41 protein-coding genes (1 of these 41 cut by a window edge) are annotated in these 50,431 nt (G+C 34.2%); 20 read left to right on the top strand and 21 right to left on the bottom strand.

Going from position 1 to position 50,431, the window contains the following annotated elements; genetic code table 11:
- Positions 1-149 precede the first annotated feature (149 nt).
- Together ACQKCJ_RS02170 and ACQKCJ_RS02165 are read right to left on the bottom strand one after the other, a co-directional pair.
- Positions 150-524 (bottom strand): hypothetical protein, encoded by a 375-nt coding sequence (locus ACQKCJ_RS02170; protein WP_271337246.1) that lies wholly within the window; start codon positions 522-524, stop codon positions 150-152.
- 18 nt (positions 525-542) lie between these two features.
- Positions 543-863 carry a roadblock/LC7 domain-containing protein gene (locus ACQKCJ_RS02165; protein WP_078006835.1) on the bottom strand — a complete coding sequence of 107 codons (321 nt, stop codon included), beginning with the start codon at positions 861-863 and terminating at the stop codon, positions 543-545.
- Positions 864-1,150: 287 nt separating this feature from the next.
- On the opposite strand from ACQKCJ_RS02165, the gene ACQKCJ_RS02160 reads away from it, so the two are divergent.
- Entirely contained in the window at positions 1,151-1,294 is a 144-nt protein-coding gene (locus tag ACQKCJ_RS02160) for a hypothetical protein (RefSeq protein WP_271337245.1), read from the top strand.
- Positions 1,295-1,303: 9 nt separating this feature from the next.
- Here ACQKCJ_RS02160 and ACQKCJ_RS02155 read toward each other — a convergent pair whose 3' ends face one another.
- From ACQKCJ_RS02155 to ACQKCJ_RS02125, 7 genes are all read right to left on the bottom strand, one after another.
- Positions 1,304-1,978: an ATP-binding cassette domain-containing protein gene (locus tag ACQKCJ_RS02155; protein WP_427401256.1), complete on the bottom strand. Its 675-nt coding sequence runs from the start codon at positions 1,976-1,978 to the stop codon at positions 1,304-1,306.
- 293 nt (positions 1,979-2,271) lie between these two features.
- A complete protein-coding gene (locus ACQKCJ_RS02150) occupies positions 2,272-5,037 on the bottom strand; it encodes a PD-(D/E)XK nuclease family protein (RefSeq protein WP_427401255.1) in 2,766 nt (921 codons plus the stop codon).
- Positions 5,038-5,100: 63 nt separating this feature from the next.
- On the bottom strand, positions 5,101-6,564 hold the full coding sequence (locus ACQKCJ_RS02145) for an OmpA family protein (RefSeq protein WP_271337242.1): 1,464 nt from the start codon (positions 6,562-6,564) through the stop codon (positions 5,101-5,103).
- Between the two features lie 113 nt (positions 6,565-6,677).
- A complete protein-coding gene (kbl, locus tag ACQKCJ_RS02140) occupies positions 6,678-7,871 on the bottom strand; it encodes a glycine C-acetyltransferase (protein WP_271337241.1) in 1,194 nt (397 codons plus the stop codon).
- A gap of 81 nt (positions 7,872-7,952) precedes the next feature.
- Positions 7,953-11,111, bottom strand: a complete 3,159-nt coding sequence (locus tag ACQKCJ_RS02135) for a UvrD-helicase domain-containing protein (RefSeq protein ID WP_427401254.1) — start codon at positions 11,109-11,111, stop codon at positions 7,953-7,955.
- Between the two features lie 143 nt (positions 11,112-11,254).
- Positions 11,255-11,854: a lipoprotein signal peptidase gene (locus tag ACQKCJ_RS02130; protein ID WP_271337239.1), complete on the bottom strand. Its 600-nt coding sequence runs from the start codon at positions 11,852-11,854 to the stop codon at positions 11,255-11,257.
- A gap of 122 nt (positions 11,855-11,976) precedes the next feature.
- Positions 11,977-12,192: a hypothetical protein gene (locus tag ACQKCJ_RS02125; RefSeq protein WP_427401253.1), complete on the bottom strand. Its 216-nt coding sequence runs from the start codon at positions 12,190-12,192 to the stop codon at positions 11,977-11,979.
- Between the two features lie 177 nt (positions 12,193-12,369).
- Here ACQKCJ_RS02125 and ACQKCJ_RS02120 point away from each other — a divergent pair, with 177 nt between their 5' ends.
- Entirely contained in the window at positions 12,370-12,726 is a 357-nt protein-coding gene (locus ACQKCJ_RS02120) for a roadblock/LC7 domain-containing protein (protein WP_427401252.1), read from the top strand.
- Between the two features lie 35 nt (positions 12,727-12,761).
- Positions 12,762-13,142: a hypothetical protein gene (locus ACQKCJ_RS02115; RefSeq protein ID WP_271337236.1), complete on the top strand. Its 381-nt coding sequence runs from the start codon at positions 12,762-12,764 to the stop codon at positions 13,140-13,142.
- Between the two features lie 251 nt (positions 13,143-13,393).
- Here ACQKCJ_RS02115 and ACQKCJ_RS02110 read toward each other — a convergent pair whose 3' ends face one another.
- The 5 genes from ACQKCJ_RS02110 to ACQKCJ_RS02090 form a co-directional block, all read right to left on the bottom strand.
- Positions 13,394-13,774, bottom strand: a complete 381-nt coding sequence (locus tag ACQKCJ_RS02110; RefSeq protein ID WP_072964239.1) for a TraR/DksA family transcriptional regulator — start codon at positions 13,772-13,774, stop codon at positions 13,394-13,396.
- A 10-nt stretch (positions 13,775-13,784) separates the two neighbouring features.
- Positions 13,785-17,186 carry an isoleucine--tRNA ligase gene (gene ileS / locus ACQKCJ_RS02105; protein ID WP_427401251.1) on the bottom strand — a complete coding sequence of 1,134 codons (3,402 nt, stop codon included), beginning with the start codon at positions 17,184-17,186 and terminating at the stop codon, positions 13,785-13,787.
- A gap of 231 nt (positions 17,187-17,417) precedes the next feature.
- Positions 17,418-18,131 (bottom strand): DNA repair protein RecO, encoded by a 714-nt coding sequence (recO, locus tag ACQKCJ_RS02100; RefSeq protein WP_271337234.1) that lies wholly within the window; start codon positions 18,129-18,131, stop codon positions 17,418-17,420.
- A 233-nt stretch (positions 18,132-18,364) separates the two neighbouring features.
- Entirely contained in the window at positions 18,365-19,708 is a 1,344-nt protein-coding gene (gene gdhA, locus ACQKCJ_RS02095; protein WP_271337233.1) for an NADP-specific glutamate dehydrogenase, read from the bottom strand.
- A gap of 286 nt (positions 19,709-19,994) precedes the next feature.
- Entirely contained in the window at positions 19,995-21,137 is a 1,143-nt protein-coding gene (locus ACQKCJ_RS02090; RefSeq protein WP_271337232.1) for a cystathionine gamma-synthase, read from the bottom strand.
- Between the two features lie 105 nt (positions 21,138-21,242).
- Here ACQKCJ_RS02090 and ACQKCJ_RS02085 point away from each other — a divergent pair, with 105 nt between their 5' ends.
- The gene (locus ACQKCJ_RS02085; RefSeq protein ID WP_271337231.1) at positions 21,243-21,986 is read left to right on the top strand and encodes a DUF3298 and DUF4163 domain-containing protein; all 744 of its coding nucleotides are present in this window, start codon (positions 21,243-21,245) and stop codon (positions 21,984-21,986) included.
- Positions 21,987-22,533: 547 nt separating this feature from the next.
- Here the strand turns inward: ACQKCJ_RS02085 and ACQKCJ_RS02080 are convergent.
- From ACQKCJ_RS02080 to ACQKCJ_RS02065, 4 genes are all read right to left on the bottom strand, one after another.
- Entirely contained in the window at positions 22,534-23,685 is a 1,152-nt protein-coding gene (locus ACQKCJ_RS02080; protein WP_427401250.1) for an ATP-binding protein, read from the bottom strand.
- Positions 23,686-23,989: 304 nt separating this feature from the next.
- Positions 23,990-24,742 (bottom strand): SDR family NAD(P)-dependent oxidoreductase, encoded by a 753-nt coding sequence (locus tag ACQKCJ_RS02075; RefSeq protein ID WP_271337229.1) that lies wholly within the window; start codon positions 24,740-24,742, stop codon positions 23,990-23,992.
- 217 nt (positions 24,743-24,959) lie between these two features.
- Positions 24,960-25,466, bottom strand: a complete 507-nt coding sequence (locus ACQKCJ_RS02070) for a GNAT family N-acetyltransferase (protein WP_427401249.1) — start codon at positions 25,464-25,466, stop codon at positions 24,960-24,962.
- Between the two features lie 15 nt (positions 25,467-25,481).
- Entirely contained in the window at positions 25,482-26,357 is an 876-nt protein-coding gene (locus ACQKCJ_RS02065) for an aldo/keto reductase (protein WP_271337227.1), read from the bottom strand.
- Between the two features lie 223 nt (positions 26,358-26,580).
- Between ACQKCJ_RS02065 and ACQKCJ_RS02060 the strand changes: the two genes are divergently transcribed.
- The 8 genes from ACQKCJ_RS02060 (at position 26,581) to ACQKCJ_RS02025 (ending at position 36,044) form a co-directional block, all read left to right on the top strand.
- Positions 26,581-27,585, top strand: a complete 1,005-nt coding sequence (locus ACQKCJ_RS02060; protein WP_072964260.1) for an AAA family ATPase — start codon at positions 26,581-26,583, stop codon at positions 27,583-27,585.
- 80 nt (positions 27,586-27,665) lie between these two features.
- A complete protein-coding gene (locus ACQKCJ_RS02055) occupies positions 27,666-28,529 on the top strand; it encodes a DUF58 domain-containing protein (RefSeq protein WP_271337226.1) in 864 nt (287 codons plus the stop codon).
- Positions 28,530-28,675: 146 nt separating this feature from the next.
- Positions 28,676-30,310 (top strand): hypothetical protein, encoded by a 1,635-nt coding sequence (locus ACQKCJ_RS02050; RefSeq protein WP_271337225.1) that lies wholly within the window; start codon positions 28,676-28,678, stop codon positions 30,308-30,310.
- Positions 30,310-31,311: a vWA domain-containing protein gene (locus tag ACQKCJ_RS02045; protein ID WP_271337224.1), complete on the top strand. Its 1,002-nt coding sequence runs from the start codon at positions 30,310-30,312 to the stop codon at positions 31,309-31,311. The genes ACQKCJ_RS02050 and ACQKCJ_RS02045 overlap by 1 nt, the downstream gene beginning before the upstream one ends.
- A 139-nt stretch (positions 31,312-31,450) precedes the next feature.
- Positions 31,451-32,485 (top strand): vWA domain-containing protein, encoded by a 1,035-nt coding sequence (locus ACQKCJ_RS02040; RefSeq protein ID WP_427401248.1) that lies wholly within the window; start codon positions 31,451-31,453, stop codon positions 32,483-32,485.
- Positions 32,486-32,629: 144 nt separating this feature from the next.
- Complete coding sequence (locus ACQKCJ_RS02035; RefSeq protein WP_427401247.1) at positions 32,630-33,394, top strand: tetratricopeptide repeat protein; 765 nt, start codon at positions 32,630-32,632, stop codon at positions 33,392-33,394.
- A gap of 100 nt (positions 33,395-33,494) precedes the next feature.
- On the top strand, positions 33,495-35,243 hold the full coding sequence (locus tag ACQKCJ_RS02030) for a BatD family protein (RefSeq protein ID WP_271337221.1): 1,749 nt from the start codon (positions 33,495-33,497) through the stop codon (positions 35,241-35,243).
- A 54-nt stretch (positions 35,244-35,297) separates the two neighbouring features.
- The gene (locus ACQKCJ_RS02025; RefSeq protein ID WP_427401246.1) at positions 35,298-36,044 is read left to right on the top strand and encodes a tetratricopeptide repeat protein; all 747 of its coding nucleotides are present in this window, start codon (positions 35,298-35,300) and stop codon (positions 36,042-36,044) included.
- A gap of 82 nt (positions 36,045-36,126) precedes the next feature.
- Here ACQKCJ_RS02025 and ACQKCJ_RS02020 read toward each other — a convergent pair whose 3' ends face one another.
- From ACQKCJ_RS02020 to ACQKCJ_RS02010, 3 genes are all read right to left on the bottom strand, one after another.
- Entirely contained in the window at positions 36,127-37,680 is a 1,554-nt protein-coding gene (locus ACQKCJ_RS02020) for a vWA domain-containing protein (protein ID WP_427401245.1), read from the bottom strand.
- A gap of 446 nt (positions 37,681-38,126) precedes the next feature.
- Positions 38,127-38,696, bottom strand: a complete 570-nt coding sequence (locus tag ACQKCJ_RS02015; RefSeq protein WP_271337219.1) for a 5-formyltetrahydrofolate cyclo-ligase — start codon at positions 38,694-38,696, stop codon at positions 38,127-38,129.
- A complete protein-coding gene (locus ACQKCJ_RS02010; protein ID WP_427401244.1) occupies positions 38,683-39,663 on the bottom strand; it encodes a succinylglutamate desuccinylase/aspartoacylase family protein in 981 nt (326 codons plus the stop codon). Before ACQKCJ_RS02010 ends, ACQKCJ_RS02015 begins: the two co-directional genes overlap by 14 nt.
- A 135-nt stretch (positions 39,664-39,798) precedes the next feature.
- On the opposite strand from ACQKCJ_RS02010, the gene uvrC reads away from it, so the two are divergent.
- From uvrC to ACQKCJ_RS01970, 8 genes are all read left to right on the top strand, one after another.
- Complete coding sequence (gene uvrC / locus ACQKCJ_RS02005; RefSeq protein WP_271337217.1) at positions 39,799-41,592, top strand: excinuclease ABC subunit UvrC; 1,794 nt, start codon at positions 39,799-39,801, stop codon at positions 41,590-41,592.
- Between the two features lie 9 nt (positions 41,593-41,601).
- Entirely contained in the window at positions 41,602-43,971 is a 2,370-nt protein-coding gene (locus ACQKCJ_RS02000) for a patatin-like phospholipase family protein (protein WP_427401243.1), read from the top strand.
- 308 nt (positions 43,972-44,279) lie between these two features.
- Positions 44,280-45,443: a homogentisate 1,2-dioxygenase gene (locus tag ACQKCJ_RS01995; RefSeq protein WP_427401242.1), complete on the top strand. Its 1,164-nt coding sequence runs from the start codon at positions 44,280-44,282 to the stop codon at positions 45,441-45,443.
- Between the two features lie 113 nt (positions 45,444-45,556).
- Positions 45,557-46,717: a 4-hydroxyphenylpyruvate dioxygenase gene (gene hppD, locus ACQKCJ_RS01990; RefSeq protein ID WP_271337214.1), complete on the top strand. Its 1,161-nt coding sequence runs from the start codon at positions 45,557-45,559 to the stop codon at positions 46,715-46,717.
- 299 nt (positions 46,718-47,016) lie between these two features.
- Complete coding sequence (locus tag ACQKCJ_RS01985) at positions 47,017-47,787, top strand: DUF3108 domain-containing protein (RefSeq protein WP_271337213.1); 771 nt, start codon at positions 47,017-47,019, stop codon at positions 47,785-47,787.
- The gene (locus ACQKCJ_RS01980) at positions 47,787-48,728 is read left to right on the top strand and encodes a tryptophan 2,3-dioxygenase family protein (protein ID WP_427401241.1); all 942 of its coding nucleotides are present in this window, start codon (positions 47,787-47,789) and stop codon (positions 48,726-48,728) included. Before ACQKCJ_RS01985 ends, ACQKCJ_RS01980 begins: the two co-directional genes overlap by 1 nt.
- Positions 48,729-48,751: 23 nt before the next feature.
- Positions 48,752-49,972, top strand: a complete 1,221-nt coding sequence (locus tag ACQKCJ_RS01975) for a M23 family metallopeptidase (RefSeq protein ID WP_271337211.1) — start codon at positions 48,752-48,754, stop codon at positions 49,970-49,972.
- A 38-nt stretch (positions 49,973-50,010) separates the two neighbouring features.
- On the top strand, positions 50,011-50,431 hold the 5' portion of the coding sequence (locus tag ACQKCJ_RS01970; protein ID WP_427401240.1) for a hypothetical protein. The gene runs 200 nt beyond the window's last position; the window shows 421 of its 621 coding nt (coding positions 1-421); the start codon lies at positions 50,011-50,013; the stop codon falls past the right edge of the window.

Below are 50,431 nucleotides of genomic sequence, written 5' to 3'. Positions count from 1 at the left end.
GCGATGGACACCCTTGCATTCAGCTAACACTTCCCACTGTAAAGGCGTGTTCGGGACTTACACCCTAGAGTTATCGCCCATGCTGGGCACACAACCAAAAAGGCTGTTCAGAAATTCTGAACAGCCTTTTCTCATTATTGGGGCAAATATTATAGTTTTGAAATAATGTCTTTTTTGAATTTAGACAAAGTCGCTCTTGTTAATCCAAGGTTCGCTTTTGTTGAATCTACAGCTAAATAAATAAAATATTTACCATCTTCAGATACATCTATAATATGTATTTGATCTGTTAGTGTAATTAAGATATCATTGATTTTTTGGTTTAATCCTAAAGCTTTAATAGCGCTTAATTTTGCTTTTACAACTTCTAAATTATAAGCAGATGCTAATTCCGGGTCAAAATTTGGATTTAAAGAAAGTGAAGAATAAGACATTCCCGTTTCAACTTCAGTTACTGAAACAGCAATGAATCCGTTGATATTTTCTTTTAAATCGTTTTGAAAATTCTGTAAAAAATCTGACATGTTTTAATTGTATTTAAATTAATTATTGAAAACGGTATCCATCTTGCGCAGCAAAAGTCCCATTTTACTTATATCTTTAGAAAGCAACGCAACGCAGTTATCCTGCTCGTCTTTATTAGCCACCACAATACCATCTTTATTCTTAATCATGACTTGTTTAAGATCTCCATTATTAACATCTTCAGACATTTCTAAACACATCTTAAGTATCATTCCAATCATTGCCGCTACATTACCATCATACTCTAAATTAACAGATTCCAACAAGATGCCATCTATATTAAAAGTCAATCCAGATTCAGCCCCAGTTTCTTCTACAAGTGTATTTAAATCAATCATATCTTTTGTTATTCAATTTTAAGAAGGGTCAAAGATATTTTAATAAACAGAATTGTCCGATAAACACTTGTTAAAAAAAAAGGCACACGTAACCATTTGAAATACTTTTATTTATACGATACTGTTTCTTTATTTTTAAAATAAATTTTATAAAAAACGCAAACAAAAAAAGAAGATTTATCTAAAAAAACAGCAATCTAATTCAGATATCTTAAATATTATTTTAACATTTAGAAGAAATTTAGTTTACTGGAAGTTTTTCATAGCTTTGCAAAAAAATGACTGAAATGAAAACTGTTGACGAAGTACGTTTTGACTTAAATGTAAAATTGATGAAATTTAGAAGATTCCGCTTTGAAAACGGAAACATAAATAATCCCGATTTACAGGAACGAGCAAAAAAAGGTTTTTTCAAAAAGATTTTTAGCTAGAAAAAACAACTATAAAAAAGCTGAACTGGTGAGATAACCTTTATCCACAAGTTCAGCTTTATCTTTGATACAATGCGTTTTACCATCTTTAATCAGAATTAATTTAGTCGAAATCCTGATTACGTTCAGATAATTATGATCGGTGATAATAATTCCTTTTTTAGCTGAATTCACAATTATCAATTCATTTACCACATCTGCCATAATTGGCGACAAACCATTGTAAGGTTCATCGAGCAAAACAAACTTTGAAGGATTAAACAGCACTATTTTAATTTCAAGGTATCGCAATTCTCCACTAGACAATTGATTTATTCTTTTCCTTAAAATTGACTGAATAAATTCATCTTCATAGAAAAGTATTAGTTTTTGTTTATCGATCGATAATAAAATCGCCTTTTTTACAGACAAATGATTTGGAATAAATTGTTCCTGCGACAAATAACTTATTTCTTTCGACAAACTATTTTCATTGTTCTTTGACACAGAATCAATTCGAATACATTTATTAGGAGCTGATTCTATACCGAAAATAATCTTCAACAAAGTCGATTTCCCTGAACCATTTCTTCCTAGTAGACCAATGATTTCAGCAGTTTCACATTTCAGATACACATCTGAAAGGATCACTCTGTCATTAAACTTTTTTTGAATTCCATCAACTTCTAAAATATGCTTTTTCAAAATATTCTTTTTATTAAAAAAGTTATCAAACCAATTAAAAGTGTAATACAAATGGTCAGGAGATAACTAAAAATCAAAAGTCTCGCCTTTGAAATCCCATTATTCGAATAAAACAAATATTCATTCTTGCGATATAATTCCTTAAAAACTATGCTTATCAAAAAACCAAAGCTCAAAAACACAGCAAAGAAGTAATCAAAACCGGTCAACAAAACAGCGATAGCACAAACCGATACGTTTATAACTAAAGTAGTTTGAAAAAATTCGAATATATTATAAAGCTTTCTGATCGATTAATTTATTTTTTCCTCGAAAGGAATATTGATGTCAAAAATTTCTGTCAGCAATATAACAATTTCCTCTATATAACTCTTCAGAATTTCATTTGTAACCGTTGTATCTAACTCCTTATCTTCTTTAAACCCAAAAGGAAGAAAACCTGATTTTAAATTTTTAAAAGATATAATCCCAACTTCAATAGGCAAACCGGCCGCTTCATTCTCGTACATAAACGCATATGCTAAAACCTGAATGATTTTGTCGTTTTTAAGCTCTTGTGTTAATCCGTTCCAAGACTTAAGTATTACATTTGCTTTTTCGACTTTACCAGTCTTATAATCGACAATTCTAATTTTACCGTTGCGTTGTTCAATTCTGTCAACATTTCCTTTAATTAAAACAGGAAAAGGCAATTTTGGATGATTCAATTGGCGTTCATAAGTCTTTTCTAACGCTATAATTTTAATGGCATCTCCATTTTTTATAGACTCTAATTCCATTTTCAGGAAATTAGAAACATTTCGCTTTGCCACTTCAAAAGCCAAAAGATTACGACCTTTTTTGATTTCTCCTTCTTTATAAACTTCTTTAAATTGTTTTAAAACTTCATTATCCAACAATTTGAAACAGTTTTCAATGTCTGCTTCCGAAATAAATCTACCAACAAAAGGATCATACAAAGCTTTTAGCGTTTCGTGAATTATAGTTCCCAATGTATTTAATGCAATATTCTCTTCTACTTCCTCTACTTCCCGAATACGAAGAATCTTTTGAAAATAAAACTCAATCGGGTTCCGAATATAACTCGTTAATGCCGAAGGTGAAAAACCAACCGTTGCAATTTCTTTTAAACGCTCCATTACAGCATCAGATTTTGCCACAACCATTGGCTGATATGCTGATGTTGGCAATACCGGATTATAGATATCGAAAGTCAGATTGTGTTTCGATTGTTTTTCAACTTCCAATTGCGTTATAAAACGACTTCGTTCTCCGGCATCCAATCCATCATTTTCAGTATTATAAATCAGATAAATATTTTTCGCCCTTTGCAATAAATGATAAAAGTGATAGGTATAAATCGCATCTTTTTCTTTAAAAGTCGGCAAACCTAATTCTCTTTTTACATCATACGGAATAAACGAATTCTGGGACTTTCCGGCAGGAAACTTTCCTTCATTCATCGAAGTTATAATTACCGTATCAAAATCTAAAACCCGGCTTTCAAGAACCCCCATAATTTGCAATCCATGCAAAGGCTCCCCTTCAAACGAAATTTCAGCAACATCGATAACTTGTTTATAGATCGCGTGCAATGTATCTATATTATCAATATGACTATGTTGCGTGTAATAATTAATCAATTTATTTATCACTTTAAAAACAGCATAAACAAATGCTTTTGCAATCTTTTCTTCCTCGTTGTCATTGCTGAAATTTTCTTTTACCAAAAGTAGAATAGCTGAGACATTTTCAAGAACAGCAACTGATCCACTTTCCCATTTACGGAACAACAATTTAAACAATTGCGATTGATCTGAGTTGAGTTCTACAATCCTATTGTGAGTAATAAAAGTATAATTATTCTCTTTGATTATTCGAACCAGATTTCTGGCATTTGCATAAGGCTCAACCAACGGATGCGTTAAAATATCAAGCACATCTTTATAATAAAACACATAACTTTCGCCTTTTCTGGAAAGCGCATTGGTATGCATTTTAAATAATTTTGCAATCAATATTTGCGACGGATTATTCTTTCCGGAATATCCCATTGTAATATTCAAACTTCCTACAGAAGATGGTAATGAATATAAAACAGGCATTAATAAATTTTCTTCACCAAGTACAATAGCAACCTTATCGAGAGATGTTGCAGGGTTTTCGTTGATAATATTTTCGATAATACTTCCGGTTAATTTTGCCTGACCAATAGTTTTAGGAGTTCCTATTACCTGAATATTTTTAGATTGAGAAAAATCATCTACAATCCACTCAAAAATATTTGATTTATAATGTTTCCAGCTTTCCTTAAAACGTCGAACAAAAAGCCCCGCATCATGATAAGGATCATTGAGAAAAGTCTGATCAACATCCCAATAAATTTTAGCCCGATCCAATGCCAAAAGATGCTGTACAATTTTTTCCTCCGCAGCATTTAAAGCATTAAAGCCTGCAAAAATAAAAGTCCTATTTGAAACGGTATTAGAAAAGTGATTCAGATTATTCACTGCTTCCCTGTAAATCAATCCTTGGTATCCAACAGATTTATTCAGCAAATGATTGTATAAGGCGTCATAATACATGGGAAGAAGTTTCCAGAAATCAATATAATTCTCTAAGAGTTTTGTACTGTTTTCGACTTCTATTCCCCATTTTTTTATGTCTTCAATATCTTTTAAGTAAGACAAAACATGCGCCGGATCTAATAAGTAGCGATCAATCTCATTAAAATCCTGTAAAAGTGTTTTTGCCCAATTTGCAAATAACTCAAATGATTGTTGATGTTGTTTCTCAGTTACTGACAAGTAAACTTCATAGAACTCAAATAAAAGTTCAATTGCATCGATAGATCGGATTGATGCGACATCTTGCACAAAATCCTCAATACTAATGATTTCAGGCGAAAGCATTGTATGCTGAGTTTCATTTTTCAGAGCTTCAATCAAAAAAACTTTAGCTCTTTTATTTGGCAATACAATGGTAGTCTGAACAAGTTTAGTTGAATAATCCTGAATTATAACAGTTGCAATTTTTCCGAGAAAAGAAGTATTTATCATTTGATAAAAATAAAAAAAGCCATTCAATTAAGAATGGCTTTTAGATTTTATTTAGAAAGTAAATTAGATTTTACCTTGGTATTTAGAACCAATGTGTCTAATTTCTGTTCTTCTGTTTTGTGCTCTACCTGCAGCAGTTTTGTTACTTGCAACTGGTTGAGAAGATCCAAATCCTTTAGCTTCTAAGTTTTCTGGATTAACACCTCTTTCGATTAATGCATTCATCACAGCTTCAGCTCTCTCTTTAGATAACTTGTCGTTGATTTTTGCAGAACCTGTACTATCTGTGTGTCCTTCAATAGAGAATTTCGCGTTTGGATAGTTTTTAAGGATTTCTTTAATTGCATCTAATCTAGCTGGAGTTTCTTTGTCTCCTGCTTTGAAAGTAGCTTTACCTGTGTTAAAGTATACAGCTCTTGCTTGAACTTTAAGATCTTCTAAAGCTTCAGTAGTAACTTCAGGACAACCTCTGTTAGAAGCAGGACCGTAAACTGTAGGACAATCATCATCTTTATCAGCTACACCATCTTTGTCAGCGTCTAAGAAAGGACAACCACCATTTTCTTTAGGACCAGCAACTGTAGGACATTTGTCATCTTTGTCTGGAACACCATCTCCGTCAGTATCAGGACATCCGTTGAATTGTTTTAAACCAGCAACATCTGGACAAGCGTCATCTTTATCAGCAACTCCGTCTCCGTCTCTGTCTGGACAACCGTTTAATGCAGCTAAACCAAATTCAGTAGGACAAGCATCACTAGCGTCAACGATTCCGTCTCCGTCAGTATCAGGACATCCGTTGAATTGTTTTAAACCAGCAACGTCTGGACAAGCATCATCTTTATCGTAGATTCCGTCTCCGTCAGTATCTTTACCTCCGAATTTGAAAACTAAACCAGCAGTGTGTTGAAAGTGAGATGGAGCATCTGGAACACCAGCTGCATCTTCTCTATCACCACTAACTGACCATTTGTATCTTGTAGCAAGCTCAAGACCAATAGCATCAGTAAACCAGAAAGTAATTCCAGCACCTGGATTTACAGTTCCGTAGCTGCTATCTCCGAAGAAAGTATAACCTCCACCAACAGATAACGAAGGATCGATTACTTTAGATTTGATTAATTCCTGGAAGCTATATTTAATAGTAGCATCAATTCCGTAATACATCAAATCACCAGGATTAGTTACAACATTACCTCTTGAATCGTGCCCTGGAGCAGCTGGATTAAAAGTAACATATTTATCAATTTTGTTCACAGATCCTTGTAAACCAATAGAGAAACCACTACCTACGTATCTAGACACACCAATGTAAGATAAAGAAGGAAGAATATTCCAGTTGTCTTTTGCAGCGAATGGCTGAGAAAAGTGTTGATCAAAGAAACCACTTCCTGCACCAGAACTGGTTCTAGTGTCAACGGCATTAACTCCAAAAGAGATAGCCCATGGATTGTTACTGTCTTGTGCGTGAGAAGTTAAACCCATCACCATCATCACAGCAACTAAAAGTTTGTTAAGATGTTTCATACTTAATTTTTTTTAATTACAATTTAGTTAATTACAAGCAAAAGTAACACCAAATTTTTTAAATACAAAATGAAATGTTAAAAAAAACCTACAAAAATTCCTCTAAGTGGAAATTATATAACTTTTAACATCTGTCCGACAACTATAAACGCTTCTACAGCCCTATCTAAGTGCTCTTTAGTATGTGCAGCAGATAATTGAACCCTAATTCTGGCTTTATCTTTGGGCACAACAGGAAAGAAGAATCCGATTACATAAATTCCCTTCTTCAAAAGCTCATCTGCCATTGTTTGCGACAATTTTGCATCATATAACATAACAGGAACTATCGCAGAGTCTCCATCAATAATATCAAAACCTGCTTTTTTCATTCCCTCTTTGAAATAGTTTGTATTCCACTCTAATTTATCTCTTAAAGAAGTATCTTTTTCTAATAATTCAAAGACCTTTATAGATGCCCCCACAATTGCCGGCGCAAGTGAGTTCGAAAACAAATATGGTCTAGAACGTTGACGTAATAATTCTATTATTTCTTTTTTTGCTGTTGTATAACCACCCATTGCTCCGCCAAGAGCTTTACCTAAGGTTCCCGTTATAATATCAACTCTTCCCATAACACCTTTTGCTTCAAGCGTACCTTTACCTGTTGCACCAATAAATCCGGCAGCATGACATTCATCTACCATAACCATAGCATCGTATTTATCTGCCAGGTCGCAAATTTTATCTAATGGCGCTACAAGACCATCCATTGAGAAAACACCATCGGTAACAATTAATTTAAAACGCGCTCCGGCTTCATTAGCCTTGATTAATTGCTGTTCTAAATCCTCCATATTACTGTTTTCGTAACGGTAACGCGCTGCTTTACACAAACGCACACCATCTATAATAGAAGCATGATTTAAACTATCTGAAATTATCGCATCGTTTTCTCCCAACAAAGGCTCAAAGACCCCACCATTAGCATCAAAAGCAGCAGCGTAAAGAATTGTATCTTCTGTACCATAAAACTCAGCGATTTTTTTCTCTAATGTTTTATGAATATCCTGAGTTCCACAAATAAAACGCACAGATGACATTCCGAAACCGTGAGTATCCATCGCATCTTTTGCTGCCTGAACTACTTCAGGATGTGATGAAAGACCTAAATAATTGTTGGCACAAAAATTCAAAACTTTTTCTCCTGTCGAAATAGTAATTTCAGCACCTTGTGCAGAAGTTATAATTCGTTCCTTTTTGAAAATTCCATTTTCTTCAATAGTCTGCAACTCACTTTGCAAATGTTCTTTTATTTTACCGTACATTTTTTATTTATTTAAAACGTTAAAATTAACAAATTAGACCTCTTAAAACCCAAATTATAATTTAACACCTGATTAATTTCTTCACAAATTTACCACATCGATTTCTGTTCCTATATATACCAAAGCCTTTTTTAACACTTTATACCCTAAATCTTCAATAGCATTCTGATATTCCTGAATTTGCTGTGTGTATTTTGAATTCACAGCTCCGGTTTTATAATCTAAAAGATATGCTTCTTTATCTGGAGTCAATACGATTCGGTCCGGCTTCAAAATCCTTCCTTCTTTCTGAACAATCGTTTGTTCATTTAGAATAGTATAATTTCCATCAAAACAAATACTGAGTTCAGGATGATGCACAATTTCCTGCAGAGATCCTAAAACCATATCCATTTGATCCACTTTAATCAAACCATTTTCGATTGCTTTTGTAATTGCCAAATCGACATCTGACTTGTCTTTAACAAAAGCCAGAATCTCGTGAATTATATTTCCGTATGCGATTGCTTCTTGTTGATGCGTTCCCCACATTAAAGCTTCACGCTGTGCTATCTTAATATTTTTAGGATTTAAAACTTCTGACACAACAGGTATTGTTTTTACCAAATCGACTGCTTTTATTGGCAACGAAAGCTTGACCTTATTTCCAAACTCATATTCTAGCTGCTCAGAATCATACAATCCTTTATGAATTAGATATTTAATAAAAAAAGAAGCCATATTACTCGGGAACTCTCCGTCTTTTCTTTCTTTTAGAGATTGTGAGATTACATACAACTGCTCTTCTGCACGGGTTAATGCTACATAGAGAACATTTATATTATCGAGTAATTCTTCTTGTTTTTTTAAATTAAAAACAGCCGAAGCACTTTCTCCAAAACCCTCAACCGCGCTGCTGTTATCAATCAAAGCCTTTGGCACATCCAGATCAGCACCGTCAGTATCAAGCCATAACTTATCTTTTGGCTTGCGATTATAATCTTCTTCAGCAAAGGGCATTATCACCACAGGAAACTCCAATCCTTTCGACTTATGGATCGTCATAATTCGCACCGCATTAATTCCTTCAGGAGACGGAATACTAAACTTCTCCCCGTTTTTATCCCAATAAGTCAGAAAATCAGCAATTCCGGCCTGATTTCTAATATCCCGTTCTAAAACAATATCCAGAAAAAACTGAATATATGCATTTCCTTCTGAAAGAGGTATAAATTTTGAAATAATAACTTCTACTGCTTCGTAAAGTGATTTTTTCCGAACATTTTCAAAAGAAAGAGAAACATCAAAAGTCAAAAGCCATTTTTCAAAATCAACTTCAATCTTTTGCGCCATTCCTTTTGCAATGAAATCATGCACCGGCATTTCAAGCTCTTTGTTTGAAGCTAAAAAATGCAAGAAATTAGCTTTCGATTCCAGATCAGCACTATTATTTAGATATTTCAACAAATGAACGATCAAACGAACTTCAACAGCATTCTGAATCATCAATGTTTCTGAAGACAAAATAGGAACTCCTTGTTCCGTCAAATAATTTGCAATTGCAATTCCCTGATCTCTTTTTCGGGTCAGAATAACAATATCATTATACTCAAAACCTTCACTATTTACTTTTTGAATTGTATTTAAAGTTGCTAAAACATACAAATCTGATTTCTCTACAACTTCTTCTTCATCAGCAAAATCATTTTTCTCTATTATCGGAAGAAAAGAAATATTGACATAACCTCCGTTTTTTGAATTCGACTTTTGAAAACTGTGATTCTCGTATAAATCCTTATAATCTTCATTAGAAAACTCTGTCGAAATCAACTTAAAAAAATCATTATTAAAATCAATTACTTCACTAAAACTTCTGTAATTGGTATCTAAATGTTTTATTACCTTATCCTTATTATTGAAGGGATTTAAGCCCTTACTCAATTCTATAAATTGCTCTGCTTTTCCTCCTCGCCAACGATAGATAGATTGTTTGGGATCTCCCACAATCATCAAAGTTCCTTTATTTCCAAAATCATCTAAACCAGAAAGCGAATTATCGATTAACGGGATCAGGTTTTGCCATTGCATCTCTGAAGTATCCTGAAATTCATCAATAAAAAAATGACGATACCGTTCTCCAATACGCTCATAAATAAAAGGGGCTGGCTGGTTTTGAATTTCCCGATGAATTATAGCATTAAATTCTGAAATTGATAAGATATTTTGTTCAGATTGTATTTTTGCCAATTCATTACTAACGGTATTTAACAGGGAAAGTGGCGTAATATTTTTCAGGAATGCTTTATAAAAATCTCTTTTTTCGAAATTTTTATAAATCTTCTCTAAAATTTGAAGTAGTTCAGGAATTATATTTTCGATTAATGCTTTGTCTTTAGCCGTTTTATTAATTGCAATATCATCAAACTCATGAAACGTTTTATTACGGGGATTAAATTTCCCGTCACGAATACTTTCCAGATGATTTGGGAAGGTTCCTCTGGAAAATGATTTTAAATCAATACCGCTTTTATCAATAAGTGAAAGCGCTTCCGTAGCAAAATTTCCATTTTCAGATTCCAGGTCTTTACAAAGAGCCAGCATCTTCTTTTTTATTACAACAAACTCTTCGATAGATTTATCCTGAAAATGAGAAATTTCATTTCGGTTATTCTCATTAAGAACTAGTCTTCCGGTATCTAAAATTTCACGTGAAATGTCCCAACTTTTATCATCGTCAGTTTTCTCCATCGTAAAGTCAATCAATAATTTCGTCAAAGTTTCATCCTGACCAGCCTGCGCAATAATCGCATCAACTGCTTCTACCAATAGATTTTCAGTATCTAAAGTTACCTCAAACGTCATTGGCAAATTCAAATCATGTGCAAAAGCACGAATCACTTTATGCGTAAACTTATCAATTGTAGAAATATCAAAAGCAGCATAATTATGAATAAGATGTTTTATTATGCTTTGAGACTTTATTTTGATTTTAATGATAGAAAGACCTGTATCGCGAGACAAATCTTCCATTAGGTCAAGTGCTTTTGCCGAAGGCTCTTCTTTTGCAAATTCAGACAAGCTCCCTACAATACGGCTTTTCATTTCGTGAACCGCTTTATTAGTAAATGTTATCGCTAGAATATTTCGGTAAGCATCATTTTTAGAAGAAGAAAGAATAATTTTAAGATATTCCTTAACCAAAGTATAGGTTTTTCCCGAACCTGCAGAGGCATCATAAAGAGAAAAGGACGGACTTTGCATAACTTTAGTTTTATACTGCAAAAATAGCACAATAAATATTAAACCCCAATAATAGAAAATTCCAAATTCCAATATCTGCCCGCAATGAATACGTCAAATATTGGAATTTGGAATTAATTATTCTTTTGAATTTTATAAAATAACTAAGCTGTTTTTGGAAAGACTCTTTTATTAAAAACTAACAAAATTCCCACTCCTGTAGAAATGGCCATATCAGCAACATTAAAAATAGCATTAAAGAATGACACATCTTCACCACCCCAAATAGGAAACCAATTTGGCAAAGTTCCTCTCCATATCGGAAAATAAAACATATCTACCACTAAACCATGAAACCAGGTTCCGTAAGGTTCCGGAGAAAAAAGTGTTGCAAGATTACCATTACTGTCATCAAAAATAACCCCGTAAAAAACAGAATCGATTATATTTCCTGCCGCACCTGCAAAAATAAGCGCAATTGCAACGACTAAATAAGTCGAATGACGCTTCTTGATCGAATCAGACAACCAATAGGCAATTCCGAAAACAGCAAAAATTCTAAAAATAGTTAAGATCAATTTTCCATATTGCCCCGGTATTTTTGTACCCCAGGCCATTCCTTCATTTTCGATAAAATGAATTCTGAACCAATCAAAAACTACCACCTCATCACCTAAAGCAAAGTTTGTTTTTACATAGATTTTTGAAAGCTGATCAACAATTAAAACTAAAAATATAAGGAAATACGCTTTTCGTAATGACATTTAAATAAATTTTGATGGGCAAAAGTAACAATTTAAACAAAAAAAACGCCCCCTAAGGAGCGTTAATTCTTTCACAACACAAACTTAGATGCGTCGGCTTATTTTAATCACTATCAAAAAGTTTATTTTTTAACCGTTGACTGGACAGGTTTCTTTGGACTATCGGCAAAAAAATCAGAGATAGACTTAAGCAAACCTTTACCCTCTTTTCCTGCTGTTGCCTTCTTGGCTTCAGCCTTTTTCACATCGGTTTTAAATTTAATGCGGATTTTTTCAAAATCTTTCAATCTGCTCTCCACATCAGAGTTCACGTCTTTGAATTTCAATACTTTAGCCATTGTGTAAGTTTTTTATGTTAAATAAATAAATTATTAATGATTTGGTATTACAATAATACATAATTTAATTTATATTTGTTAGTAAAAATTAACACTTGTTTAAATCGAAAAGCAACATTTTTCACTAATAGACATCGAAATGAATTAATTTTAACAATTCCCCCAAATCCTACAAATATGAATGAGATCACATCCACACTAAACGACTTCCTGGTTAACACCAAATCTTCTGCTGCATTAATCTTAAATGGAAAAGGAAAATTAATCACATCTTTAAATATAGATTACGGAGACAGTGTCGCTGCAATGAGCGCTGCAATTTTATCAATGAGCGAAAAATTCTTAATTGATTTAGACAAAGGTGTATTAAAACAGCTTTTTTTAAAAACATCTGAAGGGGTTGTCGTTGGAAATAAAATAAGCGGTACTAATTTTATTATTGCTTTTTCAAAAGACGGAAGCAATCTGGGTTTATTAATGCGGTCAACAGATGAAGTTGCGACAGAATTGAGTAAGAATTCCCTATTAAAATAACATAAATCTATTCACCCAACAAATCCACCTAAATTATGAGTAACGACTTTTTAAATGTGTTTTTAAACGAAATGAAAACCAACGTAAATGGATTTATAGCAGTGGCTGTAACCGAAATTGAATCAGGATTAAGTTTTGGAAATTTAACAGTTGACCCCGGTTTTGATCCTGAACTTGCAGCAGCTTACAACCTTGAGGTTGTAAAGGCAAAACTAAACGCGGTAAAGGCCTTAAACTTAAACCAGGACATTGAAGATATCCTGATTACTCTTTCGAATCAAATTCACATTATCGACATTTCTCCAAACAAAAAATTCATGATTTATCTTGCCGCAGATGCAAGTAAGGCAAATTTAGGAATGACAAGAGCTGTCTTAAGAAAACACAAGTTAGAGCTAGAGAAAAACTTAGCTTAATTTTTTAGTTCTATTTTAAATTAGAGCTATCTGTATTCAGGATAGCTCTAATTTAAAACAAACAATCTTCGCCCCAAATCGAATGCTTTTACTTCTTACAAAAAAAAGCGGATACAATTTCGACTTCTTTTTAGAAATTGCAATTAAATTCTTTCAAAAGCTTTACAGCCATCCATAAACACATTTTCGCAAAACATTAAACAAAAAAAAAAAACGCCCCTAAAAGGAGCGCTTATTTTATTAAGTATTTATTATCGTTGCAAGTTTTTCGCTTCGATACTCATTGTAGCATGAGGAACGATTTTTAGCCTTTCTTTGCCAATTAACTTTCCTGTTACTTTACAAATACCGTATGTTTTATTTTCAACACGGAATAATGCATTTTTCAGATCGCGTATAAACTTTTCCTGTCTGATAGCCAACTGTGAGTTTGCTTCTTTTGACATTGTTTCGCTTCCTTCTTCAAATGCTTTAAAAGTTGGAGAAGTATCATCTGTTCCGTTATTCAAATCATTCATATAAGCACTTTTTATTAAATCCAGATCGGCTTGTGCTTTTTGTATTTTATTTTGAATTATTTCTTTGAACTCAGCTAAATCAGCATCAGAGTATCTTGTAATTTCATCTGTCATGGTATTTATATTATTTTGAAATTAATATCATTGTTTTTATATCATCGAATTCAATTTCTGTGCCGTTTTCTAATGCATCCACAAAAACCAATTCATCTGTTAATGTCTCAGACTTTATATAGTCTATATTTTTCAGAATTGCTTCTTCTAAAATACCGCTTCTTTTTATTTGAACTTTAATTTTATCAGTAACCTCAAATCCAGAATCTTTACGGATATTTTGAATTCTGTTTACCAACTCTCTTGCGATTCCTTCGTTTTTCAATTCTCCAGAGATTGTGATATCAAGCGCAACTGTTATTCCGTTTGAATTTGCAACCAACCAGCCTTCGATATCCTGAGATGTTATTTCGACATCTTCTAATGATAAAGTTACACTATTTCCAGCAATAACAATGTCTAACGTGCCTTGCTTGTCTAATTGATTAATCTGATCTGCAGAAAAAGATTGTATCTCTTTGGAAATCAACCCCATATCTTTACCAAAACGCGGACCTAACGCTTTAAAATTAGGCTTAATTTGTTTTACCAGTATATCTGAATCATCCTCTAAAAGTATGATTTCCTTAACGTTTACCTCCGCTTTTATAAGCTCAGAAATTGCCTGAATTTCGGCTCTTTGATTTTCATCAAGTACCGGAATCATTACCTTTTGCAAAGGTTGACGCACCTTAATCATTTCCTTTTTACGAAGCGATAAAACAAGAGATGAGATGGTTTGCGCCTTCTGCATTTTGCTTTCTAACGTTTTATTAACAAAGTTTTCGACAAATTTTGGGAACTGAGCCAAGTGAACACTGCTATATTGCTCGGTTCCTGTAGAAGTCGTTAAATCACGGTATAATTTATCCATGAAAAAAGGAGCGATCGGAGCGCTTAATTTACTGATCGTTAACAGACAAGTATAAAGCGTTTGATAAGCTGCAATTTTATCGTGGGCATATTCTCCTTTCCAGAAACGACGACGACATAAACGAACATACCAGTTACTCAGGTTTTCCTGAACAAAGTCAGAAATTGCTCTTGCTGCTTTGGTAGGCTCATAATCCGCATAACATTCATCAACAAATTTTATTAATGTATGCAATTCAGATATAATCCATTGATCGATTTCAGGTCTTTCGTTTAACGGTATTTCCGCTTCAGCGTATTTAAATCCATCGATATTGGCATATAACGAAAAGAATGAATAGGTGTTGTATAATGTTCCGAAGAATTTACGACGTACCTCAGCAATTCCTTCAAGATCAAATTTTAAGTTATCCCAAGGATTTGCATTCATAATCATGTACCAACGTGTGGCATCAGGACCGTATTCTGCAATGGTTTTAAAAGGATCAATTGTATTCCCTTTACTCTTAGACATCTTAATTCCGTCTTTATCTAAAACCAAACCATTCGAAACTACGTTTTTATACGCTACTTTATCAAAAACCAATGTTCCGATTGCGTGCAATGTATAAAACCATCCACGAGTCTGATCTACACCTTCTGCAATAAAATCAGCAGGAAAATCTTTATTCTCGTCAATTTTGTCTTTATTCTCGAAAGGATAATGCCATTGTGCATAAGGCATTGCTCCAGAATCGAACCAAACATCAATTAAATCGCTTTCGCGTTTCATTGACTGGCCGGAAGCCGAAACTAAAGTAATTTGATCGACTACATTTTTATGCAGATCCACTAAATCATAATTAGATTCAGACATATTTCCGATCTCGAAACCTTTAAACGGATTTTCTTTTTGAAAACCTGCTTCAATAGATTTTTCAATCGCATTGTACAATTCTTCAACAGAACCAATAAGAACTTCTTCTTTTTTATCTTCTGTTCTCCAAATTGGCAACGGAATGCCCCAATATCTAGAACGAGATAAGTTCCAGTCGTTGGCATTTTTCAACCAATTCCCAAAACGTCCTTCACCAGTAGACTTAGGCTTCCAATTGATAGTTTCGTTCAGGTCGAACATTCTATCTTTTACATCGGTTACTTTTATGAACCAGGAGTCTAGCGGATAATATAATAACGGCTCGTCAGTTCTCCAGCTGTGTGGATAACTGTGTACGTATTTCTCAACCTTAAAGGCTTTATTCTCTTCTTTTAATCGAATAGCAATTTCTACATCTACAGAACGCTCCGGAGCTTGTCCTGCATCATAATATTCGTTCTTTACGTATTTACCGGCAAGATCTCCTAAATGCGAAGTGAATTTTCCTTGTAAATCGACCAAAGGAACTGCCGTTCCGGTTTCGTCTAAAACTAACATTGGCGGAATTTCTGGTTTTGCTTCTTTTGCTACTTTAGCATCATCAGCACCAAAGGTTGGGGCGGTATGTACAACTCCTGTTCCGTCTTCTGTAGTTACAAAATCTCCGGCGATTACTCTAAATGCATTTTCAGCATTTTGATAAGGCAATACATATGGCAATAATTGTTCGTAACGAATCTCGACTAGATCTAAACCTTTTCCTTCTGCTAGTATTTTGTACGGAAGTTTTTTATCACCTTCTTTTACATTAACAAAGTCATCATCGTCTTCACTTGCAAAAAATCCTTTCCCGAATTGTTTACCAACTAAATTCTTTGCTAAAACAACATTGATTGGTTCGAAAGTGTATTGATTGAATGTTTTTACTAAAACGTAGTCAATTCTTGGACCAACTGTCAATGCAGTATTCGACGGCAATGTCCATGGAGTTGTCGTCCAGGCCAAGATGTGAATATCTCCAAAACCTTGTAAAAATGAAGGCAATGTTTCCGGCAATGTTTTAAACTGTGCTACAATTGTAGTATCTGTAACATCACGATAAGCTCCAGGCTGATTTACTTCATGAGAAGACAATCCTGTTCCTGCTTTAGGAGAATATGGCTGAATTGTGTATCCTTTGTACAACAAACCTTTATCATAGATTTGTTTCAAAAGCCACCAAACAGACTCCATATATTTAGGTTTGTAGGTAACATATGGATCTTCCATATCTACCCAATATCCCATTTTTTCGGTCAGGTCATTCCACACGTCAGTATAACGCATTACGGTTTTTTTACACGCTTCGTTATATTCTTCGACAGAAATTGTTTTACCAATATCCTCTTTTGTAATTCCAAGTTCTTTCTCGGTACCTAATTCTACTGGCAATCCGTGAGTATCCCAACCGGCTTTTCTTTTTACCTGAAAACCTTTTTGAGTTTTATATCTGCAAAAAATATCTTTAATCGCACGTGCCATCACGTGGTGAATTCCCGGTAATCCGTTTGCTGAAGGCGGACCTTCAAAAAATACGAAAGGCTCTGCACCTTCGCGAGTAGTTACACTCTTTTCAAATATATTTTCTTCCTTCCAAAAATCAAGTACTTCTGACGCTACCGCTGGTAAGTCAAGTCCTTTGTATTCAGTAAATTTTGTGCTCATTTTATCCTTTTCTTAAACGAGGTGCGAAAGTAAGGAATTTTGGATTATTGACCATCAATTTCTTGAAATTTCACAAACTTTTGTTGAGATAATTGGTACAAAAACATAAGAATTGATTAGTTTCCGGTACTAATCTCAAAAAACCGAGTTAATAATCCAGAAACCAATCAATTCTAAATATTATTTTTTATATAAAAAAAGTCTTTTTAAATCTCACTAAAGCATGAGTTATTAAGAAAATATTTCTTTCAAAACATCAAGGGATTTTGGCCTTTTAAAGCCATCTAAATGAAAACTGTAATAATCAATCAGAATTTTTAATAAAATCTGTCTCTCGATGACATGAAAGACTTTTTGGGCGTTATCAAATTTCAAATCTATTAGTTTTTTAAACAAATTTGTTTCGTGTTCCGTAAGCGCACTCAAACCATGAAAGTGCGTAAAAACACCATCGTTCATTTCAAAATATGGCAAATCAATGTCTGATGTATCAGGATAAAAACCCAAATATTTTGTTATTTCTAAAAGTAAAATCAAATGAAAATTAGAAATTTCATCATGATGATCCAACCAGGTTAAAGCTGTTTCTAAAAAAACAAAAAGTGACTCATTTTTTTCTTCTTCCTGAATGGAGTAATGCAGCATTTCTGATAAAAACATCACCATTGTGCTTTTTACAATATCAGTATGAATGCTCTGAAAAGGGACTGCTGTTTTTATTTCTTTGAAATTTTCTAACGTGCCCTTATTTTTATGCACGGCTTCGATTTCGAGAATTGATAATGGCTGAAAATAAGCAATTTTCTGACTGGCTTTCCGACTCGAAAAAGCATCACGTACAAAATACGTTTTCAAGCCGTTTGAAAGCGTAAAACATTTTACAATCAAACTTTTCTCCTGAAATTTTAATGACGAGATTACTATTGCTTTGGTTTTTACTAACAAAATAAGATTTTAAATATTATTCACGAAGTTACTTTAACCTTTGAACATAAGGACAAAATAAACACGATTTTCACTAATTGTCATTAATTAGTTGCTGAAATTAATTCCACCAACCCGATTAACATAATTAAATTTTGGGCAAATTCGTAAAATCTGTGCTTTTAAAAACAAAGATGCCTTCACACATCTTTTAAAAAGATAAATGAAGGCATCTTAAAATCTTCGGTTAAAATTTATACTACGCCCTGAGCAAGCATAGCATCTGCAACTTTAACAAATCCTGCAATATTAGCTCCTTTTACGTAGTCAATATATCCTGATTTATCTGAACCGTATTTTACACATGAAGCATGAATTGCTAACATGATTTCTTTTAATCTTTGATCAACTTTTTCAGAACTCCAGCTTAAACGCAAAGAATTCTGTGACATTTCAAGTCCTGAAGTTGCAACACCTCCGGCATTAGAAGCTTTTCCTGGAGCAAATAAAATTTTAGCATTTACAAAAGCGGTAACTGCTTCTGGCGTAGATGGCATATTAGCTCCTTCTGCAACAGCAATACATCCGTTAGCAACTAAAGTTTTAGCTTCATCACCATCTAATTCATTTTGAGTAGCGCAAGGCAAAGCAACATCACATTTTACTTCCCAAGGACGTTTTCCTTCTACATATTTTGCATTAGGATATTTCGATACATACTCACTGATTCTTCCTCTCAATTCATTTTTAAGCTCCATTACAAAAGCTAATTTCTCAGCATCAATTCCGTCTGCATCATAGATATATCCATTAGAATCAGAAAGAGTAACTACTTTTGCGCCTAATTCGTTGGCTTTTTCTACTGCATATTGCGAAACATTTCCTGAACCGGAAACAACAACCGTTTTCCCCTTAAAACTATCTCCTTTTGTCTCCAGCATGCTCTGAGCAAAATAAACTGTTCCGTATCCTGTAGCCTCTGGACGTATTAACGATCCTCCGTATTGAATTCCTTTTCCTGTCAGAACTCCGGTAAACTCATTTCTTAATCTTTTGTACTGACCAAATAAATAACCAATTTCACGACCACCTACTCCAATATCACCTGCAGGAACATCAGTATTATCACCAATATGTCTTGAAAGCTCTGTCATAAAACTTTGACAGAATTTCATGATTTCATTATCTGATTTTCCTTTTGGATCAAAATCAGAACCACCTTTTCCACCACCCATTGGTAATGTTGTTAAACTATTTTTGAAAGTTTGCTCGAAAGCTAAAAACTTTAAAATGCTTAAATTAACTGATGGATGAAAACGCAAACCGCCTTTATAAGGTCCTATGGCAGAGTTCATTTGAATTCTATATCCTCTGTTTACCTGAATTTCGCCTTTATCGCTTAACCAGTTTACTCTAAACATGATAACACGTTCAGGCTCAACCATACGCTCTAAAAGCATTTTATTCTGATATTTTTTATTTTCTTCAATAAAAGGAATTACCGTTTCGGCAACTTCTAAAACTGCTTGTAAAAACTCTGATTCATTCGGGTTTTTTTCGCTAACCGAATCCATAAAAGCGGCAATACTTTGTGACATGATTATTAGATTATTAATATTTAAGAAAACGTTTTCGTTAATGGCAAATGTACTCTAAATTGATATTTACTAAAAAAAAAATTAAACATCAATTACAACTTTTGTCTATAATATGACTTATCTGAAATATCTACGTTTCAGGTTCGCTAATTTACAGTAATTTGACACTGTTATATTCATTATTTTAATATTTTTAATAAAAATTCATTAATCGGACTTTGTATTAAGAATTATTAGTAAAAATAAACAGAAAGCCCCAATTCTTTAGAGTTGGGGCTTTCTGTTTTTATGCAAGAGCTTGCTCAATATCTGCAATTAAATCTTCAGCATCTTCGATACCAACACTTAATCGAACCAAATCGTCAGTAATACCAACTTCAGCTCTTTTTTCTGCCGGAATAGAAGCATGTGTCATTAAAGCCGGATGATTGGCCAACGATTCAACTCCGCCTAAAGATTCCGCCAAAGTAAATACTTTCAACTTTTCTAAAAATGCAATAGAATCTTCTTTTTTACCTGATTTAAAAGTAAAAGAAACCATTCCGCCAAAAGCTTTCATTTGCTTTTTAGCAATTTCATGAAACGGATGGCTTTTTAAACCCGGGTAATAAACTGTATTTATTTTAGGGTGATTGCTTAAATATTCTACTACTTTTTCTCCGTTTTCGCAATGTCTTTGCACTCGTAACGAAAGTGTCTTGATCCCTCTTAAAACCAAAAAACTATCCATTGGTCCAAGTGTTGCGCCAGTTGCAAATTGCTGAAAATGCAATTGTTCTCCTAAAGCCTCGTCTTTTACAATCAAAGCTCCGGCGATAACATCAGAGTGTCCTCCTAAATATTTTGTAGCAGAATGCATTACAATATCAGCTCCCAAATCAAGTGGTTTTTGCAAATATGGTGTTGCAAATGTATTATCAACAGCAAATAAAATATTATTCGCTTTAGTAATTTTTGCTACTTCCTGAATATCTGCTAATTTCATTAACGGATTTGTAGGTGTTTCAACCCAAATCAATTTCGTATTTTCGTTAATCAAGGATTTCAATTTCTCGATATCTGTCATATCAACAAAATGAAATTTAATTCCTGAATCTTTATAAATGCGTGAGAACATTCTATATGTTCCACCGTATAAATCATCCATCGCAATGATTTCGTCACCAGCTTTAAACGATCTTAAAACACAATCTGTCGCTGCTAAACCTGATGAAAAAGCCAATCCCCGAGTACCATTTTCAATACTTGCCAAAGCATTTTCTAAAGCCGTACGAGTTGGGTTCGACGCCCTGCTATACTCATAATCCGCCAAAGGTTTTCCCGGACTTGTTTGTATAAAAGTTGAAGTTTGATATACCGGAGGCATAACAGCTCCTGTACTTGGATCATGATGTTGACCGCCATGTATAACTTTAGTATTGAATTTCATAATGTTACAAATTTTAAATGCTTAAACGTGGTACAAATTTACCGTTTAATTTATTTTAATCCTGATACAACTTCTTACCTTTGTATATAATTAACACTTTTTGATATGAAACATTATATTTTATCAGCCTTTTTGTTTTTAGTACTCACAAGTTGCCACAAAGAGCTTGCATTTGAAAATGAGACATTTGAAAAAGAATCTACAATTACTTGTAAAAAAGATTGCCCAAAAATTACTATCTCAGTTCCTGTCGCCAAAAATGTTCCTATAGTTGCTGACAGCATCAACAAAAAAGTGTTTTCGGTTATAAAAGAGATTGTTTATTTTGAGGAAGATCCATCAAAAGCAAATGATTATAAAAGTCTGGCAGCCTCTTTTATTACTTCTTATGAAGAAATGCACAAAAAATTCCCTTCTGAAACTTTTGGCTGGGAAGGCAAAATAAAAGGAAACGTCGAATTTGAATCCGATCAGATTATCAATATAAAACTTGACCATTATACTTTTACCGGTGGCGCTCATGGTTATCAGGGTTTTCGATCTTTATTATTCGATCCTAAAACCGGAAAAACCATTTTTACCCATCAAATATTCAAAAACGAAAAAGAATTTAAAGCTTTCGCCGAAAAAGAATTCAGGGCGAAATATAAAATTCCAGAAAATTTAAATATTAATGCTACAGGATTAATGTTCGAAAATGACAAATTTCAATTACCTCAAAATATCTTTTATACCAATAAAGGTTTGCTTTTATATTACAACTCTTATGAAGCTGCTTCGTATGCAGATGGTGCAAAAGAGATTTTGTTTCCTTATGAAAAAGTGAGTAAGTATTTGAAGTATCAATAATTTATTTTTGACTTGAAATATCGATAATTTGGCTAAAGCCAATGAACACAACTCATTAATCATAATCTCCAGTTAAAGCGCAATGTCATTAAATCAAGCTTTTTTTTAAACAATTATGGCTAAAAAATTCGCGCAAAGTTGCAAAGTTGCAAAGGAAATGGATGTAAACTTAGCGCCTTTGCGCAAGATCTATTCGACAAAAGAATCATAGATCTTCCCTTACTAATGACATTGAGCTTTAGCTGGAGGCAATTCAAAAAACGAAAACCCTTTATGTTAAACGCACTGCTGTGCGCCTCTACGATCAAACTCTACAGAAAACCTTTGCCACTTTGTAGCTTGAACCTCTGAACCTTAAAAAAAACCTTTGTATTAGACGCACTGCTGTGCGCCTCTACGATCAAACTCTATAGAAAACCTTTGCCACTTTGTAGCTTTGAACCTCTGAACCTTAAAAAACCCTTTGTATTAGACGCACTGCTGTGCGCCTCTACGATCAAACTCTACAGAAAACCTTTGCCACTTTGTAACTTTGAACCTCTGAACCTTATTTAGTCCCTTCCTGAAAATCATATTTCATTTTTCTAAGAATCCTCAACGCTTCTTTAAAAGATAAATAGATATTTCCAAAAGGTTTCAAAAGCAATTTAGCGTCAATCAGCTTTTGCTTGGCATCATCAAAACCATTTAAATAACAAATCATAAAAGTTGATGGAAGATTCTCCAGGTCTTTTAGTTCCCGTTCAGATAATGCAATACCTTTTTGCAGTTTTTGAAGCAATGCAGTATTTGCATTATAAATATGATACAACATTTTTCTATTGAATTCCGGTGGCTGAAAAAGCATTTCCCGATCGATCTTATAATAACCGTTATCAAAAAAGTGAATTGTTTGTTTCTCTAAAGGATAAAAACTTGTTTTATCATTTAATCCAAGCGGAACATATTCGGTTATCGTAAAACTATCGTCGTCAAAAACAATCGTAACCACATCCTGAGCCGAATAAAAAAGTTTAATTTGTTCGTTGATCAATTCGATATCAACACGTGACAAAAAGGTTTTATCACGGGATTTATTAGAAACTCCCGCCCAGCAAATCACAAATAATTCTTTAAAAACATGATATTTAGGCGACATGTCTTTGTGCCTGAAATTCATAAAATCGATTACCCCATCAAGTGTATACTGAATACTATTGCGGGAACTATTCTCGATCCCAATTACGGTTTCAGTATTTTGATAATTTTTTTCAATTTCTCCTTCAACAGGAACAGAGTTGCTGCCGCGTCGTATAAAAACACTATTGGCCGGAGTTGTGTGAATTCCTTTTTTGAAATACGATATTTTGCTTTTGGGTTTAATGGTAACCAACCCTACTACCTTATCTTTTGGAAGATTCGGAAACGGCACATTTTCGTATTGAATTTTAGGCGGATTTTCCAGAAAAGCATTTACCAGATTCTGAATTCTGCTATCGTCGAAAAAGTCATCGCCAACAATTTCGTTATCATGATCTTCGACTCCAACCACGATATACGAATTATTAGTTGGGTTTGAATTCGACAACGCACAAATGTGTTTCAGAAACTTCCCCTTGCCTTCACGAGAATGCAAATTCAATTGCCTTTTTTTGTCATAAAAACTGCTCTCATCATTATGAGCAAGTAGATTTTTTATTAAAAGGCGTTTATTGATCATAGTTTAGTTTTTTTCTGCCACGAACTGCACTAATTTACATTAATTTTATTTATCCGAAACACTTTTAAATTTGTATTACTCCAAATTTAAAACTTCAAAATAAAGCTCCAGCGGAGCGTTATATTTATAGCTAATAATACATGTCTATCAAGAAGCAAAGCTCCAGCGGAGCGATATCTGAGCACTGATTTATATAATATTTCACCCCGATGGGTTGATGTTTAATAAATTTAAAAAAATCTATAAATATGGCGTCCCGCTGGGACTATGATAATCATAATAAAAAATAGAAATAAATAATATTTTACACTCTCTTAACAATTGTCGACGATGCTTGTGCCGTACTCATCACTACTAAATCAGCAATGTTTACATGATACGGTCTTGAAACTACAAAATGAATAATGTCTGCAATATCTTCTGCCTGCAATGGATCAAAACCTTTATAAACATTCGAAGCCTTTTCTACATCTCCTTTAAAACGCACTTCGCTAAATTCTGTCGCTACCATTCCGGGATGAATTGCTCCAACACGAATATTAAAAGGATTTAAATCAATTCGCATTCCGGCAGTTATAGCATCAACTGCATGTTTTGTACCGCAATACACATTTCCGTTTGGGTAAACTTCTTTGGCCGCCGTTGAACCTATATTAATAATATGTCCGGACTTTCTTTCTGTCATTTTCGGAATCACTGCTTTCGAAACATACAAAAGCCCTTTTACATTGATATCAATCATAGCATCCCAATCGTCTAAATCTCCTGTCTGAATCGGATCTAAACCATGGGCATTTCCGGCATTATTGATCAAAATATCAATATCTGAAAATGCAGCAGGAAGAGAATCAATTTTTTCAAGAACATCTTTTTTATCGCGAACATCAAATGATAAAGAATGTACTTCTGTAAAAGCCGAAAGCTCTTTTTCAAGCTCCACTAAGCGGTCTTTACGTCTTCCGCAAAGCACAACTTTATAATTATTCTTAGCCATTATTTGTGCGGTTGCTTTCCCAATTCCGCTTGTAGCTCCAGTAATCAAAACTGTTTTTTTCATTGTAAATATTATTTTTAACACATAGATACATAGTTTAAAGCTTAAAAAAGGCGTTTTACTTTGCATGAATTCATCGCTATGTAAAAATGATTTATCATCTATTTTTACCTTATTCAAAACAATAAAAATCTATGATTCTATGTGTTTATTTATTTTGCCACAGATTAAATGGATTAAAATGATTTTATAATCCATTTAATCTGTGGCATAAAAATTTTTAATCTTTCCTGATCCAATTATCTAAATCCAACTGCATATTGAGAGCTGTCCAGGTTTCACTATCCATTTCCCGAACAAATTTTTTATCCCTATTAATAACAAAACCAATCTTTTCATAGCATTTGATGGCACTCGTATTAAAGTCAAAAACATTGAGCTCAACATTTCTCTGCTTACTATTTTCAAGAATAAATTCCAGAAGCAAAGTCAGGATTTGTTTCCCAATTCCTTTTCCCCGAAGCAATTCATCCATAATCAGAATCCTTCCCAGATTTGCAAACTTGTCTTTAAAACAAATTTGACAATGTCCGATAGTCGAATCATTAGAAACATTTACAACCCTAAAAGCAATCCTGTTTTTATCAGAAAGCGATCTCTCTATTTGTTCTTCTGTTAAAGGAAAAGTGAATTCCGGTCCTGCAAATTGCATCAATTCACGGGCATCCTTAATACTATTGATTAATTGTGAATAGTCTTTTGTATCGAATTTTTCTAATCGTATCATTTCAGAATGTACTATTTAAGGCACATCATCTCCCATACTTTCTGTCCAGACAGCAAACCAGTCTTCTTTATCCATTTCTAATTCTACAGCTTTCATAAGCGATTGAATTCTGGCAATATTTACTGTTCCCGCAATTGGAGCTACTCCTGAAGGATGTTTTAAGATCCAGGCTAACAAAAGCGTATCAGAACCGAAACCATATTTCTGAACCAAATCAGACAATAATTTTTTCAAACGACGTGTTTGTTTGGTATCTTCTCTAAAAACAGTTCCAAGAGGATTCCATGACAATGGTCGGATTCCGTGTGTTTGCATATAATCTAAGCTTCCATCTGTCATTGGCTCATAATGTGTAGCCGAAAATTGCACCTGATTGTAACTTACTTCTGTTTTCTGACGAATCAATTCCGTTTGAGAACTCGTAAAATTCGAAAGTCCAAAATCAATAATTTTTCCTTCTGCTTTTAATTGTTCTACTGCCTCTGCAATTTCATCGGCCTGCATTAAAGGACTAGGTCTGTGCAATAAAAAAACATCAACATAATCTGTTTTCAGTTTTTTTAGTGATTCCTCAACAGACCAAATAATATATTCTTTAGAATAATCGTAATGTTTGATTTTGTTTTCCGGGCGTTTTTCAGCAATCATCTGAATTCCGCATTTAGTAATTAATTGTAATTTCTCTCTCGGGATTTTGCTGTTATGAAATGCTTTTCCAAAATCAGCTTCTGTGGTATAAGATCCGTAAATGTCTGCGTGATCAAAAGTTGTAATTTTGTTTTCGATACATAGCTGTATCAGATTCTCCATTTCTTTAGTTGTAAGGTTTTTATCCCAAACTCCCCAATTCATAGTGCCCGAAATTATGGGCGATAATGCTGTTTTACTCATGGTTGTATTGCGTTATTTTTGGTAATAAATATGCTTTTCTGAAGCATAATCATCAAAGTTCTTAAAAATATAAAAATAGATTCACAATTAGTCCTTAAAATTAGGTCGTTGGTCGAAGTTTTAACCATTCTTTAACATCTTACTTCTCAAAAAATATTCAATTTGCACTCTCAAAAGTAAGGCATAAAAATCAAGGTTTTAAAAAGGTTTTAAAAATATTCATATGGAAGAAAATACAACGACTTTAGACATTAGAGCGATAAATGAAAAAATTGAAAGAGAAAGTGCTTTTATAGACCTTCTTACAATGGAAATGAACAAAGTTATTGTGGGCCAGAAACATATGGTCGAGCGTTTACTAATTGGACTTCTGGGACAAGGGCACATTTTGCTTGAAGGTGTTCCGGGATTAGCCAAAACTTTAGCGATAAATACTTTGTCGCAAGCAGTGCAGGGTTCATTCAGCCGTATTCAGTTTACTCCCGACTTATTACCTGCCGATGTAGTTGGTACGATGATTTACAACATCAAAGCAAATGAGTTTTCGATTAAAAAAGGACCAATCTTCGCTAATTTCGTCCTTGCCGATGAGATTAACCGTGCTCCGGCAAAGGTTCAGTCGGCACTTTTGGAGGCGATGCAGGAAAAACAAGTAACAATTGGCGACACAACTTTCAAACTTGATCGTCCGTTTTTAGTATTGGCAACTCAAAATCCTGTTGAGCAAGAAGGAACATACCAACTTCCGGAAGCGCAAGTCGATCGTTTTATGCTTAAAACCGTAATTGATTACCCAAAAATTGACGAAGAGCGTTTTGTAATTCGTCAAAACTTAAAAGGATCTTACGAAAAAGTAAATGCAGTAGTTTCTGTAGAGCAAATTTTACGTGCTCAGGAAGCGGTTCGTGAAGTTTACATGGACGAAAAAATCGAAAAATATATCTTAGACATCATATTTGCTACTCGTTACCCAGAGAAGTACAAACTTGCGGACTTAAAACCTCTTATTAGTTTTGGAGCATCACCACGTGGAAGTATCAATTTAGCTGTTGCAGCAAAATGTTACGCTTTTATCAAACGTCGTGGATATGTAATTCCGGAAGATGTTCGTGCTGTTGTACATGATGTTCTACGTCACAGAGTTGGAATCACGTATGAGGCTGAAGCTGAAAACATTACTTCTGTAGACATTATCAACAAAATCGTAAACGAGATTGAAGTACCTTAAAAATTTGTTTAATGTTTCAAGTTTCAGGTTGTTGTAAAGCAAACTTGAAACTTGAAACTTCTAAACTTTAAACAAATAAAATGGATACAAAAGAGCTTTTAAAAAAAGTACGGAAAATAGAAATCAAAACCAAAAGACTGAGTAATCATATCTTTTCGGGAGAATACCACTCTTCATTCAAAGGGCGCGGGATGACTTTTAGTGAAGTACGTCAATACCAATACGGCGATGATATTCGTAACATCGATTGGAATGTAACTGCACGCTACAACGAAGCCCACGTAAAAGTTTTTGAAGAAGAACGTGAATTGACCATGATGTTAATGGTAGATATCTCGGGTTCAGAAGGTTTTGGTTCAAAAAGTCAATTCAAGAAAGACATCGTCACCGAAATTGCGGCAACGATGGCTTTTTCGGCTACACAAAATAATGACAAAATTGGTTTAATATTATTTTCTGATAATGTAGAATTGTATATTCCGCCAAAAAAAGGCCGTTCACACGTTTTAAGAATCATTCGTGAATTGATCGAATTCGAACCAAAAAGTCAAAAAACAGATGTTGGAGCTGCTTTAAAATTTTTATCAGGAACTCAGAAAAAGAAAGCAATCGTTTTTGTTATTTCTGATTTCATGTCTGAAAATTATGAGCAAACCTTAAAAATTGCTTCCAAAAAACACGATATTACTGGAGTTCGCGTATATGACATTCGTGAAGAGAAAATCCCGAATTTAGGGATGGTTACGATGCTTGATGCCGAAACTGGAAAAATTCAACTGGTCGACACAGGTTCAAAAACGGTGCGAATGAATTACGAAAAACATTATCACGACAGAGTGAATTATTTCAAAGAAATATTCAGTAAATCTGGCGCCGGCGTCGTAAACACAAGAGTTGACGAGAATTATGTGACTAAATTGTTGGGATATTTCAAATCAAGATAATTTTAGATTTCTTAGACTTCTTAGATTGTTAGAATATTAGATTTTAAAAATATAAATATCCAAAAATAAAATCCGCTTGAATCCGCGTCATCCGCGTGCCAATTAAGCATTCATTTTAGAATAAAATCTGAAATTAAAAAAATCAAATGAAATTAAAGTTTTACATCTTTTTATTTTTACTTTCCTCAGCTATTTTTGCCCAGCAAAAACAAGTAGAGACGAGCATTGATACTACAAAAAATAAAATTGGAGCCGAATTTAAGCTTACGCTTAAAACGGTTGTCAGCTCTAAATCTAAAGTTGTTTTTCCTAAACTAAAAACCATTGGTCAGTTAGAAGTAATTCAATCATATCCAATTGATACGGTTAAAAAGAATGACACTTATGAGCTGATCAAAAAATATGGTTTAACGCAATTTGATTCCGGAAAATACACTATTCCAAGTATTAAGATTCTGATTGACAAAAAGCCATATCTAACTGATTCTATTCGTGTTGAAGTTGCCAGTGTAAAAGTGGACACGCTACAGCAAAAAATGTATGATATTAAAGATATTACGTCACCAGATACTGGTCTTGGCGATTGGTGGAAATACATTTTAGCTTTGATCGTAATTTTAGGAATTGGGGCTTTTGTATACTGGTACGTTAAAAAACATCAAAAGAAAAAAATTGAAGAAGAAGTTTATAAAACTCCTATCGAAAAAGCCACAAGTTTATTGAATAATCTGGAGCAAAAAGAACTTGTTCAAAAAGGAGAGATTAAGGAATACTATAGTGAACTAACAGATATTGCCCGTAATTATATTGAAGAAGCGATTCATATTCCGGCAATGGAAAGCACCACTTCTGAATTGATCCAGGCGATCAGGAATGCTTCTACTAAAAAGAAGATGACGTTAACTCCTGAAACTGTTGAGAATTTAGAGCGTGTTTTACGTCAGGCCGATTTGGTGAAATTTGCAAAATCTAAACCTTTAGAATTTGAAATTACTGAAGACCGAAATAAAATCCAGAAAGTAATTTTAACGCTTGATAACGCAATCCCAACTGAAGTTCCGGCTGAAGAAGAAGATCAGTTATTAAATGAAGCGCAGAAACAAAAGCAGATTAAACTTCAATTATTAAAAAAACGCAACAAACGTATTGCCATTGCTGTTGGAACAGTTTTGTTTTTAATAATTGCTACAACTGTATTCTTTATAGCGACTAAAGGCTTTAAGGTTGTAAAAGACAATGTTTTGGGTAATGCATCAAAAGAATTACTAGAAGGTCAATGGGTAAAAAGTGAATACGGAAATCCGGGTGTTCTAATTGAAACTCCAAAGGTTTTAAAACGAATGGACACTCAAAAAGTACTTCCAAAAGAAACTATGGCTTTAATAAAAGAGATGCAGCTTTTTGCTTACGGAAGCATGGTCGATAATTTCTTTGTAACGGTTTCTACAAGTAAATTTAAAACACCAACTGAAATAGATTTAGCAAAAGCTTTAGAAGGTTCCATAAAAATTATTGAATCTCAGGGCGGGCAAAATATAATTGTAAAACAAGAAGATTTCCAGACAGGTCAAGGTATTCAGGGAGTAAAAGGTTATGGAACAATGACGATTTTAAACCCGGTTGACAAAACAAGTACAAGGGCTTACTATGAACTATTACTGTTTAAACAAGATCAGGGATTACAACAAATTTTGATTATACACGAAGAAGGCGATACCTATGCCAATGATATTACGACTAGAATTTTAAATTCTGTTGAACTTAGAAAAGCGAGCAACTGATGAATAAAATAACTTTTTTAAATCCAGAATTTTTTTGGTTGTTTCTATTAATTCCAATTGCAATCGCTTGGTTTTTCTGGAAGCGCAACCAGCAATCGGCTACCTTAAAGATGAGTTCGACTCAGGGTTTCAAAAACAGCGAATCGTTGTTAACAAAATTAAAACCTTCTTTGTACGTTTTCAGGATTTTGGGACTAAGCTCTTTAATTATTGCATTGGCAAGACCAAGAACCGTTGATATTAGCAGTCAGACTAAAACAACAAAAGGTATTGATATTGTTTTGGCAATTGACGTTTCAGGAAGTATGCTGGCGAAAGATTTAAAGCCAAACCGTATGGAAGCTTTAAAAAGAGTAGCAGCAGATTTTGTTGGAGAACGACCTAATGACAGAGTTGGATTAGTTTTGTATGCTTCTGAAGCGTATACCAAAACTCCAGTTACAAGTGATAAAGCAATTATTCTTGAAGCTATAAAAGGAATTAAATACGATACAGTTCTACAAGACGGAACCGGAATTGGGATGGGACTTGCAACAGCTGTAAACCGTCTTAAAGACAGTAAAGCAAAAAGCAGGGTTATTATTTTGATGACGGATGGTGTAAATAATGCTGGTTTTATTGAACCGGAAACAGCATCAGACATCGCAAAACAATACGGCATAAAAGTCTACACCATTGGGATTGGTACAAACGGAATGGCAGAATCTCCATACGCTTACGCTCCAAACGGTGGATTTTTATATAAAATGCAAAAAGTAGAAATCGACGAACAATTAATGAAGAATATTGCTCGTAAAACTGATGGAACTTATTTTAGAGCAACCAGTAATGATAAATTAGCTGAAATATACAATGCTATTAATAAATTAGAAACCACTGAAATCCAGGAATTAAAATTCTACGATTACGACGAAAAATACAGAGGTTTTGTTTTACTGGCAGTCTTTTTATTATTATTGGAAGTTGGCTTAAGAAATACAGTTTACAGAAGCTTTATTTAATTTTTTCAAAATTAAAAAATTCCAATTTTAGAAATTCCAAATAACAATTGGAATTTGGAATTAGCTTTTTAGACAAACAACAGAAATTGGAATTTGGAATTTATCCCGAAATTTAGAGGATTGGAATTTTAAAACATTTATGGAATTAGACGAAAAAAAATATTTATACCTTTTATTATTAATCCCAATTGTGGTGTGTGTTTTCTTTTTCAATATGTATTGGAAAAGAAAAAAACAGCGTGAATTTGGTGATCTGGAAATGGTAAAAAGACTGAGCCCGGAAAGATCTGTTTTTAAACCTGTATTAAAATTAAGCGTAATACTTTTGGCGTTAACCTGTTTGATTATTGGGTTAGTAAATCCAAAAATTGGAACAAAAATGGAAACTGTAAAACGTGAAGGTATCGACATTGTTTTTGCCGTTGACGTTTCGAAAAGTATGCTTGCAGAAGATGTGGCACCAAGTCGTTTAGAGAAAAGTAAACAACTTGTTTCGCAAATCATCAATAATTTAGGAAGCGACAGAATTGGAATTGTAGCGTATGCAGGAAGTGCTTTCCCGGTTTTGCCTATTACATCAGATTATAGCGTTGCCAAAATGTTCCTGCAAAGTATGACTCCTGATATGGTTTCATCACAAGGAACATCTCTTGACGAAGCCATCAGATTATCTGCTACTTATTTTGATGAAAAAAGTAAAACAAGTAAGTTATTGATTTTGATTTCTGATGGAGAAGACCATTCTGAAGGCGCTTCGGCAGCAGCTGAAGAGGCTAATAAAATGGGAATGAAAATCATAACCATTGGTGTTGGAACAGAAAAAGGAGGAACGATTCCGCTGAAAGAAAATGGCGTAGTCAAAAGCTATCAGCAAGATCAAAACGGACAAACTGTTATTACAAAACTAAATCAGGAAGGATTAAAAACCATTGCAAAAGCGACAAAAGGCGGTTATGTATATGGTGGCAGTACTAAGGAAGTTTTAGAATATGTAAAAAACGCCTTAAACAACATTCAGAAAACAGAATTTGAAGCGACTCAAATGGCCGATTTTCAATCGCAATTTCAGTGGTTCATCGGTTTTGCTTTCTTACTATTGTTTATTGATATCTTCCTTTTAGAAAGAAAAACAAATTGGATAAAAGAGTTGAATTTATTTAACGAAAAAAAATAATAAAGTCAGCCGCAAATTACACGAATTTACACGAAAAAGAAACCTTTTAAATGAGTCTTCTTTTTGAAATTCAAATATAAAAAACAATCTGATTAGTGATAATTAGTGCAATTTTTGGCAAAATAAAAAACATAAAAAATTAGAATGAAAAATTTACTTCTTTATATTTTACTAACATTCTCTTTGGCGGTTTCAGCTCAGGAGAAAGACAAGACATTGCCTGATGCCAATGAAGAATATAAGCAGAATAAATTTGTTGATGCTGAAGCCAATTACCGAATTTCAGAATCAAAATTTCCAAAACGTGCCACTGCTCCTTACAACTTAGGAAACACGATTTACAAACAAAATCAGGTTTCTGAAGCTAAATTCGCCTACGCGAAAGCGATAAAGAATGCGAAAACAAGACCTGAAAAACATAAGGCATTCCACAATTTAGGTAATGTTTTCATGAAAGAGAAAGATTATACGCAAGCTGTTGAAGCGTATAAAGAAGCTTTACGCAACGACCCTACAGATGATGAAACGCGTTATAATTATGCTTTGGCAAAACAAAAACTAAAAGAGAATCCTCCTAAAAACGATAAGAACAAAGATAAAGATAAGGATAAGGACAAAGACAAGGATAAAAACAAAGATAAAGACAAAGATAAAGACAAGGATAAGGACAAAGACAAGAAAGACGACAAAGGCGATAAAGACAAAGACAAAAAAGATGGTAAAGATGATCCTAAGAAAGACGACAAGTCTGATAATAAAGGAGAACCAAAACCACAGCCCGGAGGAATTTCTAAAGATCGCGTCCAGAATTTATTAGATGCTGTAAACAACGAAGAAAAGAAAATACAGGATAAAGTAAACGCTCAAAAAGTAAAAGGAAATCCTAGAAAAACAGAGAAAGACTGGTAAAATTTGGTTTATTTGTATAATCGTTAATTTGTTTAATTGTAGAGGCGATTATACAAATTAACGATTATACGGTTAACGTAAAAAACACTGAAAACAATTAATGAAAAGATATTTAATTCTATTACTATTCACTTTTCAAGGGCTTATGGCTCAAGTTCAATTTGAAGCCAAAGTAAGCAAGAACACGCTTGGAATAAACGAAAGGTTGCGCATTGACTTCATCATGAATGTTGATGGCGATAACTTTGACCAACCTTCATTTGAAGGCTTTAGAGTTGTTGGCGGACCAAGTCAGCAAGTAAGTCAATCCTGGGTAAACGGCAGAAGTTCTTTTCAGAAAGCATATTCTTATATTTTACAACCCAATCAAAAAGGTACCTTTTTTATCAAACAAGCTGCTATAGAATATAACGGCCAGGTTTATAAAACGGCACCTATAAAAATAGTCGTAACAAATGCTGTCGCACAAGAAAGAGATCCTTATGATAACAGCAGACCACAAGGTGTACCAAATGAAACCCTGAGTCTTGTTGCTGAGATTTCGAAAACAAATCCATATTTAAATGAACCCATTACCGCGGTTTATAAATTATACTTTAACAACATTAATGTTACCGGTTTTAAAGAATTGGCAAAACCTAAGTATAATGATTTCTGGAATCAGAATATAGATATCAAACAATTGTCTACCGAAGAGGGAACTTTTCAGGGACAAAGATGTTATTTCGTTATTCTGAAAAAGACTATTTTATATCCTCAAAAATCAGGAAGACTTACTATCGAACCGCTTTCTCTTGACATTGGTGTACAATTGCCTTCAAATCGCCGCGATATGTATGGCCAGATGATCTTAACGGACGATAACAGGGTTGTATCTGCCGGCGCAAAAACAATTAACGTAAAACCACTTCCGGAAACAGGTAAACCAGAAGGTTTTGGTGGCGCTGTTGGTAAATTTAACTTTACGGTTACGCCTTCTAAAACGACACTTAAAAGCGGGGAAAGCCTGGACTTAATTGTGAGTGCTTCCGGAAACGGAAACATGAAATTGTTCACACTTCCAAAACCTGTCGTACCAAATGCATTAGAAATGTATGATCCTGTTCATGATGAACAAGTGACAACATCACTTTCAGGAATGTCAGGAAAAATTACTGATAAGTATTCTATAGTGCCGCAATACAAAGGAAAATATGCCATAAAAGCAATGCAGTTTTCTTATTTTGATGTGAATACCGGTTCTTATAAAACAATAACTTCACCAGAGATTATGGTGGATGTTTTAGATGGCCCAACGCTGGCAGAAGCAAATCCAACTGCTGCTAAAAATGTAATTGCGACAACAGAACAATTCAAGTATATTAAACCAAAAACAATTTTAGCCCCAATTGCTAAGAATGATTTTTATGGTTCTAATTTGTATTATATGTTATTATTCCTGCCTTTCGTGATTTTACCAATTATTGTTTTGGCTAAGAAACGAAAAGAAGCAATTGATGGTGACGTGACAGGAAACCGAATTAGAATGAATAATAAACTCGCGAAGAAATATTTATCTGAAGCGAAAAGACAACTTAAAAACAAAGAGCTGTTTTATATTGCTTTGGAGAAAGCAATGCACAATTTCTTAAAAGCAAAATTGCATATCGAAACTTCAGAAATGAGCAAAGACAACATTAGTGAATTATTATTGTCAAGAAATGCAAATCCGGAATCTGTTCAGAATTTCATTAATTTGACAGAAAACTGCGAATTTGCCCGTTATGCTCCGGCATCAAGCGCTTCGATTCAGCAGGATTTTGACAAAGCTGTTTTGATTATTTCGGAATTAGAAAAGCAAATTGTCTAGTTTAAAATCAAACCCGACAGGTTTTAACAACCTGTCGGGTTTAACAAAAATAAAATGAAAAATATAGTATATCTTTTTTTATTAATCACACAGGTTTTCTTTGCCCAAAGCAGCTTTGAAAAAGGAAATGCCTTGTACCAAAAGGGACAATATCAGCAGGCTGTTGATGTTTATGAAAGTATTATCAAAGAAGACAAGCAACAATCTGCAGAGTTGTATTTTAACTTAGGTAATTCGTATTACAAACTCAACAAAGTCGCACCTTCAATTTATAACTATGAAAAGGCTTTAGTTTTAAAACCTCATGATCCTGCGACTTTAAACAACCTGAAATTTGCCAAGAAACTAACAATCGACGAGATCAAAGAAATCCCGAAAGTAGGTTTTGCAAAACTGATTCAGAACTTTACCGGAATTTTTGATTATAATACCTGGGCAAAAATTTCTATCGGAATTGCATTTGCTTTTTTATTGAGTTTTATTGGATATTATTTCTCGCAGCTTACGCTTCCTAAAAGAATCTATTTCGTAGGAATGTTTGTTTTTTTAGTCGCATTATTATTAAGCATTTTTGCAGGAATGTCAGAAAAAAATCATTTCGATAATGATCGCCCGGCGATTGTTTTTGCTGAATTAAGTGAAGTTCGTAGTGAACCGCAAAAAGGCGGCGCAGCTATTTTCTTATTGCATGAAGGCGCAAAAGTTTACGTTATGGAAACTGTAGGCCAATGGAAAAAAATCGAACTAACAGACGGCACTGAAGGCTGGATTGATGGCTCGACAATTAAAGAAGTGAAATAAAACTTTTAAAAATCCCAAAATAAAAAATCCCAAATTCCAATTATTAGTATGGAATTTGGGATTTTACATTTTAGAACTTAATCTAGTTCACAGCTTCAACAAGTCTTACAAACTCTGCTTTGTAACCGTCTTCATCATTTGACATACCTGATTTCGCTAAGTTTTTTATATCAGAAGAAGAGGAATTACTTATAAATTTTGAGTCTCTTAATTTTAATCCAAACCATGCAACGGCGGTTGTGAACTTGAAATCTGAAGAGCTTTTATCAAGAATAACTTTTTTATTCTCTATCGTGTTTACCATTTCGATGCTTGTATCGCCATCAGGTTTTTTATATCGAAATTTAATTGTAGCCAGTTCGTCACTATAATTAGAGTCGTCTTTTTTTACTTTTGTGTATTTTAAATCTGATGGAACGTAGCTACTTTCAACGCCTGTTGGAATAATCTCATACAAAGCAGTAACGGTATGACCACTTCCTAATTCTCCGGCATCAATAGCATCATTCTTAAAATCTTCAGGCTTTAATTTTCGGTTTTCATATCCAATTAATCGGTAAGCCTGAACATGTTTAGGATTAAATTCTATTTGAATTTTTACATCTTTGGCAATAGCAAACATCGAACCCTTGAATTCTTTTCCCAGAAAACGATTTGCTTCCTGAATGTTATCAATATAAGCGTAATTTCCATTTCCTTTATCAGCCAGAACCTCCATTTTACTGTCCTTATAATTCCCCATTCCGTAGCCTAAAACAGTTAGAAAGACACCCGATTTTCTTTTGTCCTCGATTAGTTTTTCCATATCCGCATCTGATGAAGCACCAACATTAAAATCTCCGTCAGTTGCTATAACAACTCTGTTATTTCCTTCTTTAATAAAATTTTGCTGTGCTAATTTATAAGCCAATTCTATTCCCTCACCTCCGGCTGTACTTCCACCGGCACTTAGATTATTAAAAGCATCTAAAATCTCCTCTTTTCTATCGCCTGAAGTTGGCTCCAGCACAACACCTGCTGAACCTGCATAAACCACAATAGAAACTTTATCCTGAGCACGAAGCTCTTTTACCAAAATTTTCATGGATTCTTTTAATAATGGGAGCTTGTTTTGCTCACTCATTGAACCCGAAACATCGATTAAAAAAACCAGGTTCGAAGCTGGCAAATTGGTCATCGGGATATTTTTCCCCTGCAAACCAATCCTTAGTAACTGACTGTTTTTATTCCACGGCGCATCACTCAATTCCGTATTGATCGAAAACGGATGCTGTCCTACCGGTTGCGGATAATTGTATTTAAAGAAATTCACCATCTCTTCGACACGAACCGCATCTTTAGGCACTTTTTGACCTTCATTAATAAAACGTCTTATATTGGTATAAGAAGCATTATCGACATCTATAGAAAAAGTAGAAAGTGGAGATTTTTGAGGAGACTCGAAAGGATTTTCTTCCAGTCCTGCATAACTTTCAGTGTTAGGATCTGAAATATACTCTTCGGGAACTGCATCAGTAGTAGTAACTGCCATATCTGTAGCTTCTGCGGCATACTCTTCCTCTGAATAAGATTGTTTCTTACAACTAACCAAAACAACAATAAGGAATGCCAACAAATAAAAAGGTTTATTTTTCATTTTAAAATAAATTTTAGGAATTAGTAATTGATTTTTCGATCAAATAAATAATTAGCATTCCGGATGTACTAAGAAAATTATCTGCAATTCCCGCAATCCAAATTTAATGCCAAGATTCCTGTTAAATATTTTATACTAAAAAATATGTTCTGCTTCACCATACAAGTGATATAAGTAAATTTAAGCCTGACTATGATTAGACCAATGTTTTATTTATAGTAAAAAACATTAAACCCAGCATATTGTAGAGGCGCAAAGCAGTGCGTCTAAATCTGGCATAACAATAACTTTGCGAAGATGCACGGCAGTTTGTCTCTACATAATGCGATGTAAAAATTAAAATAAGTCCAAACCATACCTAATTTCTTTGCACTTGATAGATATCGGGATTGCAGTAAAAAATATCCCGCTTTATATTTTCTTATTTCACTTATATGGTAAGAAAATCAAAACTCGTAAACTTTATCAGGCGTCACACAATAATCCAACTTCACATCAGATTCAAAAACATCTTCTATTTCATTTTCTGCTTCAAAGAAAGAAAGCCCGATTTTAATCGTTTCCGGTTTGCATTCTGTTAGAAATTTATCATAAAAACCTTTCCCGTAACCCACGCGATTTCCTGAAAGATCAAAAGCCAGGAGCGGTACAAAAACCACATCAATTGTTGCCGATGGTACAGGTAATCCGTTGACAGGTTCCGGAATATTGTATTCGTTCTTTTTGATTCTGGTATTATCCGTTAATAAAAAATGCGACATTCCACGAGTTTCAAAATCACTTCTAGAAACCACAATTTCTTTATCTTTTCCGGAAAGCAAATGCAAAACATATTCTGTATTTACTTCTTTATGTTCTTCGATAGGCAGAAAAACATGATAATAGGTTTTATCCCAAATGGGCAATTGAATTAGATTATTGGCAACAGCCAAACTCTTTTCTTCAATATTATCATTGGTAAGTTCTTTGCGAAGATTTTTATAGTGCAGTCGTAGTTCTTTTTTATTCGTCGGCATTTTCAGGGTTATTTTTAGACATGTGATAAATCGCATCGCCTTCATAAACTATCGGCGAGTGATTAGCGTTGATGACAAAACCGTCATGTGGCGCTTTTACTTTTTGCTCAAATTTACCAAACGGATCTGTAATAATAGCCAAAATAGTTCCTTTGGTCACGAACTTGCCAATCAAATTATAATCATGCAGCAAGCCGGAACATTTAGCGCGCAGCCAAACCGAATATTTTATATAAATGGATGGATCATGAGCTTTTTCGACCACTTGTTTGGGATCAAGCATATTCAGATAATCCAGCAAACGCTTTACTCCCATTACACCTTCATTGGCAATCACATTATTAATGTCTAATGATTTTCCGCCTTCAAAAAGCAACATTTTGATATTGGCTTTCTCACAGGTATTCCTAAACGAGCCATTGAGATTTTTAGAATATAAAGTAAACGGAGCATTAAAAACATCTGCTAAAACTTTCAATTCGGGATTGTTTTCTGTAATTCTGATTTGCGGCGCATTAAATCTACTTGCACCTCCGGCATGAAAATCGACTGCATAATCTATAATTGGCAAAACTTCGGCCACGATATGATATGCAAAACGACTGGCGAGAGAACCTTTTTTACTTCCCGGGAAAACACGATTCAAATCGCGTCCGTCCGGAAACTCACGGGATTTATTCACAAAACCGTACATATTGATAATCGGAATGCAAATAATAGTTCCTTTTGCAGGACGATTGATCTTTTTGCTAATGATCTGACGAACGACTTCAACTCCGTTTATTTCGTCGCCATGAATTCCGGCTGAGAATAAAACTACCGGACCTTCAATCTTTGACCGACGCACAATAACCGGAATATTAAGTTTTGTGGTTGTGTGCAACCTCGCAATTTCGACGTTTATTGTTTTGTTTTCTCCCGGCAAAATCGATTCGCCAAAAATAACCAAGGGTGTACTATTTTTCATGTAGAATTATAAAATCTAAATATAGAAATTATTCTTTTGATTTCGTAAATTTGAAACTAAATCAGTGTTAAGCTTTTTTTTAGAATCTAAATCACTTTTAAAAAAGCTTTTCAGGTACTTCAGAAACAAAACAGAATGCAAAATCCATCTTTAGATCTTCAAATCCAAACTTTACCGGACAATCCCGGCGTGTATCAATATTATGATAAAGAGGGAAAGATCTTATATGTGGGAAAAGCCAAAAATTTAAAAAAAAGGGTTTCTTCCTATTTCAATAAAATACACGATACGGCCAAAACAAATGTATTGGTAAAAAAAATTGTAACCATCAAACACATCGTTGTTCCTACTGAAACCGATGCACTTTTGTTAGAAAACAATTTAATAAAAACCCTGCAGCCACGTTATAATGTGTTGCTTCGTGATGATAAAAGCTATCCCTGGATTTGTATTAAAAGAGAACCTTTTTCAAGAATATTTTCGACCCGCCGTATGGTCAAAGACGGCTCAGAATATTTTGGTCCCTATACCAGTTTCAAAACCGTACATACGATTCTGGAGTTAATCAAAGAATTGTATCCATTACGTACGTGCAATTATGATTTAAGCAAATCAAATATCGATTCAGGCAAATTCAAAGTTTGTCTGGAATATCATATTGGCAATTGCAAAGGTCCTTGCGAAGGTTTAGAACCACTTGAAGAATACCAAAGACAAGTTGATGCGATCCGCGAAATCCTGAAAGGGAATTTTAAAGAAAGTATGAAAGATTTCAAGCGATTGATGAACCAGTATGCGCAGGATTTACGTTTTGAAGAAGCACAAAAAATCAAAGAAAAAATAGAAGTTCTCGAGAATTACCAATCGAGATCGACGATTGTAAACCCGAAGATTACCAACATTGATGTCTTTTCGATTGTATCAGACGAAAGTGCAGCTTATGTCAACTTTCTTCAGATCTCCCACGGATCGATTATTCGTTCGCATACTTTAGAGATGAAGAAAAAACTGGACGAAACTGATGAGGAATTATTAGAATTGGCGATCATCGAACTTCGGGAACGTTTTCAGTTATTATCAAAAGAAATTATTGTTCCGTTTGAAATGAATTTGGGCGAGAATATCAAAACAACAGTTCCGCAACTCGGTGATAAAAAACAAATTTTAGATTTATCGATTCGAAACGCTAAGTTTTACCGAATCGAACAATTGAAACAATTGCAAATTGTTGATCCTGACCGACACACAAATCGTATCATGGCACAAATGCAAAAAGATTTACGTTTACCGACTGAGCCACGCCATATAGAATGTTTTGATAACTCGAATATTCAGGGAACAAATCCTGTTGCGGCATGTGTGGTTTTTAAAGATGGAAAAGCAAGCAAAAAAGATTACCGACATTTTAATGTAAAAACGGTTGAAGGTCCTGACGATTTTGCTTCGATGACAGAAATTGTCTATCGCCGTTACAAAAGATTATTAGACGAGAATCAACCTTTGCCACAACTTATTATTATTGATGGTGGAAAAGGACAACTTTCTGCAGCATTAAAAAGTATAGACGCACTAGAATTACGTGGAAAAATTGCCATTATAGGCATCGCAAAACGTCTTGAGGAATTGTTTTATCCCGGAGATTCTATTCCGTTATATCTGGATAAAAAATCGGAGACATTAAAAGTCATCCAGCAATTGCGAAACGAAGCGCATCGATTCGGGATCACCTTTCATCGTGACAAACGCAGCAAAGCAGCACTTAATTCATCGGTAGAAAGCATTCCCGGCATTGGCGAAAAAACAATGCTAACGTTAATACAACATTTTAAAAGTGTTAAAAGATTGAAACTGGCAACTGAAAAAGAAATATCTGATGTCATTGGTGTATCAAAAGCCAAAAAAATTGTCGACTTTTACAAAACCAACTAGTTATTTTGTATGCACCCAATCCAGCTGTTCATTTCAAACACTCGGTCAAAACGATTTCTTTCTACTTTAAAAAAAGGAGCTTCTAAAGCCGCTCTTTTTTCAAAAGAAAAAATATCGATTTGTCACTCGCAGTTTTCCATTTCCATCTGGGGTGCACAGTTGGTTCTTTTCACGCTTTTATTTTTCAATTCACAAAATACATTTTCACAAGAAAACACCGAAAAAGCAAAACAAGACGAAGCCAGAAGACCTAAAATTGGATTGGTTTTAAGTGGTGGCGGCGCAAAAGGATTTGCACATATCGGAGTCCTGAAAGTTCTGGAAGAAGCCGGAATAAAAATCGATTATATTGGCGGAACAAGTATGGGGTCTATCATTGGCGGTCTTTATGCTTCCGGTTACAATGCATCACAAATTGATTCAATTTTTAAAAGAACCAATTTCGACGAACTTATCAATGACTACATTCCGCGTTCATCAAAAAACTTTTATGGTAAAAAAAATGATGAATTGTATGCCATCGTTTTACCATTTAGCAAGTTTAAAGTCGGAATTCCTGAAGCACTTTCAAAAGGAATGTACAATTATAATTTATTGAGCAGCCTTACCCGAAACGTGCGTCATGTTCGCGATTTCAACAAACTGCCAACTCCGTTTTTATGTATTGGTACTAATATCGAAACCGGCGAAGAAGTTTTACTAAACAAAGGCAATCTCGTTCAGGCAATGATGGCAAGTGCCGCATTTCCCTCGTTATTTACACCAGTTGAAATAGACGGCAATTTATTGGTCGACGGTGGCGTTGTCAACAATTATCCTATAAAAGAAGTTCGCAATCTTGGCGCTGACATTATTATTGGTGTTGACGTCCAGGACGATTTACTGAGTCGAAAAAGCCTGAAAAATGCCACCCGAATATTAGTTCAGATTACCAATCTCCAGTCGATTGATAAAATGAAAAGCAAAATAAAAGACACTGATGTTTATATCAAACCAGACATTCGTGATTATGGCGTTATCTCCTTTGACAAAGGCGAAGAAATCATCAGAAAAGGTGAAGAAGCTGCTTTTGCCGTCTATGAAAAAATCAAAACACTATCAAACGAAAGCAATTTTTATAAAAAACCAAAACTTAAAATTGCAACTGATACTCTAGAAATCAAAAAAATAAACAGTGAGATCCTGGACAACTATACCAGAGAATACATTCGGGGAAAACTACGTTTTAAACCCGGAAGTACCATTACCTACGCTGACCTTAAAACAGGAATCAATAACCTGAATGCGACGCAAAACTTCAGCACTATCTCCTATTGCTTAGAACCGGACGGTAAAGAAGATGATCTGGATCTTGTACTAAAAGAAAACCCAACACAGACGTACTTAAAACTTGGTTTACATTACGACGGACTTTACAAAAGTGCGATTTTGTTGAATCTGACTCATAAAAAAACATTCCTAAAAAATGATATTACATCATTGGATATTATTCTGGGAGATAACTTTAGATATGATTTTAACTATTATGTCGAGAATGGTTTTAATATTAGTTTCGGTTTCAGGTCCCGATTAAATCAATTCAATCGTAATGTTACCACCAGTATCAGCAATTTATTTCAGGAAAATCAAAATGTAAATTTGATCAATGTCGACTTTATGGACATTACCAATCAGGCCTATTTTCAAACCATTTTTGTTCAGAAATTTTTAATGGGCGGTGGTGTTGAATATAAATATTTAAAAATAAACTCACCAACTCTTTCTAATACAGAAAATATTATTGAGAAAAGTAACTACGTGAGTCTGTTTGGCTATTTGAAATATGATTCTTTTGATAATAAATATTACCCACATTCAGGATTGTATTTTTCCGGAGACGTACAAACTTACTTAGCATCGTCAGATTACACCAAACAATTCAAGCCTTTCTCAATCGCAAAGGCCGAAATTGCTTTTGCAAAAACACTATTCAGAAAAGCAACTATTAAAATTGGAGCCGATGCCGGATTTAATATTGGCAGCGACAGCGTTCCCTTTTTTGACTTTATATTAGGAGGTTACGGCTATAGCAAAATAAACAATTTTAATTATTTCTACGGATATGACTTTTTAAGTATTGCAGGAAACAGCTTCATAAAAGCTGACATATCTTTAGATTACGAAATTTTCAAAAAAAACCACATTAACCTCTCTGCTAATTTCGCCAACTTAGGAGACGATATTTTTGCATCAGTCGACTGGGTATCAATGCCTAAATACTCCGGATATGCTGTTGGTTACGGATTAGAAACCATCATTGGCCCAATTGAGATTAAACAATCATGGTCTCCTGAAATGTCTAAAAGTTATACATGGTTTAGTATTGGATTCCAATTCTAATGTAAATCCTTTAAAATATTGCTTTAATAAGATTCCTATATTTTATACTTAAAAATATCTTTCGCATTTTTTTAACGTTAATAATTGATATAATATATAATTTAAATCAATAAAAATTACGACATTTGTTATAATGAAAACAAAATGGACAGGTTTATTAGAGTATCTTCAATTCCTTATCAAGAGAAATCCTGAGTAAAACTACCGAATTGAGATAATTAGTCAATTACAATATTGATGTAATTATCTGTTCACACAATTCAAATTTTTCGAATTATCTAATTTACAAATTATCTAATTGAAAAGCCATGCCATTATATCACAAACTTGGAAACTTTCCTCAAAAAAGACACACCCAATTCGAAAAACCTAACGGAGGTTTCTATTACGAACAACTCTTTGGTACCGAAGGTTTTCACGGACACTCGTCACTCTCTTATCATGTTCACAGACCAACACAGGTTAAAGAAATTTTAAATTCCTATTCCGTTGAACCAAAAATTGCAATCGGAAAAAACATAAAATCATTACTTTTTAAAGGTTTTGAATTAAAACCTGAAAATGACTTTTTAGACAGTCGCAAAGCCATGCTGGTCAACAAAGACTGCATCATTGGTCTGGCAGCTCCTAAAGAATCACTGACAAAATATTTCTATAAAAATGCCGATGCTGATGAAATGCTTTTCATCCATAAAGGAAAAGGAAAATTAAGAACCATGTTAGGGAATATTCCTTTTGAATATGGCGATTACCTGATTATTCCTAGAGGTATTATTTATCAAATAGAATTTGAGACTTCGGAAAACCGACTTTTCTATGTTGAATCTCACTCTCCTTTTTACACTCCAAAACGTTATAAAAACCAATCAGGTCAGCATTTAGAACATTCGCCATTTTGCGAACGCGATTTTATTTTGCCAAACGAATTGGAAACACACGACGAAAAAGGTGATTTTTTAATTAAAATCAAAAAAGAAGGCATGATTCACGAAGTGGTTTATGCCACACATCCTTTTGACGTTGTGGGTTGGGACGGATACAATTTTCCATACGGATTTTCTATTCACAATTTCGAACCTATAACAGGACGTGTTCACCAACCGCCACCAGTACATCAAACTTTCGAAACAGCCACTTTTGTCGTTTGTTCATTCTGCCCAAGACTTTATGATTATCACCCAAAAGCAATTCCGGCGCCATACAATCACAGCAATATAGATTCAGACGAAGTACTGTATTATGTAGACGGAGATTTTATGAGCCGCAATAATATTGAGCAGGGTCATATCACTTTACACCCAAAAGGAATTCCGCACGGTCCCGCACCTGGCGCAATGGAACGCAGCATTGGTCATAAAGAAACCCACGAATTAGCCGTAATGGTTGATACTTTCAGGCCACTTATGGTTACAGAAGAAGCAATGGGTCTTGATGATGGGCAATACTATAAATCCTGGACGGAAGCCCCCTAACCCCCGAAGGGGGAATTAAGAATTCTCAATACCTGATCTTTTACAATATTATTTAACTAAAATCCTATTTACCCCTAATAGGAATTCCCCCTTCGGGGGCTAGGGGGCTTATCATGAGTAAAGAACTTAAATCAGTAGAATACGGATTAGAAAAAATCTTTGAAGGAGCACAAGATTTCCTTCCTTTATTAGGAACAGATTATGTAGAATTCTACGTAGGGAACGCAAAACAATCGGCACATTATTACAAAACCGCTTTTGGTTATCAATCATTGGCTTATGCCGGATTAGAAACGGGAGTGAGAGACAAAGCTTCTTATGTTTTGAAACAGGATAAAATCAGAATCGTTTTAACGACTCCTTTAAATGCTGATTCCCCAATAAACGAACATTTAAAAAAGCATGGTGACGGAGTAAAAGTTGCTGCTCTTTGGGTTGAAGATGCCAGAAGTGCTTATGAAGAAACCATGAAACGTGGCGCGCGCTCGTTTATGGAACCAACAGTAGAATCTGATGAATTTGGAGAAGTTGTTCGTTCGGGAATTTACACATACGGAGAAACTGTTCACATTTTTGTAGAAAGAAAAAACTACAACGGTGTTTTCTTACCGGGTTACAAAGAATGGAAATCAGATTATAATCCAGCACCAACCGGATTAAAATATATTGATCATATGGTTGGAAATGTGGGTTGGAATGAAATGAATACCTGGGTAAAATTCTACGAAGATGTTATGGGATTCGTGAATTTCTTATCCTTTGACGACAAACAAATCAATACTGAATATTCGGCATTGATGAGTAAAGTAATGTCAAACGGAAACGGAAGAATTAAATTTCCAATTAATGAACCGGCAGAGGGAAAGAAAAAATCACAAATCGAAGAATATTTAGATTTCTATGGCGGACCCGGAATTCAACATATTGCCATCGCAACAGATGACATTATAAAAACGGTTTCTGATTTGAAATCAAGAGGTGTTGAATTTTTATCTGCTCCGCCACACACCTATTATCAGGCAATTCCTGAAAGATTGGGCGCACATATGGGCATGATGAAAGAAGATATAAATGAAATTGAAAAATTAGCCATTATGGTAGATGCGGATGAAGATGGATACTTGTTACAAATCTTTACTAAACCTGTTCAGGACAGACCAACGCTATTTTTTGAAATTATTCAAAGAATGGGAGCAAAAGGATTTGGCGCAGGGAACTTTAAAGCCCTTTTTGAGTCTATCGAAAGAGAACAAGAATTAAGAGGTACATTGTAAAATCGCAATATTTTTGCATTATGCAGAAAAATTCTCTATAAAACGATGGTTTTTATGCAAATGTTATGTTAAACTAGAATTTTACGATTTATTTTCTAAACTTTAAACATACCTTTGCACTCGCAAATCAAGAAGGGGTGGTTTCCTTCTGAATTGATATAAATTTCATAATTTATAGTTTTTTGGTTAGTTAATAGCATAAAAACTCAGTCATTCCTTGACTGAGTTTTTTTGTTTTGGTACATTTGGAATAGAATTTGCATTTCTTTATCTTTATAATGAAATGTAAAAATTGTACTATGAAAAAATTAATCCTCATCATATTAATTCTCACGACCCTCAGTTTCGACACTCAGAAAGAGGACGCTTTCGATACTGGAGAATACTTTAAATTCCGAATTCACTACGGAATTATAAATGCCGGATATGCCACACTCGAAATAAAAGACGCTACCGTAAACAATAAAAAAGTGTTTCATGCTATAGGTAAAGGGTACACAACCGGAATGTCAAAATTTTTCTTTAAGGTCGAAGACTTATACGAAAGCTATTTTGACAAACAAACCGGAAGTCCGTATCGTTACGTTCGAAAAATTAATGAAGGCGGCTACACAAAAGACCAGGAAGGCCTTTTTGACCAAAACGCTAACAAGGTTTTAGTAAAAGACTACAAGCGTAAAACCGAAAAAACCATTATGATTACGGATAATGTTCAGGATATTATTTCCTCTTTTTATTATCTGAGAAATCATCCTACTATCGACAAACTTAAACCAGGCGAAGCAATAACAATTGATATGTTTTTTGACGACGAAATCACAAAATTTAAGTTAAAATATGTAGGCCGTCAAGATATTACAACTAAATTTGGAACCGTTTCTACTATGATGTTCAAACCTCTGGTACAAGCAGGAAGAGTTTTTAAAGAAAAAGAAAGCGTAACACTCTGGATCACAGATGACGACAACAAAGTTCCGGTTAGAATAAAAGCAGATCTGGCAGTGGGATCACTCAAAGCAGATCTTGACGAATATAAAGGATTAAAAAATCCATTTAAAGTAAAAAAATAATGAACCTTACTGATCATTCAGAATCAATTTTAAAAGAAATTGACCTTAAATTCCAAGCTATAAATCAAAAAACTGAGGTTCAATTAGAAGGATTACTTTGGTCAAAACCAATTACTTATTGGGATTACATTCAAACTGATGCGCTATTAAGTTTACAAACACAACGCACCACACTTCCTGACGAAATGGTTTTTATCATGTATCATCAGGTAAATGAATTGATTTTTAAAATGATCTTATGGGAAATTGATCAAATTGCAGATACCCAAAATATTCAGGTAGCTTTTTTTAGCGAGAGATTATCAAGAATCACACGATATTTTGATATGCTGACAAATTCTTTCAGTATTATGGAAAACGGAATGGATGTTGACCAATACATGAAATTCAGAAATACTCTAACTCCCGCAAGTGGTTTTCAGAGCGCACAATATAGATTGATAGAATTTGCTTCGACAGACGTTATCAATCTAACAGATCGCAGATACAAGGAAAATTTTAACGAAAATACCGATTTAGAAACCAGCTTTGAACATTTATACTGGCAGGCTGCCGGAAAAGATTATCAGACAGGTGAAAAATCATATTTACTTCAGGAATTTGAGAAAAAATATAAAGGTCAGTTTTTGAGACAAATGTCGGCGTTTAAAACTAAAAACATCTGGCAAAAATTTACACAATTACCTATCGAAGACCAGCAAAGCCCAGAATTAATTGACGCCATGCGTCATTATGATAAAACTGTGAACATCACTTGGGTAATGCAACATTTAAACACAGCAAGAAAATACATTCTGGAAAGTGGCAAAGGCAATGGTGAGGCCACAGGAGGCAGTGATTGGCAAAAATATATGCACCCAAAATACCAAAGACGCATCTTTTTTCCTAAATTGTGGGCCGAAGAAGAATTATCCAATTGGGGAAACGAAACAACCATATAATTTCCTGAAAAAAATTTTAAAGTTTGAAAAAAGCATTCGTCCTTATAATCCTGTTATTCTCAATATTTTCATGTAATAAAACTGCAGAAAAAGTTGAAATTAAAGTCACAAAACCGAAAACAAAAAAAGTAGAATTTGGCTTTAATTATGCTGATTTTAATGTTCTTCATGATACTATAAAAAAAGGAGACTCTTTTGGCTCTATTATACAGCGCCAGAATATTGGCGACAAAAAAATCTATGACGTTGTCGAACAGATTAAAGATTCTTTTAATGTAAGATCGATTCGATACCACAAACCTTACACTATTCTTCGCTCAAAAAACAAAACAAACAAACTTCAGGTTTTTATTTATCAGCCTGATGCCTTGACATATTATGTGGTTGACTTTAGGGACAGTATTGCAAAAGCCTACAAAAAAGTAAAACCTGTTACACTAAAACGTAAAATTATTGGCGGAGTTTTAAAAAGTTCATTATCTGAAACTTTAGGAAACGAAAGCGTAGAAGCAGCATTGGCAAGCAGAATTACAAAAGTATTCTCATGGTCTATTGACTTCTTTAAACTTAAAAAAGGAGATCGTTACGGGTTAATTTTCACAGAACGCTTTATAAATGGCAAAACTTATGATGGTGTCGAAGACCTCGAAGCTGCTTTTTTTGAGTACAAAGGAAAAATAATATATGCTTTTCCGTTTAAAAAAGACACGCTTTCAGGAAAGGTCGAATATTATGATGATCAGGGAAAAACCCTGAAAAACTTCTTTCTAAAAACACCTATCAAGTTTAGCCGAATTACTTCCCGATTTACTGCAAACAGATTCCATCCGGTACAACATACCTGGAAAGCGCACAAAGGAACTGATTATGCTGCACCAACCGGAACACCTATTTCAACAACAGCATCCGGAGTTGTAGAAGCAACAGGATATACAGCAGGAAACGGAAACTTTGTAAAAGTAAAACACAACGGAACTTACTCTACTCAATATCTACACATGTCGAGGATTTTAGTAAAACGAGGACAGAGAGTTACGCAAGGTCAAACTATTGGATTAGTAGGAAGCACAGGATTAGCAACAGGACCACACGTTTGTTACCGTTTCTGGCAAAACGGCGTTCAGGTAGACGCACTGAGACTGAACTTGCCAACCGGAGAATCTTTGACAGGAAATGACAGAACCCGTTTCATGGCGCAAATAGAACCATTGAAAAGAGAATTGGACAGTATTGGGAATTTGTAATCCTTTTATTAAAAATCAGTTCTAAAAATAGAAGGATCATGAAAAACACACGTCTTAAAGCAATTTATAATGAAACTTTTTCTGGTTTAAAACTATTTTACAGAGACACTACTCTTTCTGATGATTTAATTTCAAATTATAAAACTGGACAAATAATTCAGGAAAAAGGCTTTACTGACATGACTTCTATGGGCGGTGGACTTTCCGGTAATTTAAGGTATTTAATTGCAAGTGCCCATCCAAAAGATCTATCGAAATTCAATCCTGATTCAGCAAAAAACGGTCACTTTCTTTTAGATTCCATTGCTTATTTTAAAGTATTGGACGTTTATAAAATCAAAGACAAAACGCAGGTTTTTTTATTAAACATTCCGGACAATTCCATAACACTACTAAAAAACTCAACTTCGAACTTAGAGGAAGAGATTATAGAAAAAGCCCGAAAAAAATTTTCAGATA

This window comes from Flavobacterium sp. NPDC079362 (assembly GCF_050267765.1).
GTDB lineage: Bacteria > Bacteroidota > Bacteroidia > Flavobacteriales > Flavobacteriaceae > Flavobacterium > Flavobacterium azizsancarii.
Note: the sequence above shows the minus strand (reverse complement) of the source record. Positions and strands in the feature narration are given on the sequence as shown.

Coding starts and splice junctions, on each gene's coding strand:
- ACQKCJ_RS02170 (WP_271337246.1), bottom strand. CDS start 524: ATGTCAGATTTTTTACAGAATTTTCAAAACGATTTAAAAGAAAATATC.
- ACQKCJ_RS02165 (WP_078006835.1), bottom strand. CDS start 863: ATGATTGATTTAAATACACTTGTAGAAGAAACTGGGGCTGAATCTGGA.
- ACQKCJ_RS02160 (WP_271337245.1), top strand. CDS start 1,151: ATGAAAACTGTTGACGAAGTACGTTTTGACTTAAATGTAAAATTGATG.
- ACQKCJ_RS02150 (WP_427401255.1), bottom strand. CDS start 5,037: ATGATAAATACTTCTTTTCTCGGAAAAATTGCAACTGTTATAATTCAG.
- ACQKCJ_RS02145 (WP_271337242.1), bottom strand. CDS start 6,564: ATGAAACATCTTAACAAACTTTTAGTTGCTGTGATGATGGTGATGGGT.
- kbl (WP_271337241.1), bottom strand. CDS start 7,871: ATGTACGGTAAAATAAAAGAACATTTGCAAAGTGAGTTGCAGACTATT.
- ACQKCJ_RS02135 (WP_427401254.1), bottom strand. CDS start 11,111: ATGCAAAGTCCGTCCTTTTCTCTTTATGATGCCTCTGCAGGTTCGGGA.
- ACQKCJ_RS02130 (WP_271337239.1), bottom strand. CDS start 11,854: ATGTCATTACGAAAAGCGTATTTCCTTATATTTTTAGTTTTAATTGTT.
- ACQKCJ_RS02125 (WP_427401253.1), bottom strand. CDS start 12,192: ATGGCTAAAGTATTGAAATTCAAAGACGTGAACTCTGATGTGGAGAGC.
- ACQKCJ_RS02120 (WP_427401252.1), top strand. CDS start 12,370: ATGAATGAGATCACATCCACACTAAACGACTTCCTGGTTAACACCAAA.
- ACQKCJ_RS02115 (WP_271337236.1), top strand. CDS start 12,762: ATGAGTAACGACTTTTTAAATGTGTTTTTAAACGAAATGAAAACCAAC.
- ACQKCJ_RS02110 (WP_072964239.1), bottom strand. CDS start 13,774: ATGACAGATGAAATTACAAGATACTCTGATGCTGATTTAGCTGAGTTC.
- ileS (WP_427401251.1), bottom strand. CDS start 17,186: ATGAGCACAAAATTTACTGAATACAAAGGACTTGACTTACCAGCGGTA.
- gdhA (WP_271337233.1), bottom strand. CDS start 19,708: ATGTCACAAAGTATTGCCGCTTTTATGGATTCGGTTAGCGAAAAAAAC.
- ACQKCJ_RS02090 (WP_271337232.1), bottom strand. CDS start 21,137: ATGAAATTCAATACTAAAGTTATACATGGCGGTCAACATCATGATCCA.
- ACQKCJ_RS02085 (WP_271337231.1), top strand. CDS start 21,243: ATGAAACATTATATTTTATCAGCCTTTTTGTTTTTAGTACTCACAAGT.
- ACQKCJ_RS02080 (WP_427401250.1), bottom strand. CDS start 23,685: ATGATCAATAAACGCCTTTTAATAAAAAATCTACTTGCTCATAATGAT.
- ACQKCJ_RS02075 (WP_271337229.1), bottom strand. CDS start 24,742: ATGAAAAAAACAGTTTTGATTACTGGAGCTACAAGCGGAATTGGGAAA.
- ACQKCJ_RS02070 (WP_427401249.1), bottom strand. CDS start 25,466: ATGATACGATTAGAAAAATTCGATACAAAAGACTATTCACAATTAATC.
- ACQKCJ_RS02065 (WP_271337227.1), bottom strand. CDS start 26,357: ATGAGTAAAACAGCATTATCGCCCATAATTTCGGGCACTATGAATTGG.
- ACQKCJ_RS02060 (WP_072964260.1), top strand. CDS start 26,581: ATGGAAGAAAATACAACGACTTTAGACATTAGAGCGATAAATGAAAAA.
- ACQKCJ_RS02055 (WP_271337226.1), top strand. CDS start 27,666: ATGGATACAAAAGAGCTTTTAAAAAAAGTACGGAAAATAGAAATCAAA.
- ACQKCJ_RS02050 (WP_271337225.1), top strand. CDS start 28,676: ATGAAATTAAAGTTTTACATCTTTTTATTTTTACTTTCCTCAGCTATT.
- ACQKCJ_RS02045 (WP_271337224.1), top strand. CDS start 30,310: ATGAATAAAATAACTTTTTTAAATCCAGAATTTTTTTGGTTGTTTCTA.
- ACQKCJ_RS02040 (WP_427401248.1), top strand. CDS start 31,451: ATGGAATTAGACGAAAAAAAATATTTATACCTTTTATTATTAATCCCA.
- ACQKCJ_RS02035 (WP_427401247.1), top strand. CDS start 32,630: ATGAAAAATTTACTTCTTTATATTTTACTAACATTCTCTTTGGCGGTT.
- ACQKCJ_RS02030 (WP_271337221.1), top strand. CDS start 33,495: ATGAAAAGATATTTAATTCTATTACTATTCACTTTTCAAGGGCTTATG.
- ACQKCJ_RS02025 (WP_427401246.1), top strand. CDS start 35,298: ATGAAAAATATAGTATATCTTTTTTTATTAATCACACAGGTTTTCTTT.
- ACQKCJ_RS02020 (WP_427401245.1), bottom strand. CDS start 37,680: ATGAAAAATAAACCTTTTTATTTGTTGGCATTCCTTATTGTTGTTTTG.
- ACQKCJ_RS02015 (WP_271337219.1), bottom strand. CDS start 38,696: ATGCCGACGAATAAAAAAGAACTACGACTGCACTATAAAAATCTTCGC.
- ACQKCJ_RS02010 (WP_427401244.1), bottom strand. CDS start 39,663: ATGAAAAATAGTACACCCTTGGTTATTTTTGGCGAATCGATTTTGCCG.
- uvrC (WP_271337217.1), top strand. CDS start 39,799: ATGCAAAATCCATCTTTAGATCTTCAAATCCAAACTTTACCGGACAAT.
- ACQKCJ_RS02000 (WP_427401243.1), top strand. CDS start 41,602: ATGCACCCAATCCAGCTGTTCATTTCAAACACTCGGTCAAAACGATTT.
- ACQKCJ_RS01995 (WP_427401242.1), top strand. CDS start 44,280: ATGCCATTATATCACAAACTTGGAAACTTTCCTCAAAAAAGACACACC.
- hppD (WP_271337214.1), top strand. CDS start 45,557: ATGAGTAAAGAACTTAAATCAGTAGAATACGGATTAGAAAAAATCTTT.
- ACQKCJ_RS01985 (WP_271337213.1), top strand. CDS start 47,017: ATGAAAAAATTAATCCTCATCATATTAATTCTCACGACCCTCAGTTTC.
- ACQKCJ_RS01980 (WP_427401241.1), top strand. CDS start 47,787: ATGAACCTTACTGATCATTCAGAATCAATTTTAAAAGAAATTGACCTT.